The 57,671-nt window shown below is 63.7% G+C and carries 45 protein-coding genes (2 of these 45 cut by a window edge); 19 read left to right on the top strand and 26 right to left on the bottom strand.

The genetic code is table 11. The features are described 5' to 3' along the window. On the top strand, positions 1-255 hold the end of the coding sequence (locus NFU08_RS05285) for a GH25 family lysozyme (protein ID WP_309296828.1). The gene continues 1,254 nt to the left of window position 1, outside the view; only the last 255 of its 1,509 coding nucleotides appear in the window; its start codon lies beyond the left edge, outside the window; it ends in the stop codon at positions 253-255. Positions 256-445: 190 nt separating this feature from the next. On the opposite strand, the gene NFU08_RS05280 is transcribed toward NFU08_RS05285, so the two are convergent. The 3 genes from NFU08_RS05280 to NFU08_RS05270 all read right to left on the bottom strand — a co-directional run bounded on the left by NFU08_RS05280 (position 446) and on the right by NFU08_RS05270 (position 4,236). Continuing rightward, a complete protein-coding gene (locus NFU08_RS05280) occupies positions 446-1,858 on the bottom strand; it encodes a bifunctional dTDP-4-dehydrorhamnose 3,5-epimerase family protein/NAD(P)-dependent oxidoreductase (protein ID WP_251421177.1) in 1,413 nt (470 codons plus the stop codon). A 3-nt stretch (positions 1,859-1,861) separates the two neighbouring features. Further along, a complete protein-coding gene (gene rfbB, locus NFU08_RS05275) occupies positions 1,862-2,860 on the bottom strand; it encodes a dTDP-glucose 4,6-dehydratase (RefSeq protein ID WP_251421175.1) in 999 nt (332 codons plus the stop codon). A gap of 71 nt (positions 2,861-2,931) precedes the next feature. Further along, on the bottom strand, positions 2,932-4,236 hold the full coding sequence (locus tag NFU08_RS05270) for a D-alanyl-D-alanine carboxypeptidase family protein (protein ID WP_251421242.1): 1,305 nt from the start codon (positions 4,234-4,236) through the stop codon (positions 2,932-2,934). A gap of 301 nt (positions 4,237-4,537) precedes the next feature. On the opposite strand from NFU08_RS05270, the gene NFU08_RS05265 reads away from it, so the two are divergent. The 6 genes from NFU08_RS05265 to NFU08_RS05240 are packed head-to-tail and all read left to right on the top strand — an operon-like array spanning position 4,538 to position 10,183. Beyond that, a complete protein-coding gene (locus tag NFU08_RS05265; RefSeq protein WP_251421173.1) occupies positions 4,538-5,854 on the top strand; it encodes a hypothetical protein in 1,317 nt (438 codons plus the stop codon). A gap of 47 nt (positions 5,855-5,901) precedes the next feature. Next, a complete protein-coding gene (locus tag NFU08_RS05260) occupies positions 5,902-6,975 on the top strand; it encodes a glycosyltransferase family 2 protein (protein ID WP_251421171.1) in 1,074 nt (357 codons plus the stop codon). Between the two features lie 5 nt (positions 6,976-6,980). Next, the gene (locus NFU08_RS05255; protein ID WP_251421169.1) at positions 6,981-7,730 is read left to right on the top strand and encodes a glycosyltransferase family 2 protein; all 750 of its coding nucleotides are present in this window, start codon (positions 6,981-6,983) and stop codon (positions 7,728-7,730) included. Then, the gene (locus NFU08_RS05250; RefSeq protein ID WP_251421167.1) at positions 7,727-8,143 is read left to right on the top strand and encodes a DUF2304 domain-containing protein; all 417 of its coding nucleotides are present in this window, start codon (positions 7,727-7,729) and stop codon (positions 8,141-8,143) included. Before NFU08_RS05255 ends, NFU08_RS05250 begins: the two co-directional genes overlap by 4 nt. A gap of 33 nt (positions 8,144-8,176) precedes the next feature. Further along, complete coding sequence (locus NFU08_RS05245; protein ID WP_251421165.1) at positions 8,177-9,064, top strand: glycosyltransferase; 888 nt, start codon at positions 8,177-8,179, stop codon at positions 9,062-9,064. A 24-nt stretch (positions 9,065-9,088) separates the two neighbouring features. Continuing rightward, positions 9,089-10,183: an NAD(P)-dependent oxidoreductase gene (locus tag NFU08_RS05240; protein WP_251421163.1), complete on the top strand. Its 1,095-nt coding sequence runs from the start codon at positions 9,089-9,091 to the stop codon at positions 10,181-10,183. 105 nt (positions 10,184-10,288) lie between these two features. On the opposite strand, the gene NFU08_RS05235 is transcribed toward NFU08_RS05240, so the two are convergent. Both NFU08_RS05235 and NFU08_RS05230 read right to left on the bottom strand, forming a co-directional pair. Further along, a complete protein-coding gene (locus tag NFU08_RS05235) occupies positions 10,289-12,211 on the bottom strand; it encodes a hypothetical protein (RefSeq protein WP_251421160.1) in 1,923 nt (640 codons plus the stop codon). Positions 12,212-12,348: 137 nt separating this feature from the next. Then, the gene (locus NFU08_RS05230; RefSeq protein ID WP_285835573.1) at positions 12,349-13,512 is read right to left on the bottom strand and encodes an acyltransferase; all 1,164 of its coding nucleotides are present in this window, start codon (positions 13,510-13,512) and stop codon (positions 12,349-12,351) included. A gap of 108 nt (positions 13,513-13,620) precedes the next feature. Here NFU08_RS05230 and rfbA point away from each other — a divergent pair, with 108 nt between their 5' ends. Then, entirely contained in the window at positions 13,621-14,484 is an 864-nt protein-coding gene (gene rfbA / locus NFU08_RS05225) for a glucose-1-phosphate thymidylyltransferase RfbA (protein ID WP_251421158.1), read from the top strand. An 814-nt stretch (positions 14,485-15,298) separates the two neighbouring features. Here rfbA and NFU08_RS05220 read toward each other — a convergent pair. The 5 genes from NFU08_RS05220 to glf form a co-directional block, all read right to left on the bottom strand. Continuing rightward, entirely contained in the window at positions 15,299-17,242 is a 1,944-nt protein-coding gene (locus tag NFU08_RS05220; RefSeq protein WP_309296827.1) for a DUF6541 family protein, read from the bottom strand. Positions 17,243-17,372: 130 nt separating this feature from the next. Then, positions 17,373-18,128 (bottom strand): ABC transporter ATP-binding protein, encoded by a 756-nt coding sequence (locus NFU08_RS05215; RefSeq protein WP_251421156.1) that lies wholly within the window; start codon positions 18,126-18,128, stop codon positions 17,373-17,375. A gap of 1 nt (position 18,129) precedes the next feature. Beyond that, on the bottom strand, positions 18,130-18,999 hold the full coding sequence (locus NFU08_RS05210; protein WP_251421155.1) for an ABC transporter permease: 870 nt from the start codon (positions 18,997-18,999) through the stop codon (positions 18,130-18,132). Next, the gene (locus NFU08_RS05205) at positions 19,000-20,991 is read right to left on the bottom strand and encodes a glycosyltransferase (protein WP_251421154.1); all 1,992 of its coding nucleotides are present in this window, start codon (positions 20,989-20,991) and stop codon (positions 19,000-19,002) included. Continuing rightward, the gene (gene glf / locus NFU08_RS05200; protein WP_251421240.1) at positions 20,988-22,175 is read right to left on the bottom strand and encodes a UDP-galactopyranose mutase; all 1,188 of its coding nucleotides are present in this window, start codon (positions 22,173-22,175) and stop codon (positions 20,988-20,990) included. Before glf ends, NFU08_RS05205 begins: the two co-directional genes overlap by 4 nt. A gap of 283 nt (positions 22,176-22,458) precedes the next feature. Here glf and NFU08_RS05195 point away from each other — a divergent pair, with 283 nt between their 5' ends. Beyond that, positions 22,459-26,562 carry a helicase HerA-like domain-containing protein gene (locus tag NFU08_RS05195; RefSeq protein WP_251421153.1) on the top strand — a complete coding sequence of 1,368 codons (4,104 nt, stop codon included), beginning with the start codon at positions 22,459-22,461 and terminating at the stop codon, positions 26,560-26,562. A gap of 17 nt (positions 26,563-26,579) precedes the next feature. Here the strand turns inward: NFU08_RS05195 and NFU08_RS05190 are convergent, their stop codons facing one another. Beyond that, the gene (locus tag NFU08_RS05190; RefSeq protein ID WP_397425223.1) at positions 26,580-27,068 is read right to left on the bottom strand and encodes a hypothetical protein; all 489 of its coding nucleotides are present in this window, start codon (positions 27,066-27,068) and stop codon (positions 26,580-26,582) included. A gap of 230 nt (positions 27,069-27,298) precedes the next feature. Here NFU08_RS05190 and NFU08_RS05185 point away from each other — a divergent pair, with 230 nt between their 5' ends. Beyond that, positions 27,299-27,547 carry a WhiB family transcriptional regulator gene (locus NFU08_RS05185; RefSeq protein ID WP_015937605.1) on the top strand — a complete coding sequence of 83 codons (249 nt, stop codon included), beginning with the start codon at positions 27,299-27,301 and terminating at the stop codon, positions 27,545-27,547. A 118-nt stretch (positions 27,548-27,665) separates the two neighbouring features. On the opposite strand, the gene NFU08_RS05180 is transcribed toward NFU08_RS05185, so the two are convergent. The 4 genes from NFU08_RS05180 to NFU08_RS05165 are packed head-to-tail and all read right to left on the bottom strand — an operon-like array spanning position 27,666 to position 36,017. Further along, positions 27,666-29,132, bottom strand: a complete 1,467-nt coding sequence (locus tag NFU08_RS05180; protein ID WP_104184989.1) for a sensor histidine kinase — start codon at positions 29,130-29,132, stop codon at positions 27,666-27,668. A gap of 28 nt (positions 29,133-29,160) precedes the next feature. Next, the gene (locus NFU08_RS05175; protein WP_251421151.1) at positions 29,161-34,014 is read right to left on the bottom strand and encodes an NAD-glutamate dehydrogenase; all 4,854 of its coding nucleotides are present in this window, start codon (positions 34,012-34,014) and stop codon (positions 29,161-29,163) included. Positions 34,015-34,071: 57 nt separating this feature from the next. Continuing rightward, entirely contained in the window at positions 34,072-35,379 is a 1,308-nt protein-coding gene (locus NFU08_RS05170) for a P-loop NTPase (protein WP_251421150.1), read from the bottom strand. Further along, positions 35,376-36,017 carry a hypothetical protein gene (locus NFU08_RS05165; RefSeq protein WP_251421149.1) on the bottom strand — a complete coding sequence of 214 codons (642 nt, stop codon included), beginning with the start codon at positions 36,015-36,017 and terminating at the stop codon, positions 35,376-35,378. Before NFU08_RS05165 ends, NFU08_RS05170 begins: the two co-directional genes overlap by 4 nt. A 148-nt stretch (positions 36,018-36,165) precedes the next feature. Between NFU08_RS05165 and NFU08_RS05160 the strand changes: the two genes are divergently transcribed. After that, positions 36,166-36,381: a helix-turn-helix domain-containing protein gene (locus tag NFU08_RS05160; RefSeq protein WP_251421148.1), complete on the top strand. Its 216-nt coding sequence runs from the start codon at positions 36,166-36,168 to the stop codon at positions 36,379-36,381. Between the two features lie 40 nt (positions 36,382-36,421). Here the strand turns inward: NFU08_RS05160 and NFU08_RS05155 are convergent, their stop codons facing one another. After that, on the bottom strand, positions 36,422-36,994 hold the full coding sequence (locus tag NFU08_RS05155; RefSeq protein ID WP_251421147.1) for a hypothetical protein: 573 nt from the start codon (positions 36,992-36,994) through the stop codon (positions 36,422-36,424). Positions 36,995-37,090: 96 nt separating this feature from the next. On the opposite strand from NFU08_RS05155, the gene NFU08_RS05150 reads away from it, so the two are divergent. Both NFU08_RS05150 and NFU08_RS05145 read left to right on the top strand, forming a co-directional pair. Then, positions 37,091-38,044, top strand: a complete 954-nt coding sequence (locus NFU08_RS05150; RefSeq protein ID WP_251421146.1) for a LysM peptidoglycan-binding domain-containing protein — start codon at positions 37,091-37,093, stop codon at positions 38,042-38,044. Between the two features lie 50 nt (positions 38,045-38,094). Then, a complete protein-coding gene (locus NFU08_RS05145) occupies positions 38,095-38,592 on the top strand; it encodes an Rv3235 family protein (protein WP_174180446.1) in 498 nt (165 codons plus the stop codon). Between the two features lie 89 nt (positions 38,593-38,681). Here NFU08_RS05145 and secA read toward each other — a convergent pair whose 3' ends face one another. From secA to mtrA, 7 genes are all read right to left on the bottom strand, one after another. After that, the gene (gene secA / locus NFU08_RS05140) at positions 38,682-41,420 is read right to left on the bottom strand and encodes a preprotein translocase subunit SecA (protein ID WP_251421145.1); all 2,739 of its coding nucleotides are present in this window, start codon (positions 41,418-41,420) and stop codon (positions 38,682-38,684) included. An 84-nt stretch (positions 41,421-41,504) separates the two neighbouring features. Next, on the bottom strand, positions 41,505-42,734 hold the full coding sequence (locus tag NFU08_RS05135; RefSeq protein ID WP_174180442.1) for a winged helix-turn-helix domain-containing protein: 1,230 nt from the start codon (positions 42,732-42,734) through the stop codon (positions 41,505-41,507). A gap of 32 nt (positions 42,735-42,766) precedes the next feature. After that, the gene (gene hpf, locus NFU08_RS05130; protein ID WP_104184996.1) at positions 42,767-43,492 is read right to left on the bottom strand and encodes a ribosome hibernation-promoting factor, HPF/YfiA family; all 726 of its coding nucleotides are present in this window, start codon (positions 43,490-43,492) and stop codon (positions 42,767-42,769) included. Positions 43,493-43,636: 144 nt separating this feature from the next. Next, positions 43,637-44,437 (bottom strand): ComF family protein, encoded by an 801-nt coding sequence (locus tag NFU08_RS05125; protein ID WP_174180440.1) that lies wholly within the window; start codon positions 44,435-44,437, stop codon positions 43,637-43,639. Positions 44,438-44,662: 225 nt separating this feature from the next. After that, a complete protein-coding gene (locus tag NFU08_RS05120) occupies positions 44,663-46,381 on the bottom strand; it encodes an LpqB family beta-propeller domain-containing protein (RefSeq protein WP_174180438.1) in 1,719 nt (572 codons plus the stop codon). Continuing rightward, positions 46,378-48,123, bottom strand: coding sequence for an MtrAB system histidine kinase MtrB (gene mtrB / locus NFU08_RS05115; RefSeq protein WP_217432689.1), 1,746 nt, complete (start codon positions 48,121-48,123; stop codon positions 46,378-46,380). Before mtrB ends, NFU08_RS05120 begins: the two co-directional genes overlap by 4 nt. 139 nt (positions 48,124-48,262) lie before the next feature. After that, a complete protein-coding gene (gene mtrA, locus NFU08_RS05110; RefSeq protein ID WP_174180435.1) occupies positions 48,263-48,937 on the bottom strand; it encodes an MtrAB system response regulator MtrA in 675 nt (224 codons plus the stop codon). A 573-nt stretch (positions 48,938-49,510) separates the two neighbouring features. Here mtrA and NFU08_RS05105 point away from each other — a divergent pair. Genes NFU08_RS05105 through NFU08_RS05080 form a run of 6 tightly spaced genes read left to right on the top strand, consistent with a single transcriptional unit; the run spans position 49,511 to position 55,424 of the window. Beyond that, positions 49,511-50,521, top strand: a complete 1,011-nt coding sequence (locus NFU08_RS05105; protein WP_251421144.1) for a hypothetical protein — start codon at positions 49,511-49,513, stop codon at positions 50,519-50,521. Beyond that, the gene (locus tag NFU08_RS05100; protein ID WP_251421143.1) at positions 50,511-51,191 is read left to right on the top strand and encodes a DUF4129 domain-containing protein; all 681 of its coding nucleotides are present in this window, start codon (positions 50,511-50,513) and stop codon (positions 51,189-51,191) included. Before NFU08_RS05105 ends, NFU08_RS05100 begins: the two co-directional genes overlap by 11 nt. Beyond that, the gene (locus NFU08_RS05095; RefSeq protein ID WP_251421142.1) at positions 51,188-52,381 is read left to right on the top strand and encodes a DUF4350 domain-containing protein; all 1,194 of its coding nucleotides are present in this window, start codon (positions 51,188-51,190) and stop codon (positions 52,379-52,381) included. Before NFU08_RS05100 ends, NFU08_RS05095 begins: the two co-directional genes overlap by 4 nt. Next, the gene (locus NFU08_RS05090) at positions 52,378-53,373 is read left to right on the top strand and encodes a MoxR family ATPase (protein WP_174180426.1); all 996 of its coding nucleotides are present in this window, start codon (positions 52,378-52,380) and stop codon (positions 53,371-53,373) included. The genes NFU08_RS05095 and NFU08_RS05090 overlap by 4 nt, the downstream gene beginning before the upstream one ends. Beyond that, positions 53,373-54,665: a DUF58 domain-containing protein gene (locus tag NFU08_RS05085; protein ID WP_251421141.1), complete on the top strand. Its 1,293-nt coding sequence runs from the start codon at positions 53,373-53,375 to the stop codon at positions 54,663-54,665. The genes NFU08_RS05090 and NFU08_RS05085 overlap by 1 nt, the downstream gene beginning before the upstream one ends. Positions 54,666-54,710: 45 nt before the next feature. Continuing rightward, positions 54,711-55,424: a DUF4166 domain-containing protein gene (locus tag NFU08_RS05080; protein WP_174180422.1), complete on the top strand. Its 714-nt coding sequence runs from the start codon at positions 54,711-54,713 to the stop codon at positions 55,422-55,424. A gap of 27 nt (positions 55,425-55,451) precedes the next feature. Here NFU08_RS05080 and NFU08_RS05075 read toward each other — a convergent pair whose 3' ends face one another. From NFU08_RS05075 to NFU08_RS05065, 3 genes are all read right to left on the bottom strand, one after another. Then, a complete protein-coding gene (locus NFU08_RS05075) occupies positions 55,452-56,519 on the bottom strand; it encodes a hypothetical protein (RefSeq protein WP_251421238.1) in 1,068 nt (355 codons plus the stop codon). Positions 56,520-56,521: 2 nt separating this feature from the next. Beyond that, positions 56,522-56,929 carry a chorismate mutase gene (locus tag NFU08_RS05070; RefSeq protein ID WP_066277345.1) on the bottom strand — a complete coding sequence of 136 codons (408 nt, stop codon included), beginning with the start codon at positions 56,927-56,929 and terminating at the stop codon, positions 56,522-56,524. 105 nt (positions 56,930-57,034) lie between these two features. Further along, positions 57,035-57,671: the end of an ABC transporter ATP-binding protein gene (locus NFU08_RS05065; RefSeq protein WP_251421140.1), read on the bottom strand. Its footprint extends 1,088 nt past the window's final position; the window shows 637 of its 1,725 coding nt (coding positions 1,089-1,725); its start codon lies off the right edge, out of view — the gene reads right to left on this strand; its stop codon occupies positions 57,035-57,037.

Below are 57,671 nucleotides of genomic sequence, written 5' to 3'. Positions count from 1 at the left end.
TGTGGTCTTAAGAATGGCGGCTGTTACCAGTTCTTCCAGGGCGGCTCAATGATCTGGTCGTCGTCCTCAGGTGCGCATTTCAGCCCCTTTGGCTCCATCAGGGGAGTCTGGGCTTCACAGAACTTTGAAAATGGATGGCTCGGATATCCCTACACCGACGAGTATTGCTCCTCCTCGGGGGAATGCCGGCAGGATTTTCAGGGAGGGTCGCTCATATGGACTCCGAAAACCGGTGTAAGCGTCTACCGTCGCTAGCGGAATTAATGGCGTCGCCAGCAAGGGTGATGGCCCGAGTCAGGCTTTTACTCTGATCGGTCAAGAGAGTCATTGCCGCTGGGAGCGCTAGCAATACGCGGTATTTGAACTGCAAAGGGATCCTGACTCCAAGGCCGAGTCAGGATCCCTTTGCGGTGCCGGGCATCCCTGCAGTGGCATTGTCCCTAAGTCAAAGTCCTCGCACGTACTCTTCCAAAGCCTTTTTACAGTCCCTGGTTGTGTAACCTTCCGACGCGAGCTTGCTGAGATCAAGAGTGCTATTGAGGGGCCTGGGAGCAGCCGCTTTATCCCTGAAATACTCAGCTGTGCTGACACCGGTAACAGCTGACCTTGGTTTACCCAACAGCTCATAGACATCCCCGGCAATATCCGCCCAGGACTGCGGTTCGCCCTCGTTACTCAGGTTGTAGGTGCCGTATTCAGCGCCCGACTCCAACAGGTGCTGGATGCCGGCGGCGATATCTTGCGTGAAGCTGAGGCGGCCGATCTGGTCGTTGACCACTGAAGGCTCGATGCCGCGGCCGGCGAGGGATGCCATGGTCCGCACGAAGTTGTTGCCCTCACCGATTACCCAGCTGGTCCGCACGATGTAGTGGCGTGGAACCACGCTGACGACGGCGTCGCCGGCGGCTTTGGTCTGCCCGTACACACCCAGAGGGGTGAACGGTTCAGTTTCATCGTGGCTCTCGCGGACACCGTCAAAGACATAGTCGGAGGAAACGTGCACCAGGGTGAGGTCATGGTCGACGGCGGTACGCGCCAGCCGTGCGACGGCAGCAACGTTGACAGCCCAGGCGGCTGCCCGGCCTTCCGCGGTTTCCGCGGTATCGACCGCGGTGTACGCGGCGGCATTGATAATCGTCGAGTAGTTCTTCCAGTTCCGCTCCGTGAAGGATGCTTCGCTGCCCAAATCGAAGCCGGCGCGGCCGGCAAACTCAACGGTTGCGTCGCCGTCGTAAAGTTCCCGCAAGGCCTTGCCCAACTGGCCGTCGGCACCTACCACGAGGATCTTCTTGGCAGGCATCGGCACAACATCCGCGAGGCGGGGATGCGCCCTGTCCTTATCGGACAGTTCTGCTTCCTCCAGCGGCACCGGCCAAGTGATCGCCGCTGTCTCGTCCGCGAGGTTCAGGAAGGTGTATTGGCCCTGGGCGTCCGCTGACCAGTGATCGTTGACCAGGTAGGTGTAGGCCGTGTTGTCCTCCAGGGTCTGGAAGGCGTTGCCCACGCCGCGCGGAATGAAGATTGCCTGGCTGGGGTCCAGTTCAGCAGTGAAAACCGCACCGAACGACGGGCCTTCGCGCAGGTCCACCCAGGCGCCGAAGATGCGCCCCGTGGCCACCGAGATAAACTTGTCCCACGGCTCGGCGTGGATGCCGCGGGTGGTACCTGCCTTCTCGTTGAAGGAAATGTTGTTCTGCACGGGACGGAAGTCCGGCAGGCCAAGGGCCACCATCTTTTCCCGTTGCCAGTTTTCCTTGAACCAGCCACGGTTGTCACCGTGTACCGGCAGGTCATAAAGGACGACGCCGGGGATCGGCGTTTCGTGTGCGGTCAGTTTTTTCGAGAACTCGATCTGCATCGCCTACTGGCCCTGTTCCTTGTACTTGGCTTCGGTCTGGGCCTTCTGCGGGCGCCACCAGTCTTCGTTTTCGCGGTACCAGGCGATGGTGTCTTCGATACCTGCGTCGAAATTGGAGAACTGGGGTTCCCAGCCGAGTTCGTCGCGGAGCTTGGTGGAATCGATGGCGTAGCGCAGGTCGTGGCCCGGTCGGTCGACGACGTGATCGTACGCGTCCGGGGCCTGGCCCATGTGCTTCAGGATCAGCTCAACAACGTCCTTGTTGTTCTTCTCCCCGTCGGCTCCGATCAGGTAGGTCTCGCCGATTCTTCCTTTGGCGATGATGGCCAGCACGGCCGAGGAGTGGTCGTTGGCGTGGATCCAGTCGCGGACGTTCTCGCCCTTGCCGTAGAGCTTGGGCCGGATCCCGTCGATCACGTTGGTGATCTGGCGCGGGATGAACTTCTCCACATGCTGGTATGGGCCGTAGTTGTTTGAGCAGTTGCTGATGGTCGCCTGCAGCCCGAAGGAACGGACCCAGGCGCGCACCAGCAGGTCAGAGCCGGCCTTCGTGGAGGAATACGGGCTGGACGGGTTGTACGGGGTCTGCTCGGTGAACCGCTCCGGGTCATCGAGCTCAAGGTCGCCGTACACCTCGTCGGTTGAGATGTGGTGGAAACGCTTGTTGTGCTTCCGTGCAGCCTCGATCAGCGTGTACGTACCAATGATGTTCGTATCAAGGAACGGGCGGGGATCATGCAGCGAGTTGTCATTGTGTGACTCCGCCGCGTAATGGACCACAACGTCTGCCTTCGCAACCATTCCGTCCACCAACTGTGCATCAGCGATATCGCCGCGGACAAACTCAAAGCGCTCGTCCGGCAGGCCCCGGAGAGATTCCACGTTCCCTGCGTATGTCAGCTTGTCCAGCACGGTGACGTGGTCATCCGTATTTTCCAAAACGTAGTGGACGAAATTAGAGCCAATGAACCCGGCACCGCCGGTTACGAGGAGTCGCGACATATTCTTAGGTTACCGGCTGGCCCTTGGTCCAATGTCATCGGTCCGGGTGTCAGGTCCCCATCAACGTTGACTCAATAACCCGGTGCAGGCGAGTATCCGTAGTACTGCTCCAGGGTGGCGATGCCACGGCGGTGCATGTCCATAGCTACGTCCTTTCCGACATACCTGAGGTGCCAAGGTTCATAGGCGTAGCCGGTCCAGTAGCTCATACCTGCGGGGTACCGGACGATAAAGCCGAACTCGTGGGCACGGTTTGCCGCAAATTGTCCGGCGGCTGTGTGGGCAAAGCATTCCTGGAGCCCACAGACTCCACCGGGATTCCCGATATCGACGGCAAGTCCGCTTTGGTGTTCGGAGAATCCGGGCCGAGCTGAGATTGTGTCTGCGCGTTCCTGCCCGTACATCGCCACGTAGCTGTTGTAAAGGGACGCCTGGGTGGCGTAGCTCCGAAAGGCGCTGACTACGGTCACTGGCACGCCCGAGGCACTTGCAGCATCGGAAAATTGCCAGAACCCCAGTGCTGCCTGATAGCGCAGTGCCTGCCCGCCGACGTTCACCATGTCGGACGGCGCATAGTCGATGGGTGAGAGTGGATTGCGCTTGTTGATGACCCGCTGGTACTCCCCCGGCTGGTTGAAAGTGACAGTCACGCCCGTAGAAGGGAGCCAGGCCAAGGTGCCGCCCTGGAAATTCTGGGTGCAGCCGGCATCACCGGCGCAGACCTCTTCGGTCAAGGGGTAGCCCAAACGCCCGTTCTCCCATCCCAGGGTTCCCCACACGTAATCAATGGAACCCCCGGTGGCATAGGCGCCAATGCCCGGCGCCCAATGGACCTGACCTCCCTGGAAGGCCTGATAGCAGCCACCTGCCCTGAGACCGCATCGTTCGGCGGCCGCCGGATAACCCAGCGGACCGGATTCGAAGCCTCCGCCTGCCCATCTGTTTCTGATTGCCCCCCAGACCGTCTGCTGCGCACCGCTGGCAGGGGACCAATGAATTTGACCGCCCTGAAAGCTCTGATAGCAGCCCGACCTGACAAGCCCGCACACTTCATCCGTGACCGCGTATCCGAGGCGGCCTTGTTCCCACCCCTGCTGCTGCCAAAGTGTGCCGACCGCACCCCACGTGGCGCGGGCTCCGGTCGCAGGCGTCCAGTGGATCTGGCCGCGTTGGTAGTCCTGGTAGCAACCTCCTCCCGCAAGCCCGCACTTTTCTCCACCGATAGCGGCACCAAGAATGCCGGCCGGTCCCCCGACTGCCTGATACTTGTCCTGGATCGGTGAGGCAGCCCAACCTGGGGCGCCTACCAAGAGGCCGGACAGGAGACACAGGACGGTGAAGACCATTGATAGAGCGGGAACCCGAATGTGCTTCATGTTCACCTGACTGCTTGATGGAATAGAGAATTTCCAGACGGACCACCATCACCAGGGCAGGTGCTGTGTCGGCTCGTGGAGGTGATTCTATAGCCCGGCCGGTGGGCCGGACTCGATCAGCGGAGAGATCTTTTCTTCGACCGGGTTCCCAAGAGCGTATTCATTTGCAGCGCCTGTCCGCGAAGGCCCGGTTGTCGCCGTGTTTGTCGCGCACGAGGGCTGGGAGCGCGACTAGAGCATTACCGTAAGATCGAATGGCACCTGGGAAAGCCAGGTGGCGCGTCGCCACGGAAAGCCCTCAATGAATTTGCCTTGGAAGAAGCCCGCCTCCGCACAACCGTCGGAGGAGCCGGACGCTGCCAGTGAACGGACTATCAGCTCCAGGAGCGCGTCCGGCGTGGGCGCCGCCTCCATCGCCGCCGCGGCTGCAGGGTTCATCATCCTGGTGATTGCAGGCAACCACCTCCGCCCCGCGGAATATGCCCAATTCAGCGTCTTTTGGGGCGCACTGTTCGGCATCTTCGGAGTGCTCTCTGGCATCCAGAGTGAAACCACCCGCGCTGTTCGCTCGGTAGAAACCCACGGCGGAGTCCCTGGCAGTGCACAACAGCACCCTTCGGTATTGGCCAACGGCGTCCTGGTGGGGACAATCCTGGCCGCCATTATCCTGGCATCCTCCTGGCTGTGGGCACCGTCCGTCCTCGGCGGCAACACCCCCTGGCTCCTGCCTGCCCTTGCCGGCGCGGCAGTCGCCTATTCTGGCCATTCCGCGCTTGCAGGCGCTTCCGCCGGCAGTCAGGATTGGAACCTCTATTCCAAGCTGATGAGCGCTGAGGCGGTGTTCCGTTTGGCGACCGTAGGAACCGTGGCGCTGCTCGGCGTCGGACTCCTGGGCCTTGAGCTCGCCTGTGCACTGGCTGCGGTCCTTTGGCTGGTGTTCCTCCTGGTCTCACCAGCGGCACGTCACGCCGCAGTTTCCCGTGCCGATGTGCCCCGCACGGCGTACATGAAGCAGACCGGCCACGCCATGCTCTCCTCAAGCGCCACCGCTGCTCTGATCGTGGGCTTCCCTGTGATCCTGAGTTTCACCAGCAGCGCGCAGGAACTGGCCTCGGCCGGCGGGCTCCTCCTCGCCATCCAACTCACGAGGGCGCCTATCATGGTTCCGCTCCAGGCGTTTCAGGGTGTGGCGATTGCCGCGTTCGTCAACCAGCGCGACCGCGGGGTCCACGCGCTGTTCAAACCTGCTGCCCTGTTCCTGGCAGTAGGTGTGGCAGGCGCTATAGCAGCTGGACTGCTCGGCCCTTGGCTCATGGAGCTGCTGTTCCCAGGCAAATACGAAGTACCGGCCTGGCTCTTGGCTACGCTGACGTTCGACGCCGCGCTCATGGCTGTCCTGACGCTTACCGGCACCGCAACCCTTGCGGTGGGCAAGCACGGCGGCTACTCCGCAGGCTGGGTCAGTGGCACAGTGGTGAGCGTGCTTTGCCTCCTGCTGCCGCTGCCGCTGTCCATTCGGGCGGCAGTGGCCCTCGCGGCAGGGCCGGCCGTGGGAGCGGTTATCCACGTTACTTCGATCGTGCGTCTCGGCAAATCAGCCGCTGCTTCCCCCGCCTGACCCGACTCCGCCCTCCTCTGCCTACCTCGCCTCACAAAGGAAAACCTGTGACGAAGAATTCCGACAGTCCGCGGACCACAGTGATTTTGCCCGCATACAACGCCGCCGGTTTCCTGGAACGGGCGGTACGGAGTGTCATGGCCCAGACGGACCCAGACTTCGAACTGGTCTTAGTGGACGACCACTCCACGGACGGAACGCTGGATTTGGCCAGGAAGCTCGGGGAGGAGTTCAGCAATCTGACGGTGATCGCCTTACCTTCCAATGCCGGAGTATCGGCAGCGCGGAATGCCGGTCTGGATGCGGCCCGGGGATCCTGGGTCAGCTTTATCGACAGCGACGACCAGTATCTGCCGGAGTTCCTCGAAACCATGCATTCAGCCACCGCGCCGGATGTGGACCTGGTGGTGGGGGGCCGGATCGTGGTGCAGTCGGACGGCACGGAAACGCGCAATGCCTCGCGTGCGCTCGGGGAATTCGACGGACCAGAAGCCTGCCGGCTGGCCATGTGCGATGAGCTCACTCCGTTCCCCTGGGACAAGCTGTACCGACGGGATTTGTTCAGTAAGGTCCGTTTCGCCGAAGGCGCCGCCCGGTTCGAGGACATGGCGGTCAACGTCATTTTGCACTCGATATCCCGCAGGGTCCGATCGATCGATATCCCGGTTTACCGGTACTACATCATGGATTCTTCCCTGACCTGGGGCCGGGTTCCCACAGTGGCCGACACCACCGTAGCCATGAACCACCTGAGCGAGCATCTGGACCAGCGGTTCAAGGAGGGCAAATACAGTGCCGCCTACGACTGCATGCGTTCGCTGGTCATCCTGCTTGTGGCCCAAAGCGCGATCGCCCGCGGCAGCGGTTCGTCTGCCGCTGCCGCCACGGTGGCGGAGTGCCGTAAGGATCTTGGCTGGCGGATGCTTTTCCGGACCCTTGCGGTGCACAAGGTCATTGGCGCGGGCGCCGCGTTGCTCAAGCTGGCGCCTTCCGTATACGCCTATCTCTACCTGCGGCATATCCGCACCGCATACGGGGTGGGCAAGCCCCAAACGTCCTCGTCGGAGATGCCCGCAGCGACGCCGCCCGCCACCCCGGGCAGCGGTTCTGGTATAGATTAGTACCTATGTCAATCCCCCCCTACACCCGCGCCCTCGTGATTATGCCGGCGTGGAACGAAGCGGAGTCCGTTGGCAATACCGTCCGCGAGGTGCTGGCGCTGCGCGAGACCTATGACGTGCTTGTTGTGAACGACGGTTCACAGGACAACACGGCTGCCGTGGCAGGAGAAGCAGGAGCCGTAGTGCTGGACCTCCCCTTCAACCTTGGCGTGGGTGGGGCCATGCGGGCCGGCTTCAAGTACGCAAAGCGGAACGGATACGACGCCGTCATCCAAGTGGACGCGGACGGCCAGCATGATCCCAAGGAAATTTCCCGGGTACTGGCTGCCCTGGCGGATGCGGACATTGCCATCGGCGCCCGCTTCGCGGACCGAGGCACCTATAAAGTTACCGGTCCGCGGCGCTGGGCCATGGTCCTGCTCGCCAAGGTCATTTCCGGCCTTGCCCATACCCGCCTCACGGACGTTACTTCCGGGTTCAAGGCGGCCAACCGCCGTGGCATCGATCAGTTCATCGACCATTACCCGGCCGAGTATTTGGGCGACACCATCGATTCCCTGGTTGTAGCCATCCGGTCCGGCTGCGTCATCACCCAGGTTCCCGTGGAGATGCGTGCGCGCCAGGGCGGTACGCCGAGCCACAATCCGCTGAAATCCGCCATTTACCTCGGCCGGTCGGTGTTTGCGCTCCTGTTCGCCTTGACCCGGCGTCGTTCGCAGATCCAAACAACCTCCCCACAACTCGAAAGTGCATGATCTTGCCCGTTCTGGCTGCTTTCATACTTGCCCTCGTCATCGTCGTCCTCGTCGTGGAGATGCTCCGCCGTAAAAAGCTCCGCGAGAAGTATGCGGCTCTCTGGCTGGTGGTCGGCCTGGCCACACTGGTTCTTGCGGCCTTCCCCCAGCTCTTGGCTCAGACAGCCCGGCTTCTGGGCGTCCAGGTCCCGTCCAACCTCTTGTTCTCCATGACCATACTGCTGGCGCTGGGCGTCTGCCTGCACCTGTCGTGGGAAATCTCAGTGGTGGAAGATGAGACCCGCACGCTGGCCGAGGAAGCAGCTATCCTGCGCACCCACATCGAACGGCTGGAAGCAAGGCTGGACGCCGAATTGGGCGGGCCTTCCCGGAACGCAACAGCAAATGAGCCCGCTCCTTTTGACCGCGGCTAATCCCGCCCTGTCCCAAAACGCATTGGATTTCTTATGGCACTTGATATTTTCATCCCCTACTGGGGCGACCCGGACTACATGAAGCAGACGGTCCGCAGCGTCCTCGAACAGGACTCTGACGACTGGCTCCTGACTGTGGTGGACGACGCTTACCCTGACCACGAAATCCAGCGGTACATGGCCTCGATCGACGACCCCCGGGTCAAGTACATCCGCAAGGAACAAAACGCCGGAATTACTGAAAACTACAAAACCTGCGTCGGCCTCGCCACCGAGGACGTCATGGTTATTCTGGGCTGCGACGATATCCTCCTGCCCAACTACGTCAGGGTGGTCAACGCGGCGCATCAGCGCTTTCCCGAGGCAGCCATCATCCAACCTGGCGTCCGCGTCATCGATGGCGACGGCACCGTGGTGCGAACTCTGGTGGACATCACAAAGCAGCACCTTGTGCGGCCCCGCACCCAGGGGCCGCGCCTCCTTTCCGGCGAATCCCTTGCCGTCAACCTGATGCATGGCGACTGGCTCTACTGGCCTTCACTCGCCTTCCGCACCGACAAAATCCGCGCCGTTGATTTCCGCTCCGGGTTCCCCATCATCCAGGACCTCGCCCTTGTCATGGACATGGTCTACCGCGGTGACCAGCTCCTTCTCGAACCCACGGTGTGCTTTGCGTACCGCCGCCACTCGGAAAGTGCGTCCTCCACCAAACTGGTTGACGGGTCCCGCTTTGCCGGCGAACGAGAGTACTTCGCGGTGTCGGCAGAGCAGGCAAAACTCAATGGCTGGACCAAAGCCTCACGTGCGGCGAATCTGCGCCTGACGTCCCGCGCCCACGCCCTCGCCCTCCTGCCGAAGGCCCTGAGCAGTAGGAACTTCCCGGCTGCGAAGGTCCTACTCAGCCACACGTTCGGTAACTAGATGTCAGCTTCAGAAAGGCCCATCATGACAACAACCACCCCCGAAGCCGAGCCCCAGGGAACGGTCCTGGTAACCGGTGGCGCCGGCTTCATCGGTTGCGCCATCTCGAGCGACCTCGTGGCCAGCTTCGGCCGTGTAGTCGTGGTGGATAACCTGCACCCGCAGATCCATGCTTCCGGCGAGCGGCCCGCAGGGCTCAACGAAGGCGCCGAATTGGTGGTTGCTGATATTACCGAAGCACAGACCTGGGACAAGGTCCTCGCAGACGTCGCGCCCGACGTCGTCATCCACCTCGCCGCCGAGACCGGGACGGGGCAGTCGCTGGAGGAGTCCACGCGCCACGCACACGTGAATGTGGTGGGCACGTCGCAGATGCTTGACGGCCTGAACCGACACGGCAAGCTTCCCCGGCGAATTGTCCTGTCCTCCAGCCGCGCAGTCTACGGCGAAGGCCCCTGGGACGATGCCGAAGGTCATAGGTTCTACCCCGGACAGCGCACCAGCGCAACATTGGATAAAGCCCAGTGGGATTTCCCCAATGCCACGCCTGCGGCCATGAAGGCCTCCGAGACCTTCCCCGCCCCGGTCAGCGTCTATGGCGCCACAAAGCTTGCCCAGGAAAACATCCTCCAGGCATGGGCCAAGTCCTACGGCGTTGAGACGGTGATCTTGCGTCTCCAGAACGTTTACGGACCCGGTCAATCCCTCATCAATCCCTACACAGGCATCATGAGCTTGTTCTGCCGGATGGCCATGGGCGGCAAGTCCATTCCGCTGTACGAGGACGGCGAGGTCCGCCGCGACTTCGTCCTCATTGACGACGTCGCTTCCGCTATCGTCGCCGGCGCCCTCTCCCCCACCGTCCAGGGAGAACCGATGGACATCGGCTCCGGCGAATTCCAGACCATCGGCACGGCCGCCAAGATCATTGCGGCCCGCTACGGCGCGCCCGACCCGCACGTCACCGGCCAGTACCGCCAGGGCGATGTGCGGCACGCCTGGGCTGACATCGAAGCGGCGAAGGCAACGCTGGGATGGAAGCCCCAGTACAACCTTGAACAGGGCATTGAACGGCTCAGCACGTGGATTAACGCCCAGCCGGACGTTCAGCCTTACTGAGCTGCGCTGGCAGGACAGCAGACGACGGCGGTACCCGAGGGTGCCGCCGTCGTTTTCGTTTGGTGCGCTACCCGAAGCACCGGGATGGCGAAGTGCCCTGCGTGCTTAGTCTTCCAAAGTTGCCAGGATGTGATTGAGTGCCGCCTGATTCTCGGGATCCACGATGATCAGGGCTGTTGGGTCCGCTTTCATGATTTTGTTCACCACAAGTCTCAGGTTGTCCGGGCCACCGCTGAGCTCGAACATGTTCAAAGAAAGCTCCCAGCTCCTTTCGGTGTAGGTGGCAGTGAGGCCGTCATACCACTGCTTAGCCAGGATGGCGTCAATGTCGGTGGGCCTTGTGGTGACGTAGACTGCCGGCTGGCCGACGCGGCCCATGGTGGCCGTCATCAGCATCTCCACGGGGAGCGGTACTTCTTCGAGCACCTTTAGCTCCTTTGCCATGGCCACCGCCGAGGGGGACGAAGGCGGAAGCCCCTCAGCAGCCAGCGGGAAGGTGAAGCCGAAGGCCTGTGTTGCCGCAACAGCGGCCAGCGCGGAAGCAGTAACGGAACCGGCTCCGCTGAGCCGCCAGGAGCTCCGTGGAGAGGCAGCAGCCGCATCGTTTCCGCCGTCCGCAGGTTCTGCCTGGGTGCGTAGACGAAGGGTTTCCAGAAAGGCGGCCAGGACCAATGCGAGCGTCACGAGCCCGGCGAGGAACAAGGCAATCCCTAGCTTGTGCGAGTAATAGGTCAGCGTCCCGCCCTTGACCAGCTGCGCCACGGCCATGCCGATCGCAAGTACCAGTGCGGCAGCTAAGCCTGTAAAGGACCAACGCAGCCGTTGCAGGATACCGTTCGAGGGCCGAGACGACCTCGTGAACACAAGGATGGAAAAGGCCATGGTGCCAAAGACGATCACGGCCAACTGGCCTAGATCCGGGATCGGCACCCCGCCCACGCCGTACAGGACCGCATCTGTTGAAACCCCTGCCAATTGGCCCAGTGCCAAGCCAATGCCAACGACTCCAACCAGCGTCATTCCAACCGCGAAAAGGAAACCGCCGCGGGTGGTGCGCCATCGCTGCAGGTCCCACGGCAGCAGCACCATTACTGCCGCGCCCAGCACCAGCACCTCAAGGAGCACCCAGTTGTGGGCCACCCCAACCACGCATGCCACCATGGACACCAGCACAGGAATGCGCAGGGGCCGGGCCATATCGGCTGCCAGCACGATCGCCACAGACGCGAGCCCTACTGCCAGAAAAAAGTTCGGGAAGCCGTGGAGCGAGGCCGACGATCCAGGACCGAAGATCCAACCTGCCGCCACCACTATCAATGCCGGAAGACTAATGAGAGGCTGGCGGCGGAACGCAGGTAGCGTTGCCAACGCGGCAAGAACCATCGCCGTCACCAGGACGGAGACGAGAGCACTTCCGTTGGCGTAATTCACCAACTCCTCCGCGGGTGTCCCGGCTGGCTTGGCAAATTTCAGTTCCGCAAAGATGGCAACCACTCCGTGGAAACCCTGCGGGTAGTCCTTGAAGGACCAGCCACTTCCATCAGGAGAAGCACCCAACAGGGGCACAACCCGACCATAAAGCCGCTGCATGTGGAAGATATCGAAATGGGAAGCGTTGTCCCAATTCAATGTGAGAAGACTCAGGGCCTTTTCGTAAGCACGCACCGACAGCAGGTTGAAGTGGACCCAGACCGACAGCGCTGCTGCGGTCACAGGTAAGCAATCGAGCCATGAGAACCGCGGGATGAGACGGCGGGTGCCCGCCTTGACTCCGCCACTGAACACCACGAACGCTACTGCACCCGCTGCTCCGGCCAGCACAAGCGTTCCGCGACCCAGCGGCCCGAATCCTGAGGGAACCCACCAAAGCAATGGAACCAGCCCCAGCAGGGCGCTAAGCGAAAGCGCTATGCGCGCCGAGAACGTCCGGCCTGTCGGGAGTGCCAACACGCAGGCCAACAGAAGGCCGATGGTCCAGCCACCGGTCAGGAAACCGGAAAGGCGCAGGGCGATTACGACGGCGGCCACAGCGGCAAATGCTGCGGCTCCCCTCAGCATGGTGAGTGGTCTGGGCCCCCGCGGCGTTGGAAGGAACCAGCCGCTGCGGCCAATCCCGGTACGGTAAGAATCGCGACGCTGAGAGCCGCGCCGGGTTTGCACAATGGTCACGACGGCGTACGGACAGTATCAGCCTCTGCGGCCGCCTGCACGGGAGGCAAGGCAGCCACCGCCTTCTCCACCTGCGCAGCTTTTGGTCGGTGGTCCTTGCTGCGGACCCTGCGCATTACGGGACGCTCAACCCAAACCCAGCTGGCGATCGCCGTCGGGATGGTGAGCGCCGCGGCAGCCAAGGAAAACAGGACAAGTCCCCATTCGTAGCCCCCGAAGACCGCCAGTAGCTGCTGGAACGCAAAGGCATAGATGTAAACACCGTAGGAGACGTCGTTCTTGGCGATGAGCCTGGGCTGCGGAAGCCAGGTCGAAATCCAGAGGGTACCGTAGGCAATCAAAACACCGGAAGCCTGGCCGCCCCACAGCGGAAAAGCTGAAACCATCAGCACGGACACGACAAGGCTGGCGACGGCCGGAGCCCAGTGGATCCCAATGCGGGACTTCCAAACGAAGAGGACGGCACCACCGAGGAAGAACGGCAGGAGCTTCAGCAGAAGAACTACATCAAAATTCCCGTTGGTGTACCTGCTGATGACCTCAATATTCGCCTGCGCCACGACAGAAGCGGCGAAAATCAGGGTCAGGAACCACGGGGACTTCCGGAAAATCGCAAAGCAGCCAAGAGCGGCCACTACGAGGTAGCACAGGAACTCGTAGTAGAGACTCCACAGCGAGCCGTTCCACGCCCCGGCGTAGGGGACGTTAAGCGGTGTCCCTGCGATGTCGTAATGGTTCATCTTCAGGGTGAGGTTGGAAATGAGGAAGTTCAGCGGCGACGTTGCGGTGCTGAAATAACCCGAAAGGCTTCCCCGCGCAACGATGTAGCCTATAGGCGCGAAAAAAATGACCATCGTGAGCAGGCATACGATGAATGCCGGCATAATCCGGGCAATGCGGTGGACCAGATAATCGCCCAATCCATGACTGAATCTGCTGCCTGTAATAAGGTAGCCGCTGATCACAAAGAAGCCCGAAACCGCCCATCCGCCCAAGGTCTCACCAGCAAACACAGGCTCGTCAGCCGCACCTGTCAACGGCCAGCTGTGATGAACCAACACCGCCAGGGCAAGGATCAGCCGGATGAGGTTGAGGCTGTTGTTCCGGGGATCGAGCGGCTTGCCCAGGAGGAGTCCTGCAGGGGCTTTAACTGATGACACGCGGGCTCCGGGTTCGGCTGATTGGAAAGGACACTGACACGCAATTCTACCGTGCCGGGCTTAACGCCCCGGTTTGCCCCGCGCCAAAGCTGCGGCAATGATGGACTAATGCGCGGAATTATCCTTGCCGGAGGCACCGGATCCAGGCTCCATCCCATCACTCTTGGCATCAGCAAGCAGTTGGTCCCGGTGTACGACAAGCCGATGATCTACTATCCTCTGTCCACGTTAATCCTGGCAGGTATCCGGGACATCCTCATCATCACGACGCCCCAGGACGCGGAACAGTTCCAGCGCCTGCTTGGTGACGGTTCGCAGTTTGGCGTGAATCTCTCCTACGTCCAGCAGCCCACCCCGGACGGCCTTGCACAGGCGTTTATCCTCGGGGCCGACCATATTGGCAACGACACCGTTGCCCTTGTCCTGGGAGACAACATCTTCTACGGCCAAGGCATGGGCACGCAGTTGCGCCGGCACGCGAACATCAAAGGGGGCGCCGTCTTCGGCTACTGGGTCAAGGATCCGTCAGCCTACGGTGTGGTGGAATTCGACAAGGACGGCAAGGCTCTGTCGCTTGAGGAGAAGCCCGCTAGCCCGCGCAGCCACTACGCGGTCCCCGGCCTCTATTTTTACGATAACGACGTCATCGACATTGCAAAGGGACTCAAGCCCTCTGCGCGCGGAGAGCTTGAAATCACCGACGTCAACAAGGTCTACCTGGAGCGCGGTGATCTTCAGGTAGAAATCCTGCCTCGCGGAACCGCCTGGTTGGACACCGGAACCTTCAATGACCTAAGCGACGCATCAAACTTCATTCGAACGGTGGAAAACCGGCAGGGCCAGAAGATTGGCGCACCGGAGGAAATCGCTTGGCGACTGGGTTTCCTCACCGATGACGACCTGCGCCGCCGCGCAGAGCCGCTGGTGAAGAGCGGTTACGGCTCCTATCTCCTGGAACTCCTGGATGAGTGACGCATTGGCCTGCCACTGAGCTGGCAGGGCCGGCTGGAGATTGGTCCGGAGGGAGCAGTGACGGCCCGACTATGGCAAAAAAATTGCCACTCGCACTATCAGCAGATCCACTATCGCGAAGGCTGTACTTCAGCCAAGGAGCATCATGCGAACCCCAGTTAGAGTAATCGTCTCGATAGTTGCTGCCGGTATGGCCGTCAGCTCATGCAGTATTGCGGATGCGCCCCCCAAGAGCTCCCCCACGCCTACGCTTCAGCCAACTCAGACCACCAGCCCCACGTACCCGCCATCAGATGGAGAACCTAACCTGCGGCTGACGGTAACGACCCTGAGCGGTAATGCCGGGCACCAGTCGACACACCATCTTGTTTGCGTTGGGACGTCCGCCGTGCAGGGAACAGATCTTCCGGATGCAGACGACGCCTGCAGGGTCTTGGAGCGGCAACCCAGTCTCCTGGAGTACGAGTCGGCCGAGACCAGTGAAGATTGTGAAGCCGTCGGTCAGCCGCACATTGCAGATGTTTTCGGCGAAATCGATGGCAAGTCAGTCAGGAACAGCTTCCGCCGCGACAACGAATGCAACGTCAGGACATGGGACAAGCTGGAAACACTTCTGGGAACGATACGGGAGAAGTAGTCAGACCGAAGCGGACTGGCTGCTGTCAGGCACGGTGGGGCCGGAGCCGCCCCCTCCTATGCGGGCACTCTGACAACTTGTGATCAGGACCGACCCGGTCAGTGGCCGGCCCCCAACTCCTGCCCGGTAGGCGGCACTACGGCATCACCCCCAGTGGTTCCGGCCGTGAAGTCACACCTACCAGCAAGCGACAACTTTGAACAGTTGTGCGTCGGATCCTTCCGAATCTACGAGCTCCAGGCTTGCATTCTCCTCGAGATCCATAACACCGCCGTAGCCGGCGAGCGTTCCCGTGACGGTCCTGGTGCCGAAGTCCAGAACGTAACGGACGTTAAGGGTTCGAACTGATTCACACACTGCAGGGAAGTCCGCGGCGTCCTTCAGGCCCGCGTTTACAACATCGATATCAGACCCATGTGTGGTCAGGATATGGGGCTGTATGACAGTACGCCCGGACAGGGCGTAAGCCAGAGCCGTCCCGCTGCTTGGCAGCCCCGCGATGTTGGCGCCTGGCTCCGTTGTTTGAGGGAGGCGTTCCAACAGTGTTCTTTCCTCCGGGGACAGAAGCGCAGCATTGGAGTCACTGCGATATTGCCAGTGTGCCTGGTAGGAAGCGAAATTTACCGGCAGCAGTTGAGGCGCTATGGGCAGAAGGGCTACGGCGTAGACCGCTGAAGCCAGGACGGCCTGCCGCGTGGGACCTGGGGTCCCCGGAAGCCGGGTTTTTCCAAAGACGGACCCGTCAGCAATCCGGATTTTTTCTCTTACAAGGTCTATAAGGAACAGAGCGCCAATCACCGCTGGTCCCAAAACTACAACCGGCAACAATGCCGCCAGGCGGTAGCTGTCGAAGTACCAGACACCCGTAATGAATTGCCTGATCGGTGCGTTGTATCCTGCTGCAAAGAAAAACAGTGCAGCCCCGATCAGATAGGTTCCGATCAACCACCGTCGGGACTTCGTGATCCAGAGATGGATAATACCTACGAACAGGCAAATGCTCAGTACCTCTTGAGACGGACGGCCCAACGGAGCATTGAACAGGAGTTCCCCTATGGCCTGGGGAGGAGTCTCGACGACCCTCCAGTTCGCTGCATCTGACGGTGGTCGGAGGAAGTACCAAACGACTGTCAGAAGAGCCAGGCCACCGACCAGGGCAACCGTCAGAATCCAAGCCTGGCGCCTGGACTCCTGCGATTGCGGCGGCCAAAGACGCCTGATCCGGAAGTAGTAGACCGCCAATGAGCCGGGAAGAGCGAACGCCAAAAACGCCATCAACGTACTGGGGTGCGCGAGGGCGACACCCGCGACTGCAACACTCAGGCTCAACCAGGCGATCAAGGCCGGCGGGCGGTCGTGGTAACCCAGTCCAAGCGCAGTAAAGGCAAGCCCCAACGCAGCGGGCAGGACAGAGATCGAAAGCAGGTTAGGGTACAGCACTCCCCAATCGATCATCAGTATCGGAAATGTCGCAAAACCGGCCGCAAAAACGAAGGTTACGACGGCCGTAGCCTTGCGATATCCGGCGACCGCAAAGGTGAGAAAAAGCGAGCTAAGGGGCCACGCTACGGCACCGATGGCTATGCTGGTGGAATTCACGAGGACAGGTATTGCTGCCCCCGTGAGTTCCCCGACGATTGCCACAATTGCGTGCCATCCCGCGGGATAGGCGCTGATTCCCGTAAAGGCGCCCAAATTAAGGGGTGAGGAATTTTGTGACTCCATCGCCCAACGGACTGCATTCAAGTGAAAAACATTATCGTAGGTCTGTGAAATGGAATCCGGGTGGATCATGGCAGTTGCCATCTGCATAGCGATGACCAATGACGTGATGACGGTTCCAACGCCCACAGTTATGGCTAGATAGGCCCTGCGTGGACGCTGTTCGGCACCAGTACTCCCCGAACCCCAGAGCCTGGATACAAGGAACGCAACGACGGAGACCACAGCGCAGCCGATAAGTACCGGTACTGGCGACCAGGGTATCCGGGCAAATGGAAATATCAGTGCCAGGAACCCGATCGTTCCGACGCTGAACGCCGGTGCCACCAGGAGGGCAGGTATTCCCCGCATTCGGACAGCCAACGCAGTTGCCAAACCAGGAAGCAACAGCAGCAGCACGGCTGTGAGGATTACTGGCAATGATTGCCACCAGGACACGGAACACCACTCTCGGGAGATTCGGGACAGATTCTGATAAGGAGGTGCCGGCTAGGAAAACCACGTAATCCTGTTTCTCCGGCTTATGCTTTTAGGTCTCAGTGAGGGACCGGCGACGCAGTTCCGACACTACGTCGTGCACATTCCCGTCCATGATGACCTCGCCGTGCTCCAGAAGGACGCCCCGCTCACAGACAGTGGCGACCAGGTCCAGGTCATGGCTCACCACAAACAGGGTCTTGCCCAAATCGGCCAACTCCTTGATCTTTGCGATGCACTTCCGCTGGAAGGGTTCATCGCCGACGGCAAGGATTTCATCGATCAGGAACACTTCGGGGTCTGTGTGTACAGCAATGGAGAAAGCCAGGCGGAGATACATACCGGACGAATAGAATTTCACTTCCGTGTCGATGAACTCGCCAATCTCCGAAAATTCGACGATCGAATCAAACATCTTATCGATCTGCTTCTCGGTCATTCCAAGAATGGCGCCATTGAGGTACACATTGTCGCGACCGCTGAGGTCATGATGAAAACCTGCCCCCACTTCGATCAGACCGGCAACCCGGCCCCGGGTCCGGACCGTCCCGCCGTCCGGCTGCAGAACTCCAGAAATTAGCTTCAGCAGCGTCGATTTTCCGGAGCCGTTCAGGCCCATAAGCGCCACAGTCTCGCCCTGTTTCACCTCAAGGGACACATCTTTAAGTGCCAGGAACTTTTTGGACAAGTCCCCCTTGCGGCCCTTAACGAGCCACACGAGGGCTTCCTTCAGCGACCGGGTATGGCGAAGGACAAACTGCTTCCTGAGGCCCACGCAACTGATGGCCACATCGCCGTAGGAAGTCATCTCAAAGCTCCTGTGCAAAGTGGATGGCAAGGCGGCGGAACGTCAGCTGGCCCAGGAACAGCACTGCCAGCGTCACCAGCATTGCTACGGGCAGCCAGACCGTCAGCAGATCGGGCGGCATTGTGTCCGCGACCATTTGATCCGCCTTGAGCGTCGGTTCCCAGAACGCCCAATGGAATACTTCGACGGCTACTGTCATGGGGTTGAGCTGGTAGACCCAGAACCACGGTCCCATCACACGTTCAACCATGGACCAGACGTACAGTACGGGAGAGGCCCATGTCACGACCATCACGATCATATCCACAATGTTTTCGGAGTCGCGGAAGTAGACATTGACAGCACCGAACAAAAGGCCCAGCCCGGTTGCCAGAACAGCCACCATACCGAAAATCAGGACTACGGCTGCCAGTTGCAGGATCGATGGTGTCCAGCCCACAACAAGGCACGCGCCAATCAGGACCAGCAGTTGCGGCAGGAAGTGGGCGGCCGAAACCCACACGGTGGATACCGGAAAGAGTTCCCGAGGGAGGTAAATCTTCCGAATCAGGTCACGATTATCCACAATCGAACGGGTCGCGTTTGAGAGCGACTCCGTGAAGAAGTTCACCAGGACAATGCCGGCGAACAAATAGATTGCATAATTGGGCGTGCCCCGCTGGAGGTTCAGGAAAATGCCCAGCGCAACGAAATAGATGAGGAACTGCACCAACGGCTTGACGTAAGACCATAGCAGCCCCAGCACGGAACCGCGGTAGCGCACCTTAATTTCCTTGCGTACCAGCAGCTTGAGCAGGAATCTGTCCCCGTAGACGTCGAGAAGCCCCCGTCCGCTTCCAGGCTTTACCAACTGGTCGGTTTGACCGGCCATCTAGGCGTCGTCCTTGGCATTCGCCTCAAAGGTCTTCTTCCAGGCGTCGAACGAGCTAATCTCCGGTACGGCCCGCCGATACTGGTCAGCGAGCTTGTCCCACTCCCGCAGTAGCTTGGCGTGCAGCAGTGTCGCTTCGGCGAGCATCGATTTCAACTTTTTCGGGTCCCGCTGGTACCAGGAAGCACCCGTGCCTTCGGCGTTGGACACCACGACGCTGTCGTAGTGGGCCACCCTGAACCAACGGTTATCCCGGTGGGCCAAATATCCTTGGGGGCGCTCGGCGCTCTCTGGCCCGGGGGCTTTGATCAGCTGCCGGGCAACCGTCTTAATGCCCCACGGAATGAGTTCCTTTTTGCTGGGCATTCCAACAACGGTACCCCCCATGGGTCCCCGGCCGATCTTCGGCGCAGGGAAGTCGTCCACGTCGTCCCGTAATTGGGCGTCCGGATACTCGGACTTCAACGAGTTGATCTCCGGCAGTTTCGAAGCGAGGACTTTATGAAGGCCTTCGGGCCCCTTGAAGAGGTCCCGGAGTGCTTCTATGCGCCCGTGCTCGGTGAAGTACTGCATGGAAACAAGATGCTTCACGTCCGCCTGCACTGACTCCCGCAGCACACGGCCACCCTTGGGATACGGACTATGGATCAGCGTGGTGATCAGGCGGTTCCTCGCGTGGAAGTAAGCCTGCCAGCCCACTAGGTCATCCTTATCAATCCACGAAACGTGCCAAACGGCAGCACCGGGGAGGGATACGGTGGCGAACCCAGCTTCCCTCGCGCGAAGTCCGTACTCGGCGTCGTCCCATTTAATGAAGAGGGGAAGGGAAAGACCGATCTCCTTAATTACGGTTGTTGGGATCAGACACATCCACCATCCGTTGTAGTCCACGTCGACGCGCCGGTGCAGCCACGGAGTCTGACGGAGATTGGCCACGCTGAAGTCGTGCCGAGTCTCCATATCGGCGTGCGGCAGCGCTGGAACGATCCGGAATGGATCCACAACCTCTCCGAAGGTATGCAGGACGCTGCGGTTGTAGAGGTCGAACATGTGGCCGCCGACGATGGTCGGTTTACGGCAGTGGTCGGCGAACGTAAGAAGCCGGACAATGCTCTCGGGCTCCACCACGATGTCGTCATCGAGCAAAAGTACGTAGTCGCTGCCGTTTTCTACCGACTCATACATCCCGCGGGCGAACCCGCCCGATCCCCCGAGGTTGGCCTGGTTTATCACCCGGAGCTTGCCGCCCAGTGATTCCTTCACAACCTCGAAGTGCTCCTGCTGTTCGACCTTCAACGTCCCCTGGTCCACAATCAGGATCTCCTTGACGTTGTCCAACACGTCCGGGTTCTCCGCGAGAATCCTGGCATTGTTGAGGCAAAAGTCAGGTTTGTTCATGGTGGTGATTTGCAGTGTCACCTGGCCCTTCGGCCGGGAGCCATCAGGGGCTTCCCACTGACCGTTCTCGACAACGAGATCGCCGGAGCTTGCCGCCACGTCAAACCAGTACCAGCCGCCGTCCCCGAACGGCTTCAGGGTGAGTTCGAAGACCGAGGTGGCTGAGCCGTCGACGTGTTTGCCATCGACGCGCTGCACAGAGCCGCGGGCGTTGGACTTGTAGACCGTTACGGTCCCGGTTCCTTTTGTCTGAACTACGAGGCGCACGTCGCGCACGGAGGTCCAGCGCCGCCAGTAGCTCGCGGGGAAGGCGTTGAAATAGGTGCCAAAGGAAATCTGCTCACCGGAACGGACGCGCATCGAATGACGGGACAAAAGGTCCTCGAAGTGCGCCTCGCGGCTTTCAGAACTGTACATCTGCAGCTTGTCTTCAAGCAGCTTGGGCGTACGGGCAAACTCGTCGTTTTCGCGAAGCCGGATTCCACTGGCGGATCCGGCGTCCACATAGAGGGACACAGTGTCCGGCTGGTCCGACGAGGGCAGAATGATGCGCTGAATAGGTGCCCAACGGGTGCTTTCTTCTTGCTCGCTCATGCGTCCACTCCTCCACTTTCAAGTTTGGTGCCGGCCTCGAAGTGCGGCCTGATTTTGTTATCAAACATGCTGAGTGCAGAACCGATGGCCATGTGCATGTCCAGGTACTTGTACGTCCCCAGTCGGCCGCCAAAAAGGACGTCCCTCTCACCAGCTGCGAGGTCACGGTATTTAAGTAGGCGTTCCCGGTCGGCGGAGGTGTTGACCGGGTAGTACGGCTCGTCGCCCTTTTCGGCGAAGCGCGAGAATTCGCGCATGACGACTGTCTTCTCCGTCTGGTAGTCGCGCTCCGGGTGGAAGTGGCGGGGTTCGATGATGCGTGTGTAGGGCACATCGTTGTCGTTGTAGTTCACAACCGAGGTTCCCTGGAAGTCGCCGACCTCCAGAATTTCTTGCTCAAAATCGATGGTCCGCCAGGAGAGGTCGCCTTCGGCATAGTCGAAATAGCGGTCGACCGGACCTGTGTAGACAACCGGGAGGTTCCCGACCACCTTGTTCTTACTGTATTCATGCGATTCGTCGAAGAAATCTGTATTCAGCCGCACCTCAATGTTCGGGTGCTCTGCCATCTTCTCGATCCAGGCGGTGTAGCCGTCGGTGGGCAGGCCCTCATACTTGTCGTTAAAGTACCGGTTGTCGTAGTTGTAACGGACCGGCAGCCGCGAAATGATGCCAGCGGGCAGATCCTTTGGATCGGTCTGCCACTGCTTACCGGTGTAGTGCTTGATGAATGCCTCGTACAGCGGACGGCCGATCAGCTGGATACCCTTGTCATTCAGGTTCTGGGGGTCGGTGCCGGCAAGTTCCCCCGCCTGTTCCTGAATGAGATCCCGAGCCTGGCCGGGGGTGAGGTTGGCGCGGAAGAACTGATTGATGGTCGCAAGGTTGATCGGCAGCGAATAAACCTCACCCTTATGTACGCCGTAAACCTTGTGCACATAGTTCGTGAAAGTCGTGAACCGGTTGACGTACTCCCACACGCGCTCGTTCGAGGTGTGGAACAGGTGGGCACCGTAGCGGTGTATCTCAATGCCTGTCTGCTCTTCTCTTTCGCTGTATGCATTGCCGCCGATGTGGTGGCGGCGGTCGATGACGACGACCTTCAAGCCAAGCTCGGTAGCGGCCTGTTCTGCGATTGTCAGGCCAAAAAAGCCGGACCCAACGATAACGAGGTCAGCGGTCACAAAATCTCCAGTGTCGTATGCGGGCAGCACAATGTCGTCCAAAGTCTGCTGCTCTAGCCTACCCGAGGCACAGCGGAACCCGTCGAATCGGCAGGGCACCGAGACGGACCACAGCCTCTCTGCGCGGCGCGCCAAGGGAACTTATCCACATAGGGACATCACGGAGTGACGCAGCTTCAGCACCTCTGGCTAGCGTGAGTGTAAAGGCACCAAAGGATCAGCACCTATGACGCTTCACTGCACACTGGTCCGAGGCCCGCAGTCGCCGCAGCCCGGACCGCCCTTGGAACTTACTGTCACGGCCCCGCCCGGCACGTCCGGTGAGAGGATCCACGCTGAGCTTGTGAAGACGTTCGGCGCGGGAGCCGTCTTTGTTGGCGGGGAGGACCTGTGTTCCCTGAGCCTCGGAACGGCGCCCCTGGTCCCGGGCGCCGTCCTGGTAGACGGCGGAAGCCACCCCGCTGACCGGAGATCCCGGCGACGGCCCGCCTCCGATAGCGCTGCCCCCATCGCCCTGGCCGTTCACAGCGGCGCCGGAGCAGGCACCCTAGTCCCCCTGCAGCGCGGAAGCTACACCATCGGCAGAAGCAATACGCGCATCGTGATCCCTGACCCCGAACTTTCCAGGGAACATGCCCGCCTGGTGGTAACCGAAAAAGACATCATGATCATTGATCTGGGCAGCGCCAACGGCACATACATCGACGGCGAACGGGTCCGCCATGCATTGATCTCCACGGCTTCCTCCATCCGCTGCGGCAGTTCGACGATGTCATTGGTCTTCCTGGATGCCCCGGACAAGGCACTTGCCGACGCCGGCACTTCAGTCCGGGATCCCCTCACGGTTGCGGGCCATCAGGAGTCCGCCAACCGCGGGATTCTTTGGCTTACCGCAGTGCTCCCCCTGGCCATCGGCGTCGGACTCGCAGTCCTTACGGGTATGTGGATGTTCCTGGCTTTCGCGGCGGTATCGGCAGTATCCGTGCTTGTCCCGCTGGCCTCCGGGCGCCACCAGAGGCGCGAATTCACCAAAAGGATCAGCGCCGCGGTCCTGGACGACCAGAAGCGGCGGAAGCGCGCCGGTCCGTCACTGGCGCTGCTGGTGCTTGCTGGGACCCATGCCCAGGCTCCGCCGCGGACAGGACGCGCTGAGGGCAGGGCGTGGCTGCGGCTCGGACAGGCGCCCCAAACTGCCAACCTGAAAATTGAATCAGGGACCGCCCACCACGCCATACCGTCTGTGGGGGAAGTGCCCGTGATGTTGAATCCGGCGCATAGCCACACCACCCTGCGGGGACCCCGAACCATGCTGGAGGGAATGCTGCGATCACTCGTCATGCAACTTGCCGGGTATCCAGCGGGCCGCAAAACACGCATAGTGATCTGCGGCCGCCCGGGGAGCCTTCCCCTGCCTGCCCGGTTTCTGCCGGGCGTGACTTTCGCTCCGTCCCGGCAGGCGTGCCTACGCGCGATCACCGGCGGTTTCACTCGAGACTTTGACCACGGTGTCCTCCTGCTGACTGACGCCCCAGGAAAGGATGAGGCAGGGCTTCGCGAAACGGCGGCTCGGCAGAACTGGCAAGTGCTTGAGTTTTCTCCGGCTGACAGCCCACCCGGCATCTCCGACATAGAGCTGACCGAACGGCAATCGCGCCTGCGGGAACCGGGCAGAAAGGTTACGTTCGTCCCCGACCTGGCTCCCGATGATGTGTTCAGCAGCTATTGCAGACGACTGGCGGCTTTCCCGGGCCTGCTCAACCGCACGGAAGACGCAGTTCCCTCCGCCTGCACCCTTGATGAACTGCTGCCGCTTTCCCCCGCCCACACCGCTGCCCGCTGGAACTCGCCTGCCCGCGCAGGAACTCTGGCAGTCCCCCTGGGGATGCAGGCAAAGGGGCGCCCCCTGGTCCTGGACCTTCAAACCGATGGCCCGCACCTGCTGGTGGCAGGGACAACGGGCTCCGGAAAGTCGGAGCTTCTCCGCACTCTGGTGCTGGCACTGGCCCTCACCCATCCGCCGGACCGGGTGAATTTCCTCTTTGTCGATTTCAAGGGCGGTGCCGGTCTCGGCCCCTTGGCCGGGCTGGTCCATTGCGTCGGCGTCCTGACCGATTTGTCCGCCCATGAGCTCGAACGGACGCTCACCTCACTTACGGCTGAAATCAGGCGTCGTGAGCAAATCCTCGCCGCTGCACAGGTTCCGGACCTTGCCGCCTACCGGGAAACACCAGCCTCCGGGGATCGTCCCCTTCCCCACCTGGTCATTGTCATCGACGAGTTCCGCATGCTCGTGGACGACGCCCCCGAAGCGCTCCGCGAACTGATGCGCATCGCGTCCATCGGCCGCTCGCTTGGCCTGCATCTGGTCATGGCCACCCAGCGGCCCCAGGGAGCACTGACCGCCGATATCCGGGCAAACGTTACTTCCAGCATCGCGCTCCGGGTCCAGTCCGACCTGGAGTCCCACGACATCCTCAATACCAAGGCCGCTGCCGGAATAAGCCTCAGCACGCCGGGCCGCGCTTTCCTTGCCCGAGGCACGGAGCCGCCCCAGGAGTTCCAATCTGCATCCGCCGTGCTCCCCGCACCCGACAGTGACGTGGATGAAGTCACGGTTCAGCTCACCACCGATTTCCTCTCGGCCCGCGACCACAACAACCTCGCAGGACCAGACGTCCCGGGCCGGACTCCGGCACAGGCAGCAGCCCCTCTCGTTGCGATGGTCCGGCATCTTTGGGCGTCGCAGTCAGGGCCTGCACCCCGGCGTCCGGTATCCCCTCCGCTGCCGCTCAAAGCCGCCCGGCCCGCATCAGGTCTCGCTGGGGCGCTCCCGGAACCTGGCGGGACACAAGGGCCGGCCATTGCTTTGGGCCTGCTCGATGTGCCCCACCAGCAGGCAATCAGACCGCTGGTCTGGACCCCATCCAAAGACGGGCATCTTGCTTTGATAGGAAGTCCGGTATCAGGAGCATCCGAAGCCCTCGAGCTGGCGGTCCACGGCGTGGCAGAACATGAGGAAGAAACACACTGCTATTTCCTGGACGCGGCCGCGGCCTTCAACGGGCTGGCAACGCACCCGCGGACCGGAGCCCACACAGGGCTGCATGAGCTGCGGCGCGGAGTCCGCGTCCTGGAACGGCTGGGCCGGGAAATGGCTGCCCGGCTGGGCCGGAATGACCATGGGGGCGTTCCGCTGCTTCTCGCCATCTCCGGATGGGGTTCCTGGGTCTCCGCGTTTCGGGCCGGCCCGCTGGCCTGGGCCGAGGAACTGGTGCAGGATCTTGTCCGCGACGGCGCCAGGGCGGGTATTACTGTCATCATCTCCGGAGAGCGGGAACTCGTAACCGCGAGGTTCTGCGGGTCCCTGCCCAACCGCATCTATTTCCCCTCCGGTTCAAACGAGGACAGCAGGACAGCGTGGCCAAGGATGCCGTCCACGGACGCGGTCAAGGGCAGAGGAGTAGCGTTTGGCTCCATCGCCTGCGGCACCGCGTCTGTGTGCCAGTTTTACGAGCCCGCTCCTGACTTTTCTTGGCCCCACGGCCCCGGAGAAGTCAGGAGCGGAACGCAGCAGCCCGGGAAGCGGCCCTTCCGGGTCGAGCCGCTGCCCGCCTTGGTAACAGCCGCGGAGGTCAGGGCGGCAGCGCGTCGATCGGAGGATCCCGGACCCGAAGCCGAGCCGGGACAGTCGTCATTCAGGAATACCGTCACGCATGAAGTGGGGGCCGGGACAGACGACGCCGGGCAGCCCAGGCCGGGTTTGCCGGAAGGCTTATCGATACCCGCTTCGGTTCAAGTTGCTCCCAGGCGCCGGGATGCCTGTCCTTCCATGCCGCGGAATGTGCTACTCGGCGTCGGCGGCGACGAACTGGACCCCGTCTTTGTGCACGTCCCGCCGGGGGGCATCTTTGCCGTCCTGGGAGGACCCGGGTCCGGGAAAACGAGCTTCCTGCGGGCCCTGCAAACGCTGAACGCCGGTGCGGACCGATGGATTCACCCAGGCAGGGTGAGTGACCCCGGCGAGTTATGGAAGGGAACCCTGGAGAAGGCGAAGGAGGGAACACTGCCTGGAAAAGCAGTGCTGTTGGTGGACGACATCGACCTTCTGGCTGCAGGGCCCCTGAGGGACATCTCTGACCTGCACGCGTTGGGCCATGCAGTTGTCTTCACAGCGAACTACAGTCCTTTGCTGATCCAGCGCGTCCCGCTGGCCATGGACGCGCGGGCCACCGGGACTGGACTCCTGCTGTCCCCGCGGTCAACGTCAGAGGGAGACCTCTACGGAGTCCGCTTTGAGATCGAACCTAATCCGCCCGCAGGCAGGGGTGTGCTGATTGCCCGTGGGAAGTCCTCGGCGGTTCAGGTGGCCTGGGCGGGCGTGCCGTGACGCGACGGGGATTGCGGTCACAGCGCCGGTGTGGATCCTCCGGTGCGGGAGGCGTAGCTGATCACTCTGTTGTGGAAAAGGAGCACAATCGCGGTCGCCGCAGGAAGCAGCATAGCGAGGCCAGCGAGCACGAGGCCACTGCTGAGAGCAGGGAACCCGATGGTCAAAACAAACAGCTGCGCTACGAGGGCAGCGGCCCGAGTCCAACGGTAGCCCCGGTAAAGATAGACGGCGACCGCGTACAGCCACGCCGAAAATGCCAGCAGTAACCCCAGGGTGAAAACCGCTCCCCAGAAGGACAGGACCGGGCTCCCGACGACCAACTGGTACCCATACCAGCAGGCAGCGAGCAGAAGGGCCGTCGCTTCCGCGGCAACCACCAGGGTCACGGCAATCACAGCCGGCGGCCGGGGACCCTGGGCAGCCCCATCAGATAGTTGCGGCCCCTGGCCGGGTTCCTCGGAAGAGGACGGGGGGTTCGTTGGGTTTCTCGGGGGTCTTGACACACTGGCACCCTACCGGACATAGTCGGACAGTGGTCGGGGCCATCAGCGCCAGTGTGATGTATCGCTCAGCTTTCCGCGGATATCAAGCGTTATTACCTCTTGTTTACACGTCGTTAACATGACAGGCTTGATTCAGATGACCAAGGGGGCCCTGCCGGGCCCTTTTCCTTTGTAGCCACTAGTGAATAATTTCACAAGGGCTCTTCCCAGAAATGGAGCAACTGATCAGCATGGATTGGCGTAACCGCGCAGCGTGCCTCGAAAAGGACCCTGAACTCTTCTTCCCCGTCGGGAACACGGGGCCAGCCCTTCTGCAGATCGAAGAAGCAAAAAGTGTCTGCCGGCGCTGCCCCGTTGTGGATACGTGCCTGCAGTGGGCTTTGGAGTCGGGCCAGGACGCAGGCGTCTGGGGCGGCATGAGCGAAGACGAGCGCCGGGCGCTGAAGCGCCGCGCTGCCCGCGCCCGCCGCGCCTCCTAGGCACACCTCAAGCCACAAAACAACAGCCCCGGCCGCAACCTCAATGGTTGTCGCCGGGGCTGTTGTTGTCTGGCGCAGCAGCGTGCTGTCCAGGCGGCCAACAGCTCCTGCGCCCGGCTTACTTGCCTGCCAGGCTGATCCGGATCTCCACTGCGGTGCCGCCACCTTCCCGGGGCCGCCACTGGATAGTCCCGCCAAGCTCGCTTGTCACCAGGGTCCGTACGATCTGAAGGCCAAGTCCCTCAACGTGGGGCGTATCCGGAAGGCCCACGCCGTCGTCGGCAATGGTGACGGTGAGCTCCTCACCGTCATCCCCTTCAGACCGGTCAGCAATCAGCCAAACGGTCCCGGCCCTGCCTTCAAGGCCGTGCTCCACCGCATTGGTCACGAGTTCATTGATGACCAGTGCCAGCGGGGTGGCAAGATCGCTCGGCAGCTCGCCGAAGGTGCCGGATCGTTCCGTCCGCACCTGCTGCGAGGGCGAGGCGACTTCAGCTGACAGCCGGAACTGGCGCCCGATCAGCTCGTCGAAGTCAACGCTCTGGGTGAGACCTTGGGACAGTGTCTCGTGGACGAGCGCGATGGTGGCCACCCGGCGCATGGCCTGCTCGAGCCCCTGCTTTGCTTCGTCGCTGACCATGCGCCGGGACTGCATGCGCAGCAGCGCCGCGACAGTCTGCAGGTTGTTCTTGACCCTGTGGTGGATCTCGCGGATGGTGGCGTCCTTGGTCACGAGCTCCATTTCGCGCCGGCGAAGCTCCGACACATCACGGCACAGGACCAGTGCACCGAACCGCTGCTGCTCATCCCGCAGCGGAATGGCGCGCAGGGAAAGGCTCACGCCACGGGATTCGATTTCACTGCGCCAAGGCATGCGCCCGGTAACAACCAGGGGCAACGTCTCGTCCACCATGCGGCGGTCCTTCAGCAGGCTGGCGGTCACCTCGGCCAGTGAGCGGCCCTCCAAGGACTCCCCGTCTCCGAGCCGCCTGAACGCAGAGACACCGTTGGGGCTCGCGTACTGTACGATTCCCTCCGCATCCAGCCGGATGAGCCCGTCCCCAACCCGGGGTGCACCGCGCCGGGAACCTGTGGGCGAGGCGAAGTCCGGCCACAGGCCCAGGGTGCCCATCCGGAGGAGGTCGTATGCGCACTGCCGGTAGGTCAGTTCAAGTCGCGAAGGCATCCGCGAGCTGGAGAGGTCCATGTGGGTGGTGACCACCGCCAGCGTGCGCCCGTTGCGGACCATGGGAACGGCCTCCACGCGGAGGGCCATATCGCTGCTCCAGTTGGTTTCGCTTGAGCGCTCGATGGAACGGCTGTTCCAGGCTTTGTCCACAAGGGGCTGCAGGTCCGAGCGGATGCCCTCCCCCACGAAGTCCCCGTGGAACACGGTGTGCGTGGTGGAGGGCCTCACGTGGGCGAGCGCCACGTAGCCAAGCTCAGGGTGGGGGAACCACAGGGCCAGGTCGGCGAAAGCGAGGTCCGCGACCATCTGCCAGTCCCCCACCAGGAGGTGCAGCCATTCGGCATCGCCCGGCCCAAAATCAGCGTGTTCCCTGATAGGGTCCGTAAAGATTGCCACTGCACCTCCATTTTCGACGCCGGACTTGCTAGCGTCGGACGATTGACCTCAAGAGCCTCAATGCTACCGACAGTGAAGCCATATCGTCGGCCTCAAGCGAGTTCACCTCATCGAACATGCTCTTCGCCCTGGTGAGCTGCTCGGCATTCCGGGCTTCCCAGTCCTTCAGCCGCGACTCCGGCGAGTCAGCGGCGGCAGTGGCATCCAGCACCGCCGTCGTCATGTCCGAGATGGTGGAGTACAGGTCATCCCGCAAGGCAGCCCGGGCCAGCGCCTGCCACCTGTCCTGCCGGGGCAGGCTGCTGATCCGTTCCAGCAATGAATCTGCATGGAACCGGTTGAAGACCGTGTAGTAAACGGCCGCGATCTCTTCCACCGGGTCCTTGCGCACGTGGGCGATCTTGGCGATGTCCAGCAGCACGAAGCTTTCGAAAAGCTCTGCCCAGCGCAGGGCCAGAGCTTCCGGCAGCTCCCACTCGCGTGCGTTTTCCAGCCAGCTGGCCACGCGTTCCCGGTCATCGCCGCGCAGGTAGTCCAGCAGGCGCCCGCGCATGGGTTCCATTACCGGTTTGAACTCGGACACCACGTCTGCGATGGGCCGCGACAGTGTTCCCTGTCCCAGGAGCCAGCGGACAGCCCGGTCCAGCAGCCGCCTGATGTCCAGGTGGACGGTGCTCCAATGCTCCGTGGGGAAGGACGCCGGGAGGCTGTTCAGTTCGCCCACCATGGTGTCCAGATCGTAGACCTCCCTTAAAGCAACGAACGCCTTGGCCACGGCCACTTCGCTGGCGGACGTTTCCTCCATCACCCGGAAGGCGAACGTAATGCCGCCGAGGTTGATGATGTCGTTGGCAACCACCGTGGCGATGATTTCGCGGCGGAGCGGGTGGGTGTCCAGCTCGGCATCGAAGCGTTCGCGCAGCTGCGCGGGGAAGTAGGCGCGCAGCGTCTGCCTGAACCAAGGGTCGTCGGCCAGGTCGCTTTCCCGCAGCGCTGTTGCCAGCTCGATCTTTGCGTAGGCTGCCAGCACCGAGAGTTCAGGTGACGTCAGTCCCTGCCCCTGCTGCAGCCTCTCCTGCAGGGTCGCCGTAGTGGGAAGCGCCTCAAGGTCCCTCTTCAGGTCGGCTTTCTTCTCCAGCCAGTCCATCAGCCGTTCGTAGCTGGGGCTCCACTCGGCCACCCTGGTCCGGTCATTCAGCAGCAGGATGTTCTGGTCGATGTTGTCTTCGAGAACCAGCCGGCCCACTTCGTCAGTCATCGACGCTAGGAAGCCTGCACGTTCCTCGGGCGACAGCTTCCCCGCCGCCATCATGCGGTCCACGAAAATCTTGATGTTCACTTCATGGTCGGAGCAGTCAACGCCGGCGGAATTGTCGATGGCGTCAGTGTTCAGGATGACGCCCTGCAGAGCAGCTTCAATGCGCCCACGCTGCGTCATGCCGAGGTTTCCGCCTTCGCCCACCACCTTGACGCGCAGGTCCCGGCCGTCGACGCGGATCGCGTCGTTGGCCTTATCCCCCACCATCGCGTTCGTTTCGGTGCTCGCCTTCACGTACGTACCGATGCCGCCGTTGTAAAGCAGGTCCGCGGGGGCCAGGAGGATCGCGCGGAGGAGTTCCGGCGGGCTGAGTTCGGTTGTTTCGGCCGGCAGGCCAAGCGCGGCACGGACCTGGGCTGATACCGGAATGGACTTGGCCTGACGGGCAAAGACGCCGCCGCCCTCACTGATCAGCGACTTGTTGTAGTCATCCCAAGAGGACCGGGGCAGCTCAAACAACCGCTGCCGCTCCACGAAAGAGGCTTCCTCGTCGGGGTTGGGATCGAGGAAGATGTGCCGGTGGTCGAACGCGGCGAGGAGGCGGATGTGCCGTGAGAGGAGCATGCCGTTGCCGAACACGTCGCCGGACATGTCACCCACGCCCACCACGGTGAACGGCTGGGTCTGGGTATCCAGGTCGAGCTCACTGAAGTGGCGCTTCACCGACTCCCAGGCGCCGCGGGCGGTGATGCCCATAGCCTTGTGGTCGTACCCCACGGAGCCGCCGGACGCGAACGCGTCCCCCAGCCAGAACCCGTACTCCGCAGCCAGTCCGTTGGCGATGTCCGAGAAGGTCGCGGTGCCCTTGTCCGCAGCCACCACGAGGTAGGAATCGGCGTCATCATGCCTCACAACGTCCGACGGCGGCACAAGCTTTTCGCTGTCACCCTCGGTGACCAGGTTGTCGGTGATGTCCAGCAGGCCCCTGATAAAGGTTTTGTAGCTTTCGATTCCTTCCGCCATCCACGCGGCACGGTCTGCAGTGGGGTCCGGCAGTTGCTTGGCGAAGAACCCGCCTTTGGCCCCAGTGGGCACGATGACCGCATTCTTTACCGTCTGGGCCTTCACCAGCCCGAGGATCTCGGTGCGGAAATCCTCGCGGCGGTCGGACCAGCGCAGCCCGCCGCGGGCCACCTTGCCAAAGCGGAGGTGGACACCCTCGACGCGCGGCGAGTAGACCCAGATCTCGAACATCGGGCGCGGGAACGGCAGGCCCTCGATCTGTGATGGATCGAGTTTGAAGCTCAGGTGCGTCCTGTCCTGGTAGTAATTCGTCCGCAGCGTAGCCTCGATCAGGTTCACGAACGTTCGCAGGACCCTGTCGGCGTCGAGCGTTGCCACCTTCTCGATGGAAACATCCAGATCCCTGCGGACAGAGGCCTGCGCCTCGGCCCGCTCGTCGTCGCTCAGGGACGGGTCGAAGCGCGCAGCGAAGAGGGCGTTGAGCCCCTTCGTAACCCTCGGGTTGGCCAGGAGGGTGTCTGCCATGAACCCAAACGAGTTGGTGTTGCCCATCTGGCGCATGTACCGCGCATAGGCCCGCAGCACGGTGACCTGCCTCCATTGCAGGCCTTCCCTCAGGACCAGCCGGTCGAAGCTGTCCGATTCGGATGCACCGGTGACTGCCGCGCCGAAGGAATCGGCCAGCAGTTGCCCGGTTGAGAGCGGATCCACCTTGGCCGGGTACTTCAGGCCGAGGTCATACAGGAAGAAGTCGCGGCTGTCCGCGGTCTCAATCTCGAACGGCCGCTCGTCCAGGACTTCCAGGCCAAGGTTATGGAAGTACGGGAGGATCTGGCTGAGGCTCTTGGGTTCAAGCATGTAGAGCTTGACGCGTGCGTCTTCCTCCAGCGTTGCACCCGCCCCTTCCGGAAGGTAGACGTGGACGCCGGGCTTCTCCTGCACAGTACCCTCGGACCGTTCCGCGGCGGCGCCGTACTTCTCGAAGCGCGCAATGTCTTCGAGGGCGTCCTCCACTTCGTAGTCCACGCGGTAGCTGGCCGGGAATGCCTCGGACCAGATGGCGGCAAGCTCCTTCGCCTCGGGAACGTCGCGACTCTCGCGCAGCACCTCTGCGATGCCTTCGCTCCACGAACGGGCGGCTCGGACAAGCCGCTTCTCAAGTTCCACGGTGTTCACGCCACTGAAGTCCGCATTCTTGGGCAGCCGGATGCGGAAGAACAGCCGCGCCAGCGCCGACTCCGTCATGCGGGCCTCGTAGTCGATGGAAACAGCCTGGAACGTTTCGCGGAGTTCCTGCTCGATGCGGAGCCTGACGTTGGTGGTGTACCTGTCCCTGGGGAGGTACACGACGGCGGACATGAACCTTCCGTAGATGTCCGGCCGGAGGAAGAGCCTGGTGCGGCGGCGCTCCTGCAGCTTCTGGATCCCGAGGGCCGTTGCGGCCAGGTCCTGGATCTCGATCTGGAACAGCTCATCCCGGGGGTAGGTTTCCAGGATCCCCAGCAGGTCCTTCCCCGAGTGGGAGTCCGGCGGGAAGCCGGCGCTCTTGAGCACTGCATCCACCTTTTCCCGCACGATGGGAATGTCCCGGACGGAGCCGGTGTAGGCGCTGGTGGCAAAGAGTCCAATGAAGCGGCGCTCCCCATTGACGTTGCCCTCGGCGTCGAAGCTCTTGACCCCGATGTAGTCCAGGTACGCCGAACGGTGGACGGTTGACCTGGAATTTGCCTTGGTGATGACCAGGGCGCGCTTTTCCCGCGCTTTCTTCCGGCCTGTATCCGTCAGGTGCTGGATGTGCGGCGAATCCTCAGAATCCCGAAGCAGCCCCAGGCCGCTGTTGTCACGCAGTTCCAGCACGTCTTCGCCGTCGACGTTCACCAGGTCATACTCCCGGTAGCCAAGGAACGTGAAGTTCCCGTCGTCAAGCCAACGCAGAAGGTCCTTCGCCTGCCGCAGCTCCGCGATCTGTGCAGGGTTTGCGATCTGATCCAGGCTTTCAGCAATCTGGATGGCCCTCTGACGCATCTTCGGCCAGTCCTCGACGGCAGCGCGGACATCCTTGAGGACACGTTCCAGGCCCTCAAGGAGGGCTGCCTCTGCCTCCTTGGAAACACGGTTAATCTCGACGGCGATCCAGGACTCCATATGGGAGGCATTTTCGCCCTGGGCAATCAGGTGCGAAAGGCTGGGCATGGCAGCCGTGTCACCGCTGGATATCCCGAGGTGCGCGGGGACCCTGTTGACCTTGGTAAGCTCGCCGCTTTCCCGGTTGCGCGTCGCCACGAACAGTGGGTGGATTACCAGCTTGATGGCGGCATGCTGCCGGACAAGTTCGGCGTTCACGGAATCGACCAGGAACGGCATGTCATCGGTGACAACGAAGACTACGCTGCTGTCTTCCTCGTCCATGATGGCGATTTTTGCCTCGCCCCTTTGCCGGACCGAGGCAACGTCCCGGTGATGGTCCGCCCGTGCCACCAGCACGTCCCGCGGGTAGGCCCGGGCGTCCTCTTCGGCTAGGTGCTGGTAGTAGTCCCCAATGAAACTCTCATCGCCTTCAATGGAAAGGGGCTGATCCTCCACGCTGGATCCAGACGACATCGACAAACGCCTCCATCACGAAATATTTGCTGCACCATTGCAGCTCTTATGGCGAGCCTAGTCCTTCACCCGGCGCCTTGCTGTGGAAGAGAAGACAGAGGATTTTCTCTTTTGTTGGGCGGGTGCACAAACGAGTTCCCGGATGGCGTGGCGGAGCGGGGAATCGGGGGCAGCTTCAAGCAGGAGTGAGCCTCCGAGGAGGGCCGCGTCCGCAGCGGCAGCGTCGTGGGGCAGGAACCCTTTCAGTGCGGACGCCGGGCCATAGCGTTCCCACGCGTCCCTCAACTGGCGTTCCGGCCCCCTGCCCACGGCGGAAGCACGCACCCTGTTCAGGACGACAATGGGCGAAACACCGGGAACAGCCTCTTCCAGTTCGGCGAGACCGCGCACCAGCCGTGGAACCCCGACCGGATCTGCTGCGCCGACCGCGTAAACCGTGTCGGCCAGCTCCAGGGACCGCAGCGTTGCCGCGTTCCGTCGCGGCGCCATCGTGTCGAAGCTGATCTCCTCATCCGCTTCAAGGCAAAACCCGGCATCCACCACCACCACGTCAGCTATGTCCCGTGCGCGGTCAAGGACGAGCGCGAGGGCTGAGGCGCGAAGTTCCGTCCAGCGGTCCGCGCGGGTGATGCCCGTGAGCACCCTGAAAGTACCGGACTTGGTGGCCACCGGGGCTGCAATCTTCTCCAGGGCCTGCCGATCCAGCAGGCCCTGGTCCGCGAGGCGGCAGGCCTGCGCCAGTCCAGCGGATTCATCGAGGAGCCCGAGCACGCCTGCAATGCTGGCGCCATAGCTGTCAGCGTCGACAAGAATCACTCTTTTTCCATCCGCCGCCAGCTCGCCTGCCATGTTCGCAGCCAGGGTGGTCCGGCCGGGCGCCCCAGCAGGACCCCAGACAGCAATGATCCTCCCCGGCCCGGGTTCATCCGGGCCGGGAGACGGCTCATCCGGGACCGGCTTCAGCGCTTCGCCCGGATCAGCCGGACTGCTCCTGGGGGCAGTGCGTGGTCCCGATCCCGACAGTTGGGACACGGCCTCGGCAATCCGGTCCGACAGAACAGCGGACTCCACGCCGGTCACCGCGGAAGCTACCCCTATCGCCCGCAGCCTCGCCGCTTCATCGGCGTTGTCCGTCAAGGCAACAATGGCCACTCCAACAGCTGAGAGCCGGTCCACCAGCGAGGACGTCAGCCCTTCGGACCCTTCCGCTACGACCGCCGCCCGCGCCAGCCCGCTTTGGCATGCGGCAAGAAGTTCGGGAAGTTCCGTACACCTCCTGACCACGGTGACCGGCCCGTGCAGCCGTTCCAGCCCTCCGACCAGATCTTCCCGGCTCTGGCCAACGGTGACCACCGGAATACTCATTTGGCGCCGCCGGGGTTCCAGACCACCGCGATCTTCGCCCCGTTGGCCTGGGCCCCCAGCAGCGCAGGCATGTGGCTGTCCTCCACCAGCACCATCAGGACGGTTTTCTTCGACGACCCCAGTGCCGTTGAGCCGGCCGTCACCTCCGCGATCTCTGCACCTGACAGGAGGAGCTTCGGCTCGCTAAAACCGTTGCGGGCGTCCGGCTGGGCAACCCAGACGTCCACCCTGGCTCCTGCTACTGCCTGCGCCGGGAGGGTTTCATCGATGGAGAGCGCTACCGGCTTTCGGTCGAGTTCATCCACCGCGCCAAGGCTGGCACGGGGAACCAGCTGGTCCCTTCCGATCCGCTGAACCGCCACGACGCCCTCAGGGAGCCCCGACTCCGCCGTGATGTACTGGCTCTCCGTGTCACCCAGGCGCACCTTCGCGCGTACCACATTTTCCTCGGTCAGCCGCTCCCCTACAGCGATACCGTCCCGTGCTGCGAAAACTTCCGTTGTCCGGTCCGCGCTGCCGACGAGGAAAACCACACCAGCCACGGAAACCAGGACCAGGAGGATACCCGCCAGCAGCCGGGGATCCTTCCAGGACGGCCGCTTCAGCCGTGCCGCTGTGGCAGATACTTCAGGCACCATCTCGTCTTCTCCCCCTGTAAGCCGGCCCTGCTCGCCGTGTCACCCTCATTGTTACCGGCGGGAAGCAGGAACAAAAGTCATCACTGCAAACCACGCCAAACTGTGGATAACGGCAGCACCTGCGTCCATTCGATGGCAAAATGGAAGCATGCCCAGGTTCCTTACGCTCGCAGATGTCGCCGAGCAGCTCCAGATCAATTCTCCGGCGGCGTACGCACTGGTCCGCAGTGGTGAACTGAAAGCCATCCAGGTTGGCGGAAGGGGTCAGTGGCGCGTGGAAGAGAAGATGCTCGAAAAATACATCGAGGAGCGCTACGCCGAGGCAAGCCGGATGATCCAGGAGTCGAAGTCCAAGTCCGTCTGAAGCCCGCGTTGTTTCTTCACCAGCCCAGCGGATAAGGCCACTAAAGTTCGCCGGACCGCCTGGACCTGATGGCTGCCAGGGACGCGAAGGGGATGACAGATACCTGGTTGACCTGGCTACTGCGGCGGGACTCCCCTGGAGTGTAGACGGCCAGGTCCAGGTGGTCCTTCCCTACCCTGTCAATCACGCCCGTGATTCTGCCAGGCCCTGAACCCTGCCCCCTTAGTGTTAGGGACAGTTCGGCGCGGTCCCTCGCGAGACCGCGCAAAGCGTGGGCAAGTCCAATACCCCTGCGCACCTGTGACGGCTCTGCCACCGCCATCCGGCCCAGCCCTTCGTACCACGTGACCGATGCGTACGGAATAAGAACCTGGTGCTGCTCCTCGTCCAGCACAAGGGCATCCGCGCCTGCATGGCTCAGTGTGCCCCGGAAAACTTCCCCGCAGTCGAGATGAGCGGCGAGCCGGCAGCGAAGCGAGCCCCGTAGCCTGTCCGCGAGCTCTGCAGTGACCATCTCAGCACGGGTGCGCTCATTGATTTCGGCATCAAGCGCCAACCGCTCCGACTCAGCAAATTGGCTTTCCATGTCGTTGAAAAGGGAATCCCAGCGCATTGCGCCAGACTAGGGCGCCGCACGAGAGCGGTCAACCCGAAGAAACATCTCTCCAGCGTATGGACAAATCTCGAACATCGACCGCAAACTGGGTTTATGCAAACCAAACTGCATCAAACTACATCAAGCGAGGCGAATAGTGCCGAGGCAGGGGCTGCCGGACGGCCCGCTGACCTCCTGACAGCGCTGGGTGTGCTGCTCCTGGGCCTTCTTCTTTGCTGCATCGGGTCAGGCCTCCTAAGGCAGCTGGGGGACGCTTCCGCCCGGAAACAGGAAGCGGGAGTCGAGGAACTCCTCGGGGTAGCCGCAGCTGCTGCCGGCGCAGGCATTATGGCGTGGTGGATCCTGTCACTGGCAGCTGCTGCCGTCACGGCCATTCTGGAGCGGAAGGGCCGTCCCCGCGCCGCAGCAGCCACCCGCAGGCTTTCGCCCGCGTTCATGCAGAGGCTGGTCCTGGGCGCACTGTCCGTCCACCTTCTGGCGGGACCGGCAGCCCATGCCGCAGTCACCGGCCCGGGGCCTGAATGGGCTCCGACGCTAAGACAATCCGCCTCGGCTCCTGCCGTCGCTGCCACCGAAGGACCCACAGGAGGGGAAACGGGCACACCCGGCGCAGCCCCTACTCAGGGCCATACCCCGCGGACCAGCGGTGTGCCGCTGACCACCGCACCGGAAAAGGCCGCTGAACCGGAGCCGTCCACCGCACCGGAACAGGCCCCTCTACCGGAACCGGCTGGAGCGCCGGCAGCAACTCCCCCGTCAACCTTCCACCCCGGCTGGCAGCCTGCCACACCTGTCACAGACCCGGGAATGCTCGCGGCTCCGGCCCACCGTGCCGCTGAAGGGGATGCAGGCCACCGGGACGAGGCTGTCACCGTCCACGCCGGAGACACCCTGTGGGACATAGCGGCCCGTCATTTGGGACCCGGCGTTTCGGACGTGGCCATCGCACGTCAATGGCCCCGCTGGTACGAGGCCAACCGGGGAGTCATCGGACAGGATCCCGATGTGCTGCTTCCGGGGCAAATTCTTCAGCCGCCGCCGGCTTAACGCCACTAGCCCAGCCCGGACCAGATGCCAACACAGTAAGGGGAAGACCAATGACTGCAGCAACACCACTACATGCCGTTCGGGACAGGACTGCTTCCGGAGCAGCAGAGCCGGACCAGCCATCCCACGCGCAGTCTGCAACTGCGCCAGCGGTGCCTTTCCGCGACGGAGGTCCGGCACCTTTGCGCCCGGTCGACCCCCTGGCGGAAGTCCGCGCGATTACCCGCGGCACAGTACAGGCGGCAATGGAAGTCCTCGCCGGCATCAGGCCGATCCATCAGCTCGCACGACGACTTGACCCCCGCTGCCTTGCCGCACTGCAGCACCGGGCGGCATTGATTAGGCGGGAAATTACCCGGACCGGCAATCCGGCACTCGCCCGGCTTCACCGCAACTCCACGGTCCGCTCCGTCCGCGTCTGCGAAGTCCGCGATGGCGTCTACGAAGGCAGCGCGGTGGTGGTGGACGACGTGCGCGCACGTGCGGTAGCCGTCCGGCTGGAGCGGAGCAAACAGGTGTGGCGGGTGACCGAACTTGTCATCGGCTGACACGAAACAGAGGGCAGGGCCGGGAACACTGTTCCCGGCCCTGCCCTCACAATCCTGATCCAAGCCGCCACTGGCGGCTCACTCCACCGTCAGCGGCGCTTCTTCTTTGCCGGACGTTTGGCCGCGTCCTGCGTTGCCGCCTTGGCCGGATTTCCCGACCTGCCCGAGGAGCGTGTCTCCACCCGGGTCTGCGTTCCACCGGTTTCGCTGGGGGCAGTGTACTGCAGCTGGGCCGGCTTCTCCGGCGCTTCGAGCCCGGCAGCGTGAACCTGCGGCTGCACATGCTCGGTGTGTCCGCCGGCGTCGTCCGCGACCACCACGTCCTGGGCGGGCGTGACTTCAACCTCGAGGTTGAACAGGAATCCGACGCTTTCTTCCCGGATGGCTTCCATCATGCCCTGGAACAGGATGAAGCCCTCACGCTGGTATTCCACCAGCGGATCACGCTGGGCCATGGCGCGCAGCCCGATGCCTTCTTTGAGGTAGTCCATCTCATACAAGTGTTCCTGCCACTTACGGCCAATGACGGAGAGGACCACGCGGCGCTCAAGTTCGCGCATGCTTTCCGAGCCCAGGGCCTCCTCCCGCGCCTGGTACACCAGCCGCGCGTCGGAGAGCAGTTCCTCCTTCAGGAACTCCACCGTGAGCCTGGATTTGCCGCCGGCCTCCTCGATGATCTCCTCCGGCGTGACGCTCACGGGATACAGGGTCTTGAGGTTAGTCCAGAGCTGGTTGAAGTCCCAGTCGTCGCCGTTGCCTTCTGCCGTTGCCGCGTCGATGAGCGCGGTGACAGTGTCTTCGACGAAGAACTGGACTTTCTCGTGCAGGTCGTCGCCTTCAAGGATCCGCCGCCGGTCACTGTAGATTGCCTCACGCTGGCGGTTGAGGACGTCGTCGTACTTCAGGACGTTTTTGCGCTGTTCGGCGTTGCGGCCCTCCACCTGGCCCTGCGCTGAGGCGATAGCCCGGGATACGAGCTTCGATTCCAGGGCGACGTCGTCGGGCACGGAACTGTTCATGAGCCGTTCCGCGGCGCCGGAATTGAAGAGCCGCATGAGGTCATCGGTCAGCGACAGGTAGAAGCGCGACTCGCCAGGGTCGCCCTGGCGGCCGGAGCGTCCGCGAAGCTGGTTGTCGATGCGGCGTGATTCGTGGCGCTCGGTTCCCAGAACGTAGAGTCCGCCAAGGTTCAAGACTTCCTCGTGCTCGTCCTTGACCGACTGCTTGGCAGCTTCGAGTGCTGCCGGCCAGGCGGACTCGTACTCCTCGGAGTTCTCCTCAGGATCCAGCCCGCGCTTGGCAAGCTCGGCCACGGCGGTAAATTCAGCGTTGCCGCCGAGCATGATGTCCGTACCGCGGCCGGCCATGTTGGTTGCCACCGTGACGGCGCCCTTACGTCCGGCCTGGGCGACGATGGCAGCTTCACGTGCGTGGTTTTTCGCGTTGAGGACCTCGTGCCGGATGCCTTCCTTGGCAAGAAGGCGGGACAGGTATTCGCTCTTCTCGACGCTGGTGGTGCCCACCAGGACCGGCTGGCCCTTTTCGTGGCGTTCGGCGATGTCCCGCACCACGGCGTCGAACTTAACCGTTTCGTTCTTGAAGACCAGGTCCGGCTGGTCGATGCGCTGCATGTCGCGGTTGGTGGGAATGGCCACCACGCCCAGCTTGTAGGTGCTCATGAATTCCGCTGCCTCGGTTTCGGCAGTACCGGTCATGCCTGAAAGCTTCTGGTACATACGGAAGTAGTTCTGCAGCGTCACAGTGGCCAGGGTCTGGTTCTCGGCCTTGATCTCGACGCCTTCTTTGGCCTCGATCGCCTGGTGCATGCCCTCGTTGTAGCGGCGGCCGGCGAGGATGCGGCCGGTGTGCTCGTCGACGATCAGGACTTCCCCGTCCAGGATGACGTAGTCCTTGTCCCGCTTGAAAAGTTCCTTGGCCTTGATGGCGTTGTTAAGGAACCCGATGAGCGGTGTGTTGGCGGACTCGTAAAGGTTTTGAATACCGAGGTAGTCCTCCACCTTCTCGATCCCGCTCTCCAGGACGCCGACGGTACGCTTCTTTTCGTCGACTTCGTAGTCCTTGTCAGGCTGAAGCCGGAGGACCACCTTTGCGAATTCGCTGTACCAGCGGTTGGTGTCCCCCTGCGCCGGCCCGGAGATGATGAGCGGCGTGCGGGCTTCGTCAATGAGGATGGAGTCCACTTCGTCGACAATGGCGAAGTGGTGTCCGCGCTGGACAAGCTCGTTCTTGTCCCAGGCCATGTTGTCGCGGAGGTAGTCGAACCCGAATTCGTTGTTGGTGCCGTAGGTAATGTCAGCGGCGTACTGCTGGCGACGGACTGCGGGATCCTGGTTCGAGAGGATGCACCCGCTGCTCAGGCCAAGGAAACGGTAGACACGTCCCATGAGGTCCGACTGGTACTCGGCGAGGTAGTCGTTCACGGTGATCACATGGACGCCCTTGCCGGTGAGAGCGTTCAGGTAGGCGGGAGCGGTCGCCACCAGGGTCTTGCCTTCACCGGTCTTCATTTCCGCGATGTTGCCCAGGTGCAGGGCGGCGCCGCCCATCATCTGGACATCGAAGTGGCGCATCCCCAAGGTCCGCGAGGAAGCTTCCCGGACGGCGGCGAACGCTTCCGGAAGCAGGTCATCCAGTTTCTCACCGTCCTGGTGCCGTTCCCTCAACCGGTCGGTTTCCTCCCGGAGTTCGGCGTCCGTGAACGTCTTGAACGAATCTTCCAGGGCATTGATGGAGTCGGCATAGTTCCGCAGTTGCCGGAGGGTTTTTTTATCACCGGTGCGGAGAAGTTTTTCGATAAGTGATGCCACGTGAAGATGCTCCCAGTCGTTGCCGCCGAATTCTGGCGTTTTTAGTCTACGGGAGAGACACCGCCGAGGTGCCCGTTTGTTCCCTCAGAGCGGATAGTCCGCTTCGGTTCGTACGGCACGTGCGAGGCCGCCGGCCAGGTCGCCAACGGGGAATACTTCCACCTCTGGCAGGCCCAGCCAGCCGGCCATGAGGCGGAGCTCTGCAGCAAGTTCGACGGCGGTGTCCGGCGGGGCGCCAGGTTCGGCGAAGGAGGACCTCACCAGAAGTTTTCCTGCCTTTCGGTCAGCCTTGAGGTCCACCCGCGCCACGATCCTGTCCCGGAGGAGGAAGGGAAGGACGTAGTAGCCGTACCGCCTTTTGTTCTCAGGAGTATAGATTTCGATCCGGTAGTGGAAGCCGAACAGCTCTTCAAGCCGCCGGCGTTCGAATACCAGTGAATCGAAGGGGCTCAGCAGCGCGCGGCCCGTGGCCCGCCGGGGCAAAGTTGCGTCAGCGTGGCGGAAGACGGCGCGGTCCCAGCCCGGCACGGTCACCGGTTCCAGCCTTCCCTGCTGCACAAGATGCGCGACGGCGTCCGCTGCCGCCTTGACGGGCGTGCGGAAGTAGTCCGCGAAGCACCGCACGGTTCCGATGCCATGGGCCTGCGCGGCGGCGTCGATCAGGCGGTGCATCGCCCCGGCCCTGGCGTCGGCGCCTGCTTCCCCGACGGTAAGCTGCGGCAGCACCTTGGCAGCCAGCGTGTACCTGCGCTCGAACTGTTCCGTCCGCGACGCAGCGCAGACCGTGCCGTCCTCAAACAGGTGTTCCAGCACCCTCTTCACGGCATTCCAGTTCCAGCCCCAGTTCGCCGTCTGCGTTTCCTCGACGTGGCCTATCCGGGCAGTCAACTCAGCAGCGGTCAGGGGGCGGGACCGTGCGAGGGTGTCGAGGATACGCCCGGTGATGTCGGCACGAAGCCCGGGGTCCATGCGGGACGCACCCACCCAGGTCCGTTTCTGCCACAACAGGAGGTCTGCATAGTGTTCCGGCCGGATGTAGCTGGCCTCGTGCGCCCAGTACTCCACCATGCGCCGAGGATGGACGGCGGACATCCGCTGGAGGATCGTGCGGTCGTAGTGGCCGAGCCGGGAAAAGAACGGAAGGAAGTGGCTCCGGGATACCACATTGACGGAATCGATCTGGACGAGCTGGATCCGGGCAAAGGTGCGGCCCACCGTCCGTGATGTCACGGGGCCGGCGGGCCGTCCTTTGTCGAGTCCCTGCGCTGCCAAAGCGATCCGCCGTGCCTGGTCCAGGCTCAGCGTCGCCGGCACATCAGTCCTCTCTGTTGATGGTTTTCACCAGCCTAGGCGTTGGCCGGGGTGTCGTCCGAGCGGTAGGCAAGGACTTTTTCCTCCACCACGGTGTCTCCGGGTTCGCACTCGTGGTCCAGGGTGATCACCCCATAGGTCCAGCCGCGGCGGCGGTACACGACGGACGGCGTGTTGGTGGCCTTGTCGACGAAGAGGTAGAAATCGTGGCCCACAAGTTCCATGTTGTCCACGGCGTCGTCGAGGGAGAGGGAAGCGGCGGGAAAGACCTTGCGCCGGATCAGGACCGGGGAATTGCCGGCCGGAATGTCGTTGTCCACATCATAGGGAGACTTGTCTTCGGGGGCGGCCACGGCCTCGTTCCGGTGGCTTGCCTCGACGTAGAGGGGCTCGTTCGGGCTGGCGGGTTCGAGGGAGGCGGTAGCTTCGCGGACAGCCTTGGGTGTGTGCCGTCCATGGTGGACCTTCTTGCGGTCCTTGGCGCGCCGGAGCCGTTCCAGCAGTTTGTTGTAGGCGAGGTCGAATGCTGCAAACTTGTCAGCGGCGCTGGCCTCAGCGCGGATCACGGGCCCCCTGCCCAGGACTGTCACCTCAACGGTCAGCTGATCGCCGGTCTGCCGGGCATTGGTCTCCTTGGAGACTTTCGCATCGACCCGCTGGACCTTGTCCCCAAGCGATTCGATTTTCGAGATTTTTTCCCCGGCGTATTCGCGGAACCGGTCTGAAACTGTCAGATTTCGTCCGCTGATCATAAACTCCATGGTGCCCTCCAAATGACTTCGGTGACACGACGGCGGCGCTTCCCTGGGCCGATCTGCCTGACAGTCGAGCCCCTCTCCGAGCCGCCATCGAAAGGTACATTCTGTTCTTGGTACCCACCACCGACGTTAGTTCATAGGCACCCGTTATTCATCCTTTCCCGGTTTATTTTTTTCTAAGTCATGGCAGGTTCCGCGGGCCTGCGCGGGTGCGGCGGTGCAGCCATCGGCATCCGGCGGGCGTGTCGCCGCGAGCACAACGGCGCCCGCCACCTGCGCCCCGGCCGCATGGAGGGCCCGGGCTGCCTCAGCCAGCGTGGCTCCGGTGGTCAGCACGTCGTCGATGATGATGCAGGGGTATCCGGCGACCTTGTTCCGGAACCGCCGGCGGACCCGCATGGAACCGCGCACGCGCTGCGCCCGGGCACCCCGGCCGAGGCCTTTTTGCCCGCCGGGCAGCTGCAGTCCTGGTCCGCGTGCTTTCGTGAGGACGTCTGCAACACCCGGCCCCGGCAGCCGGCCTGCCGCGCCGCGCAGGAGCAGCTGGACGGGGCTGAAGCCACGGTTCAGATATGCCCTGGTACTGGTGGGGACAGGGACCAGGAGGAAATCCCTCGAACCCTCCGTAGCCGCCCGGACCGCTCCGCCCAGAGCTCGTCCCAGGCTTCCCTTCAGCTGGTGCTGCCCATGCCTTTTGAAGGAGAGCAGCGCCTGGGCCAGCTCTTCGCGGTACACGCCGGCGGCCACCACCGGAAGCAGCACCGTCCCCGCCACGTCCATCAGCGCGGGGGCTCCGCTTTCCGCACGGAACGGGGACGCGGTGAGCCGCCGGATGTGGCGGTCGCACCGGATACAGAGCGCCCGGTCTTCGGCGCCGCAGCACACGCAGTCCACGGGAACTGCCAGGGAAAGCAGGTCCGCCCCCGCTCCCGCGAGCTGATCCAGCATGCGAAAGACTGTGTTGCCGTGGTCTGCCCTGTGCCTGGCGCTGAACCAGGGAGGCGGGGTGAGGTCGGGGTCCAGCCGGACAGGTACCGCTGCCCTGTCAGGCAATCCTGTTCTGGTGGCCACTCCCTGACTTTCCACCCGGTAGCGGTGCCATCACAGCATCCAGCTGCCGTATGTGGACAAATCCCGGAAGGCCGGACCCGGCCCAGCTGCCGGGACAGGGCCTCAGCCTGGAAATGAGGGGTCGGTGGGGCCCTTAATCTGGGGGGACCATCCGTTGCCGAGGCGTTGGAAGATGCCCTCTGCCGACTGGGCATAAATGTCCTCAGGCCCGTTCCCGGCGCTCAAGGCGACGAGGCCCGGCCAGGGCGCCAGCTGCTGCGGCTGCCCGGAGGCGAGTGACAGCAGCTCCGGCGTGACGTTCGACGCCGCTGAGCCCTTCATGACCGCGATGGTCGTATCGGTGACCCACGCGCCCTGGTCGGGGTCACTGCCGGTTGCCAGGGTAATGGGCGGCGTCAGCTCCCGGGGTGTCCCGTCGCCGCCGCGGATAATGCCGGTCACCTGGACCCGGGTTTTACCGTTCTGCTCCGAAATCACCAGCGCACGGACCCCTTCCCTCGAAATCCGGAACTCTTTGACAGTCCGGCCGGCCAGCCAGGCCGGCGTCAGGGTGACCGAGGGTACGGTGGCCCCCTCTGCGATACCGGCCGGGCGGTAAGCCACCACTTCGGTGTCCCCCGAGCCTCCCGGGCCGGCCGACCAGACCCATTCATTGAGGCCGAAGGATGGCCGGCTCAGGGTACTCCTGGTGGTGAGTGCCCTGGCCGGCTGGCCCGGGCTGATGCTGTACAGCGTGGTCCGGCTGTCATTGAGGAAGGCAGCCGACTGCGACACGGGAGATTCTGCGGGAAGCCTCGGGTTGAGGGAGGACACGGGCTGCATATCGGGCAGCGGTGAAACCCTGTTGTTTTCGTAGCGCACCAGGTCGTTGCCGCTGATGGCAATCTGGCGGGACGGCACGTTCTTGTCCTGCACCGGCGGAAGCACGGACCCGTCGTCTTCCACCCGGACCAGGTCCTGGTTGGCGCGCAGCTCGACGTTGACGACGTCGGGCTGGCTGCGGAACGTCAATGTCAGCTGCATCTGCATCCGCAGCCGGTCCTCCGGCGACGTCTCCATGAGTTCCTTGGCCGTGAGGTCAACCTGAGCGGCACCGGAAACCACCGGGACCGACTCGCGGGCCAGCTTGATGCCGGAGGGAAAGGCGCTTGCGACGGCGCCGCGCAGGTAGGGAGCCGGTCCGGCCAGCAAGGCGCTGGTCATCGCCTTGACCGTCTTGTTCTTGATGAACCAGCGCACATCCGGGACCGCGAACGTAAAAGAGGGATCGTAGAAGTAGATGGGGAATGCGCCGTAGATGACCTTGAAGGTTTCCTCCGCGATGGCGGTGCCGTCCGGAATGGCGGAGATCCTCCACTCACCGTCCACCTGGGTGACGGTCACCGGGATGTTTTCAATCGTTCCTTCCGGTGACTGCGTGGCGATCCCGTCAGCATCCACGGTGTAGGCGACGTCCAGCTCATAGTTGTAGACGTTCTCGGTGCCGGTTGCCACCACCCGCGCTTCCCGGTAGACAAGGGCACGCTGGTCCGGTTTCCAAGACACGGAAGAGGCCTGCGTCAGGTACTGCCGCGCCACCGCGTAGTCGTCTTCATAGCCGCTGCCTGCCCGGTAGAAGTAATCGATGATGGTCTCAGGCGAGGCGCCCGGCTGTGGCGCGGCCGGCAGGAACACCGGCGCGCTGAGGTTCCCTGCGCTGCCCTCGCTGCTTTTGCCCACCGGCCCGGACGTGGGGATTCTGGCACAGCCGGCCAGCAGGACGAGCAGGAGGACCAGCAGGGAAGCGGACAGTTTCGCCTGTCGGCGGGCATGGCCCGTCATGTTCTCTCCTCCTGGGCAGGTCCCGTTCCGGCCGGCGCGCCTGTTCCCAGGACCAGCATGTTGCTGGTCCCCGGCTCTCCGGGCATCACGATGTCCTCCGGCTCGAGCTGGACCGGCGATTTGTCGATTTCTTCCCCCTGGCGCAGGGGCAGCGTCAGCCGGAAGTTGGCGCCGCTGCCTTTCTTGCCCCATGCCTGGAGCCAGCCGTTGTGCAGCTTTGTGTCCTCCATGGCGATGGACAGGCCAAGGCCGCTGCCGCCGGTGGTGCGGGCGCGGGCGGGGTCGGCCCGCCAGAAACGGTCGAAGACGCGCGCTGCCTCTGCGGGCGCCATTCCGATGCCGTGGTCCCGGACGGCAATTCCGACGGCGGTCTGGCTGGCTGCGACCGTGACGGTGACAGGCCTTCCTTCGCCGTGCTCCACTGCGTTGAGGATCAGGTTCCGCAGGATCCTGTCGATGCGCCGTGCGTCCATCTCCACGATGATGGCACCTTCGGGTGCCCTGAGGACAATCTCCGAACCGTATTCCGCGGCTACCGGGGCAGCGCCTTCGATGGCATGTGCGACAACCTGCAGGATGTCTTCGGCTTCGGCATCGAGCACTGCCACACCGGCATCAAAGCGGGAGATTTCAAGCAGGTCCGACAGCAGCGACTGGAAGCGCTCAACCTGGTTGTAGAGCAACTCTGCGGAGCGCTTGTTAATGGGGTCGAAGTCGTGGCGCGCGTCATACAGGACTTCCGCCGCCATCCGGACTGTGGTCAGCGGTGTGCGCAGTTCGTGGGAGACGTCGGAGACGAACCGCTGCTGCATCTGCGAAAGGGTTGCCAGCTGGGTGATCTGCTCCTGGAGGCTGGCTGCCATGTGGTTGAAGGATGCACCCAGGCGGGCAACTTCGTCTTCTCCCCGGACCACCATCCGTTCCTGCAGCTGGCCGGCAGCGAGCTTCTCCGACACCATGGCGGCGTGGCTGACCGGGCTGACGACGTTGCGGGTGACGTACCAGGCGACGGCGCCGATCAGAAGGACCAGCACGGCGCCGCCGGCCCAGAGGACACTCTGGATCTCATCCAGGGTCTGCTGCGCGGTATTCAGGTCGTAGATCAGGTACAGCTCGTAGACGGTGCCGTTAAACGTCACCTTGTTGCCCACCGCAATGCCGGGGCGGTCTTCGGTGCCCACCGGAATGACGGTGGAGGCCCAATACTGGTCCTTCCCCGACTCCTGCACGGCCTTGCGCAGTTCGGGCGGGATGACGCTCACTGTCAGCTGGTCCGAGGCCCGGGATTCGACCCAGCGGTTCCTGGGCTTGGTCTGTTCCGGCATGGCCTCAAAAACATACCTGCGCTGGATGACCGAACCCCGGCCTTCCACCGCGTTGAGGGTGTCGTAAACCAGGGTGATGACACTGGCCTGGTCGGTGACCTGCGCGCCGTCGAACGTGTCCTGGACCTGCTTGACGTGGTAGCTGGTTTCAGACTCTGCCTGCGCCAGCCGCTCCTGGAAAAGGTTGTTGGCGATCTGGTTGGACAGATAGGCACCCACAACCGCGAACGAAGTGACGGCCAGGAGGAGTGTGGTGAGGACAGTGCGGAACTGCAGCGACCGGCGCCACCGCCGGTGAAGGGACCGGCCGATGAAGCGCAGCGCCGGCAGGAACCGCCGGAATCCGGTCCTGACCAGCCGTGCAACACGCAGGCTGACGATCAGGGCGCGCCGCTGCCAGAGATGGGCGCGGAACATCAGGTCCCGGAAACGGGCGCTGGCGGCGTCGGTGTGTTCGGGCCCAGGGGGCAGGCCGGCCCCGCCGGAATGTCCGGCGGCGGAGTTGCCCGCGGGAGCGGGCGCGCCCTCACCGGGCGCACCGTCCTGTGCCGCGGGTTCAGGCCCCTGCTTTGTAACCGACACCACGCACCGTCAACACGACTTCCGGAGCTTCCGGATCCTGCTCGATCTTGGACCGGAGCCGCTGGACATGGACGTTCACCAGGCGCGTGTCAGCAGCATGGCGGTAACCCCAGACCTGTTCGAGCAACAGTTCCCGGGTGAACACCTGCCACGGTTTCCGTGCCAGGGCCACCAGGAGGTCGAACTCCAGGGGCGTCAGCGAAATCCGGTCGCCGCCCCGGCTGACCGTGTGTCCGGCGACGTCGATGGTGATGTCCGCGATGCGGAGGGTTTCCGGGGCCTTCTGGTCGCCGGGGCGGAGCCTCGCGCGGACGCGCGCCACCAGTTCAGCCGGCTTGAAGGGCTTTGGCACGTAGTCGTCGGCGCCGGACTCAAGTCCGCGGACGACGTCGGACGTGTCCGACTTGGCGGTGAGCATAACGATGGGAACATCCGACTCTCCACGGATCTGCCGGCAGACCTCGATGCCGTCCACGCCCGGAAGCATGAGGTCCAGCAAAACAAGGTCCGGCCGCGATGACCGGAAAACGTCGAGCGCCTGGGCGCCGTCCGCGCAAAAGACCGGCTCGAAGCCGTCATTGCGGAGGACAATTCCAATCATTTCGGCCAGCGCTTCATCATCGTCTACCACCAGAATGCGTGCCTTCATAGTTATATATTCCCTTATCAGGATGGCTTTGTCCTGTTCAGCGCCCTCCGGCATGGCGGAGCGCTAGGATGCCCGACGCCGGAACTATAGGCTGGTGCCACGCCGGACGTTTCCAGCGCCACGCCGGGATTGCGAAGCCGGCGCCAGGCCGACGGCGGACTGGATGGGGGAAGGAACATCGTGTCAAAGGATTCCGACGCGGAGGAGACCGGAGGCCCGGGCCTGCCTGCATGGGGGCAGACTCCGGAGCAGGACCAGCCTTCGGGAGGGCACCAACCGGCGCAGCAGCCGCCAGGCTGGCCGCCGCCGGCGGATCGGCAGCGCCCATGGGGTGCGCCGGCCGGGCAGCGGCCGCCAGGCTGGCCACCGCCGGCGGATCAGCAGCAACCTTGGGGGCCACCGGTGTGGCAGCGGCCTTGGGATCAGCCTTGCCCGCCATACCCGGGCGCCCAGGGCACGAACTCCCCCGGCCCCGGGTATCCCCATCCGGGCCGCCCGTACGGCCAGCCACAATACGTTGCTCCGCCCAAACCGGGCATCGTCCCGCTGCGCCCCCTGATGTTCGGGGAGATCATGGACGGTTCGTTCCAGACCATCAGGCGGAATGCCAAGGCCATGCTGGGCGCTTCCCTACTGGCGCAGTCCCTCGCCGCCATCCTCACGGCAGTCCTTACAGCAGCCACAGCCACATCGATGGGCTCCATCGAAGCCTGGGCGGAGAGCGCCAGCCCCGCCGACCTCACAGCGCTGGGCCTGGGCTTCGTTGCCGCCATTGTGCTGGTTTCCGTTTTGACGATCTTCATCGCCTCCGTCCTGCAGGGCGCCATGGTGGTGCCGGTGGCGCGGTCCATCCTGAACCGCCCCACCGGTTTCAAGCAGATGTGGGTCCTTGCGCGGCCGCGGGTCTGGGCACTGATGCGGCTGGCGGGACTGCTGATGCTTGCCGGCCTGCTTGCCATCCTCGTCCCGGCAGCGGCCGCCGTCGCACTGATAGCCAGCATGGAACGGATAGGCGTCCTTTTGCTCATCCCCCTGTTCCTCGGCTTTGTCGCCTTGGCCGTATGGATCTACATCAAACTGCTCGTGGCCCCGGCCGCGGTCGTGGTTGAGGAGCTGGGTGCGCTGGACGCCCTGCGCCGGTCCTGGGAACTGACCCGGGCCAACTGGTGGCGGATCCTTGGCATCACCGTGGTGGTGGGGATCATGGTGGGCATCATCAGCCAGGTGGTCATGATCCCGGTGAGCCTTGTACCCCCGCTGATGGCGGACTTCCTGTCGCCGCACGGCGGCGCCGGACAGGACGTGGCCATCGCCATCGCGGTCGGCATCATCACCGCCGTCCTCGGTGCACTTGCCGGAGCGCTGGGCTACGCCTTCCAGACATCTGTCATGGCGCTGATCTACATGGATCTCCGCATGCGAAAGGACGGACTGGATATTTCGCTGCTCCGCATGATGGAGTCCGGCGCGGATCCGGACGGCATCCCGGGCCGCGGCCAGGCGGCAGCCCGGCCCGGAGGCTACCCCGGTGGCTGGAGCCCCGGCACCGGGCCTGCGGCGGGGGCATGGCCGGATGGCCGCTGAACCCCCGGTGCTGCCCGGGGCGGAAGAAGCCCGCCGCTGGGCCGCAGAGGAGCTTTCACACCCTGAATACCGCGACGCTGCCCCGGGCTGGATCGAAACGCTGTGGGAGGACTTCCTGGACTGGCTTTCAACCCTGGACGGGTCGGCGGACGCAGGCAGCACCGTGCCAAGCCCCGTCATTGGAGTCGTGATCGCCGTGATCATCGCTGCCGCGGTGATCATCGCCAAGCCCCGGCTGAACCCCAGGGCCCGGAAGGCCAGGGAGGTGTTCGAGCCCGAGGGCGTGCTGGCGGCCGCCGACTACCGGCAGCGCGCGGAAATGTCCGCGGCGGCTGGAAGGTGGGCGGACGCCGTCGTGGACCGCTTCCGGGCGCTTGTCCGCTCTGCCGAGGACCGCACCATCCTGGAACCCCAGCCCGGGCGGACAGCCGATGAGGTGGCCCGGGACCTGGCATTTCCCTTCAGCACCGAAGCGCAGCGCCTGGACAGGGCGGCGGTGACTTTCGATGCCATCCGCTACGGGAACAGGGCGGCGGACGCAGGCGACTACCGGGCGATGGCCAGCCTGGATGAGGCGCTCGAAGCCCTCAAGCCCGTCCGCCGGCCGGACCGCCAGGACCACCAGGACCACCAGGACCATGAGGCACCGCGCCCGGCGGTACTGCCATGACCGGGGCGGCTCCGGCTTCCGTGGTGCACGGAGGCACCGATGCGGACCAGGCATCCGTCCGCAGGACAGGGTGGGTCCGGCGGCACCGTGCCTTTGTGGCTTGTGCCGCCGTGGTGGCTGCCGCGCTGGTCCTGGTTCTCTGGGCGCAGCTCGGTCCCAAGGGCGACGCCGTTCCGATGTCGGTCCACAACGCCGGCCCCGATGGCGCCCGCGCGGTGGCGCAGATCCTGGGCCGGCACGGAGTAGCTGTCCACGATGCAGGAAACTACGGGGCAGCCATGGCGGCACTAGAGGCCGGTTCTTCGCCCACGCTGCTGCTGTACGACAGGAACGGCTTCCTGGACGGGCCCCGGCTCCGCAGCCTGGCGGAGTCCGCCCACCGGGTGGTGGTGGTATCGCCCCGGCTGCAGACCCTGGACGCACTCGACGCCGGCATCCGGCAGGCAGGGGTGGTGCCGGACGCGTCTCCAGTGCTGGAGCCCGGCTGCAGCCTGCCTGACCCGCAGGCTGCAGGTGCAGTTTCCGGGGAGTCCGGCTTCCTGTACGACGGCGGGACGACCTGCTACCGGCCGGACAGCTCCAGCGCAGGGCTCGTTGCCGTCGGCAACGGTGGCCGGCTCACCGTGGTGGGCAGCACCGCCGTCTTCAGCAACGGACAGCTGGACAGCCTGGGGCATGCCGCCCTGGCCATCCGGACGCTCGGCCCGTCCCCGGACCTTGTGTGGTACATCCCTGCCCTCGAGGACCTGGATACCGGGGGCAGCCCCGCAAGCCTCGACGACCTGGCCCCCGACTGGGTGCGTTTCCTGGGCCCGTGGCTCGTCCTGGTTGCCCTGGCGGCGATGGCCTGGCGCGGCAGGCGCCTGGGCCCGCTGGTGTTTGAGCCCTTGCCGGTCGTGGTCAAGGCAGCGGAGACGGCAGAGGGCCGGGCGAGGCTCTATCAGGACTCCCGCGCCGTGGACCAGGCGAGGGACAACCTGCGGGCTGGCGCGCTGGTACGACTTTCCGGGCACCTGCGGACCGGGCCAGGGGCCACCGCCGACCAGGTTATCGACGCAGCTGCCGGACTCCTCGGCAAGCCGGTCAGGGGGCTCCGCGAACTTATCAACGAACGTCCCGGCACCGAGGCGAGGCTTGTTGCCTGGTCCCGGGAGCTGGACACCCTAGAGAAAGAAGTCAAGAGCCGATGAGCGAGCAAGGCAGCAGCCCCCGGGTCCTGGACCACATGGATCATGATTCAGCCCGGCAGGCCCTTTTGGACGTGCGGCACGAGGTGGCCAAGGCCGTGGTGGGGCAGGACGCCACCGTCACGGGACTGCTGATTGCGCTCCTTTCCCAGGGCCACGTGCTTCTGGAGGGTGTCCCGGGCGTCGCCAAAACACTGCTGGTGCGTGCCCTGTCGGCAGCGCTGAGCCTGGACACGAAGCGCGTGCAGTTCACCCCGGACCTGATGCCCGGAGACGTCACGGGATCCCTGGTCTACGACTCGCACACCTCCGAATTCACGTTCCGTGAAGGGCCGGTTTTCACCAACATCCTGCTGGCAGACGAAATCAACCGGACGCCGCCCAAAACGCAGGCATCCCTGCTCGAGGCCATGGAGGAACGGCAGGTTTCCGTGGACGGGGTGTCCCGGCCGCTGCCAGCACCGTTCCTCGTTGCTGCCACCCAAAACCCGGTTGAGTATGAAGGGACCTATCCCCTCCCGGAAGCGCAGCTGGACCGCTTCCTGCTCAAGCTGACCATGCCGCTGCCCGGGCGCCAGGACGAAATGGAGGTCATCCGGCGCCACGCTGCCGGCTTTGACCCGCGTGACCTCATGGCTGCGGGGGTCCGGGCAGTAGCAGGTGCGGCAGACCTCTCGAAAGCCCGGCAGGCCGTGGCGTCGGTGGCGGTGGACCCTGAAATCATTGGCTACATCGTGGATCTGGTGCGGGCTACCCGCTCCGCCCCGTCGTTCCTGCTGGGAGTCTCTCCCCGCGGGGCCACGGCCCTGCTGAACACGTCCCGGTCATGGGCCTGGCTGTCAGGCCGGAGCTTTGTGACCCCTGACGACGTCAAGGCCCTCGCGCTCCCCTGCCTGCGGCACCGCGTGGCGCTTCAGCCGGAAGCCCAGATGGACGGGGTCCGGGTGGATGACGTGCTGGGCAGCATCCTGGCCTCCGTTCCCGTTCCCCGCTGATGGCCATCTCCGGGCGTTTCGTGCTCCTGGTGCTGCTGGGGGTGGTGCCGGTCCTCCTGCTGCCCGGCTGGGGAACGGTACTGCTGGTGTCCGGGGTGCTGGCGGCCCTTGCCGCCGTCGACCTTCTGGCCGCGGCGCCGCTGCGGACGGTCAGCCTGCTGCGCACACAGCCCGGAAACGTCACCCTGCACGCGGCCGTGAATGCTGTGCTCACGGTCCGGAACGACGGCGGCCGCCGGCTCCGCGGCGTCCTGCGCGACGCCTGGCAGCCCTCGGCGGGGGCACAGAACGCCGTACAGGACATTGAGGTTCCGGCCGGCGAGAGCAGGCGCGTCACGGTACGGCTGCGTCCCGTCCGGCGGGGTGACCTCCGGGCACCGCACGCCACCCTCCGCTCGTTTGGCCCCCTGCTGCTGGCAGCGCGCCAGAAGACAATCCATAGCCCCGGCTCGCTGCGGGTGCTGCCGCCTTTCCACTCCCGCAGGCACCTGCCCTCCAAGCTGCGGAAACTGCGCGAGCTCGACGGCAAGGCCGCGGTCCAGATCCGCGGCGCGGGCACCGAGTTCGATTCCCTCCGGGACTATGTCCGGGGTGACGACGTCCGGTCGATTGACTGGCGGGCCACGGCACGCCGGTCCGCGGTGGTGGTACGCACCTGGCGGCCCGAACGCGACCGCCGTGTGGTCATGGTCCTCGATACCTCCAGGACGTCGGCGGCAAGGATCGACGACGAAACGCGCCTGGACACGGGCATGGAAGCGGCCCTCCTGCTGGGTGTCCTCGCGGAGCGGGGCGGAGACCGGGTGGACTTCCTTGCCTTTGACCGGCGTACCCGCGCCAGGGCAGGGTCCGCCGGGCAGGGGAACCTCCTGGGCCAGCTGGTCCAGGCCATGGCACCGCTTGAGGCCGAACTCATTGAGATGGACTGGCCGGCAGTCCCGGCGCAGGTCCGCGCCGTTTCCGCGCACCGGTCCCTCGTTGTGCTGCTCACGTCACTGGACGGCGGTGCGCCCGAGGAAGGCCTGATTCCCGTCGCGGCCCAGCTGGCCCGGCAGCACGTGGTGGTGGTTGCGGCGGTCCGGGACCCGCAGCTGGGAACCATGCTGGGAGAACGCAGCGACGCCACGGGTGTCTACCGCGCCGCGGCGGCGGAGCGGGCTCTCCTGCAGCGCGCGGCGATCAGCGCAGAGCTCCGGCAGCACGGTGTGTCAGTGGTGGACGCCGAACCCCACCAGTTGCCGCCGCGGCTCGCTGACATGTACATCAGGCTCAAGGCTGCCGGTACATTGTGAGGTCACAGCACCTTGTTCCAGCCGCTTTCCCAGCAGGAGGTCCCCATGAACGTTCCCATCTACCAGCAGGCCCTCGGCGCGGACTTTTCGCGCCTGCAGCCTGAGCTGCAGGAGTACTTCTCGCTGGTGCCGGGCTCGGGCCGCTACGGCGTGGGTGAAGGAACGTTCGACGTCGTGGGCTGCCGTCAGGAATGGCTGCGGCCTTTGCTGCGGCTCACCAGCGGCGAGGAAGCCTTCTTCCCCGAGTACGGCGAAAACATTCCGTTCCGCATCGAGAACCACGCCCACCAGGACCCCTTTGGCCGTTCCAGCCTCACGGCCCGCCGTGAGATCCGGTTTCCGGGGCGCACCCGCATCTTCCAGGACACCACAAGCGCCACCCTCCGGAACGGTGCACCGCAGCTGGTCGACTATGTAGGCCGGTACCGGCGGCTGGTCACCGACCTGAACCTGAGTGTCACGGCGGAGGGCCGGCTCCGGGGCGTGTCGGAAGCCTCACGGCTCCTCCTGGGCCCCCTCCGTTTCCCCCTTCCTGCCGCCCTGGACGCCAAAGCCTACGCAGAACAGTGGTGGGACCCGGCAGAAGGTCCCGCCGGCAAGCACCGGATCCAGGTGAAGGTGATCCAGCCGCAGATCGGCCTGGTCCTGGTCTACGCCGGCAGCTTCGACTACCGGCTGCGCCCCTACACCGGCGGCAGCTCGGCCCACAGCTTCCTGCCGCGGTACGCGCAGCCGGACCGCTGGGAAAACCGGGTCTGACGCCGCCGCCGGCCGGGGCCGCGCCGGCTAGCCCTGGGCGAGCTGGTTCAGCCCGTCCGCAAGCCGGGTAAGCCTGCCGAGCACTTCTGTGGCCTGCGACGGCGAGCCGCCGGCAAGCCCGGCGGAGGGTGTCACCCGGATGGAGGCAAGGGTGTGTGCCGGAAGGCCCAGCTGCCGCCAGGGCCGCCACACGGCCTCCACCGACTCGGCGACCTTGGGCAGCGGACCGCCGGCTGCCTCCACGGCGCCGAGCCACAGGCTTGAGCCTGATTCCACCGCTCCGGCCAGTTGCTCCCACTGCCGGGAGGTCAAAGCCTTCAGCGGAACGGCTATGCCGTCCGCGCCGGCAGCCAGGATCTGTTCGAAGGGCGCTTCCACCTCGGGAACGGAGATCACCGCTTCGGCGGCACCCGCGGCCCGCAAGGCGTCAAGGACCAGCCGCCACGATTCACGTGCTTCAGACGCCGGCACCGCCCGGAGGGTGCGGTAGCCGCTGGAGGTGGGAATGGTGCCGGCCAGGACCGCGGCGATCTCCGGCTCGTCCATCTGGACTACCAGGCGCGCACCCGGCACGGCGGCTGCCACCCGGGAGAGATACCCGCCCACACCGGCGGCAAGCGAGTCCGCAAGGTCCCGCCGGGCGCCGTAGTCGAGGAGGGCACGCTCGCCGTTGTGCAAGTGAAGCCCTGCCGCCAGGCTCAGGGGTCCCACCAGCTGGACCTTGATTTCGGCGGCAGGATTTTCCTCCGCTCCGGCCACATCGGCAAGGACGTTGATGTCCGTGGCCAGGGCTGACGCGGCGCGGCGGAAGTCCTTGCCGGGACGGTCAACCAGCCGCCACCCGTAGGGCTGGACGTCAACAGCCAGCTCGGCGAGGAGGCTGGCCGTCCGGCCCAGGGCATCGGAACCAACTCCGCGGTCCGGCAGTTCGGCGAGGAAGGGCAGGTGCGGGCTGCCGAGTTCGCCCCGGATGATCCGGGCGGCCTCCACGGGGTCCTCGCCCGGCCACGGTCCCAGCGCAGTGGCCGTCACTTCCCGCGGCGGAGCGGTCGCCGGTGAGGAGGCGCCGCCACGGGCTTCGTGCTTCTCGACCATGCTCACGCGAGGGCTGACGCCTGCGGGTGCTGGCCCGAGGCAGCTTCGTGGTCTTCGGCGATCGCCTCGTGGTGCCTTATGACTTCCCCAATGATGAAGTTGAGGAACTTCTCGGCGAAGGCGGGGTCCAGGTGGGCGTCCTCGGCGAGGCGGCGCAGCCTGGCGATCTGCGCGGCCTCGCGGCCGGGATCCCCGGCGGGCAGCCGGTGGGCCGCCTTGAGGAAGCCCACCTTCTGGGTCGCCTTGAAGCGCTCGGCCAGCAGATAGACCAGGGTGGCATCAATATTGTCGATGCTTGAACGGATGGAGAGCAGTTCAGCCATCACCGACTGGTCCACCTGGTCCGCCAGAGAACTGGCTGAGGGGTCGTAGTCATCGGCATCAGGAGTGTGAAGGTTGTGCTGCGTCATGGTTCAAGTCTATGGGCAGGCACCGGAATCACCCGGGTGTTAAGCGCCGGTGCCGGTATCCGGCACCGGCGCTTCGGGCTCCGACGCTGCGCCGCGTCCTGACGCTCAGATGCCCAGCAGGGCGCGGTGCGCTTCCCTCCGTTTCGCCTGTTGCTGCGGATCGGGCACGGGCAGGGACGCGATGAGCCGCCGGGTGTAGTCGTGCTGCGGGTTTCCCATCACCTGGCTGCCGATCCCCTGCTCCACCAGGCGGCCCTTGTAGAGGACGCCGACCCACGAGGACAGCGTGTCCACCACCGCGAGGTCGTGGCTGATGAACAGGCAGGCGAAGCCGAACTCCTGCTGGATGTCCCTGAACAGTTCCAGGACCTTGGCCTGCACCGAAACATCCAGTGCGGACGTCGGCTCATCGGCGATCAACAGCCGGGGATTCAGGCTCAGTGCCCGCGCCAGCGACGCCCGCTGGCGCTGGCCGCCGGACAGTTCGTGCGGGTACCGTCCCGCGTACGACGCCGGGAGCTGGACTGATTCAAGCAGTTCGCCTACGCGTTTGCGCGCCTGCGCCGGGCTTGGCTTCGTGTGGATGACCATGGGTTCGGCGATGCAGTCCCCGATGGTCAGCTGGGGGTTGAAGGACGCCGCCGGGTCCTGGAACACAAAGCCGATGTCCTTGCGGAGCGGCTTGAAGGTGCGTTCCTTGAGGTTCAGCATCTCGTATCCCAGCACCTTCAGGCTGCCGCCG

This window comes from Pseudarthrobacter sp. NCCP-2145, from assembly GCF_023708005.1.
GTDB classification, from domain to species: Bacteria; Actinomycetota; Actinomycetes; order Actinomycetales; family Micrococcaceae; genus Arthrobacter; species Arthrobacter oxydans.
This window is presented reverse-complemented; position numbering and strand designations above follow the sequence as displayed.

Excerpts from the sequence above, each read along its gene's own strand:
- rfbB (WP_251421175.1), bottom strand. The coding sequence starts at position 2,860 with ATGTCGCGACTCCTCGTAACCGGCGGTGCCGGGTTCATTGGCTCTAAT.
- NFU08_RS05280 (WP_251421177.1), bottom strand. The coding sequence starts at position 1,858 with ATGCAGATCGAGTTCTCGAAAAAACTGACCGCACACGAAACGCCGATC.
- NFU08_RS05155 (WP_251421147.1), bottom strand. The coding sequence starts at position 36,994 with ATGCGCTGGGATTCCCTTTTCAACGACATGGAAAGCCAATTTGCTGAG.
- NFU08_RS05170 (WP_251421150.1), bottom strand. The coding sequence starts at position 35,379 with ATGAGTATTCCGGTGGTCACCGTTGGCCAGAGCCGGGAAGATCTGGTC.
- NFU08_RS05095 (WP_251421142.1), top strand. The coding sequence starts at position 51,188 with ATGACCGGGGCGGCTCCGGCTTCCGTGGTGCACGGAGGCACCGATGCG.
- mtrA (WP_174180435.1), bottom strand. The coding sequence starts at position 48,937 with ATGAAGGCACGCATTCTGGTGGTAGACGATGATGAAGCGCTGGCCGAA.
- NFU08_RS05145 (WP_174180446.1), top strand. The coding sequence starts at position 38,095 with ATGACTGCAGCAACACCACTACATGCCGTTCGGGACAGGACTGCTTCC.
- NFU08_RS05150 (WP_251421146.1), top strand. The coding sequence starts at position 37,091 with ATGCAAACCAAACTGCATCAAACTACATCAAGCGAGGCGAATAGTGCC.
- NFU08_RS05120 (WP_174180438.1), bottom strand. The coding sequence starts at position 46,381 with ATGACGGGCCATGCCCGCCGACAGGCGAAACTGTCCGCTTCCCTGCTG.
- NFU08_RS05205 (WP_251421154.1), bottom strand. The coding sequence starts at position 20,991 with ATGAGCGAGCAAGAAGAAAGCACCCGTTGGGCACCTATTCAGCGCATC.
- NFU08_RS05070 (WP_066277345.1), bottom strand. The coding sequence starts at position 56,929 with ATGACGCAGCACAACCTTCACACTCCTGATGCCGATGACTACGACCCC.
- NFU08_RS05165 (WP_251421149.1), bottom strand. The coding sequence starts at position 36,017 with ATGGTGCCTGAAGTATCTGCCACAGCGGCACGGCTGAAGCGGCCGTCC.
- NFU08_RS05085 (WP_251421141.1), top strand. The coding sequence starts at position 53,373 with ATGGCCATCTCCGGGCGTTTCGTGCTCCTGGTGCTGCTGGGGGTGGTG.
- NFU08_RS05080 (WP_174180422.1), top strand. The coding sequence starts at position 54,711 with ATGAACGTTCCCATCTACCAGCAGGCCCTCGGCGCGGACTTTTCGCGC.
- NFU08_RS05245 (WP_251421165.1), top strand. The coding sequence starts at position 8,177 with ATGGCACTTGATATTTTCATCCCCTACTGGGGCGACCCGGACTACATG.
- NFU08_RS05270 (WP_251421242.1), bottom strand. The coding sequence starts at position 4,236 with ATGAAGCACATTCGGGTTCCCGCTCTATCAATGGTCTTCACCGTCCTG.
- NFU08_RS05160 (WP_251421148.1), top strand. The coding sequence starts at position 36,166 with ATGCCCAGGTTCCTTACGCTCGCAGATGTCGCCGAGCAGCTCCAGATC.
- NFU08_RS05210 (WP_251421155.1), bottom strand. The coding sequence starts at position 18,999 with ATGGCCGGTCAAACCGACCAGTTGGTAAAGCCTGGAAGCGGACGGGGG.
- NFU08_RS05240 (WP_251421163.1), top strand. The coding sequence starts at position 9,089 with ATGACAACAACCACCCCCGAAGCCGAGCCCCAGGGAACGGTCCTGGTA.
- NFU08_RS05175 (WP_251421151.1), bottom strand. The coding sequence starts at position 34,014 with ATGTCGTCTGGATCCAGCGTGGAGGATCAGCCCCTTTCCATTGAAGGC.
- NFU08_RS05265 (WP_251421173.1), top strand. The coding sequence starts at position 4,538 with ATGAATTTGCCTTGGAAGAAGCCCGCCTCCGCACAACCGTCGGAGGAG.
- NFU08_RS05255 (WP_251421169.1), top strand. The coding sequence starts at position 6,981 with ATGTCAATCCCCCCCTACACCCGCGCCCTCGTGATTATGCCGGCGTGG.
- hpf (WP_104184996.1), bottom strand. The coding sequence starts at position 43,492 with ATGGAGTTTATGATCAGCGGACGAAATCTGACAGTTTCAGACCGGTTC.
- NFU08_RS05100 (WP_251421143.1), top strand. The coding sequence starts at position 50,511 with ATGGCCGCTGAACCCCCGGTGCTGCCCGGGGCGGAAGAAGCCCGCCGC.
- mtrB (WP_217432689.1), bottom strand. The coding sequence starts at position 48,123 with ATGTTCCGCGCCCATCTCTGGCAGCGGCGCGCCCTGATCGTCAGCCTG.
- NFU08_RS05105 (WP_251421144.1), top strand. The coding sequence starts at position 49,511 with ATGGACGGTTCGTTCCAGACCATCAGGCGGAATGCCAAGGCCATGCTG.
- NFU08_RS05125 (WP_174180440.1), bottom strand. The coding sequence starts at position 44,437 with ATGCTGGATCAGCTCGCGGGAGCGGGGGCGGACCTGCTTTCCCTGGCA.
- rfbA (WP_251421158.1), top strand. The coding sequence starts at position 13,621 with ATGCGCGGAATTATCCTTGCCGGAGGCACCGGATCCAGGCTCCATCCC.
- NFU08_RS05185 (WP_015937605.1), top strand. The coding sequence starts at position 27,299 with ATGGATTGGCGTAACCGCGCAGCGTGCCTCGAAAAGGACCCTGAACTC.
- NFU08_RS05075 (WP_251421238.1), bottom strand. The coding sequence starts at position 56,519 with ATGGTCGAGAAGCACGAAGCCCGTGGCGGCGCCTCCTCACCGGCGACC.
- NFU08_RS05215 (WP_251421156.1), bottom strand. The coding sequence starts at position 18,128 with ATGACTTCCTACGGCGATGTGGCCATCAGTTGCGTGGGCCTCAGGAAG.
- NFU08_RS05250 (WP_251421167.1), top strand. The coding sequence starts at position 7,727 with ATGATCTTGCCCGTTCTGGCTGCTTTCATACTTGCCCTCGTCATCGTC.
- NFU08_RS05090 (WP_174180426.1), top strand. The coding sequence starts at position 52,378 with ATGAGCGAGCAAGGCAGCAGCCCCCGGGTCCTGGACCACATGGATCAT.